62 protein-coding genes and 1 tRNA gene are annotated in these 57,671 nt (G+C 34.4%); 26 read left to right on the forward strand and 37 right to left on the reverse strand.

Translation table 11 applies throughout. From position 1 onward, the window contains the following. Positions 1 to 169 precede the first annotated feature (169 nt). Together ACM55F_RS10780 and ACM55F_RS10785 are read right to left on the reverse strand one after the other, a co-directional pair. On the reverse strand, positions 170 to 865 hold the full coding sequence (locus tag ACM55F_RS10780) for a YiaD family glycine zipper/OmpA-like lipoprotein (RefSeq protein ID WP_416853809.1): 696 nt from the start codon (positions 863 to 865) through the stop codon (positions 170 to 172). A gap of 17 nt (positions 866 to 882) precedes the next feature. Then, on the reverse strand, positions 883 to 1,359 hold the full coding sequence (locus ACM55F_RS10785) for a lipocalin family protein (protein WP_416853810.1): 477 nt from the start codon (positions 1,357 to 1,359) through the stop codon (positions 883 to 885). A 177-nt stretch (positions 1,360 to 1,536) separates the two neighbouring features. Here ACM55F_RS10785 and htpG point away from each other — a divergent pair, with 177 nt between their 5' ends. After that, entirely contained in the window at positions 1,537 to 3,438 is a 1,902-nt protein-coding gene (gene htpG, locus ACM55F_RS10790) for a molecular chaperone HtpG (RefSeq protein WP_416853811.1), read from the forward strand. Positions 3,439 to 3,527: 89 nt separating this feature from the next. Here the strand turns inward: htpG and ACM55F_RS10795 are convergent, their stop codons facing one another. Further along, positions 3,528 to 5,057 (reverse strand): DUF2254 family protein, encoded by a 1,530-nt coding sequence (locus ACM55F_RS10795; protein ID WP_416853813.1) that lies wholly within the window; start codon positions 5,055 to 5,057, stop codon positions 3,528 to 3,530. 284 nt (positions 5,058 to 5,341) lie between these two features. Here ACM55F_RS10795 and ACM55F_RS10800 point away from each other — a divergent pair, with 284 nt between their 5' ends. From ACM55F_RS10800 to ACM55F_RS10835, 8 genes are all read left to right on the forward strand, one after another. Then, positions 5,342 to 5,743 (forward strand): DUF2721 domain-containing protein, encoded by a 402-nt coding sequence (locus ACM55F_RS10800; RefSeq protein WP_416853814.1) that lies wholly within the window; start codon positions 5,342 to 5,344, stop codon positions 5,741 to 5,743. Positions 5,744 to 5,881: 138 nt separating this feature from the next. Next, entirely contained in the window at positions 5,882 to 6,778 is an 897-nt protein-coding gene (locus tag ACM55F_RS10805) for an EamA family transporter (RefSeq protein WP_416853815.1), read from the forward strand. Between the two features lie 67 nt (positions 6,779 to 6,845). Then, on the forward strand, positions 6,846 to 7,199 hold the full coding sequence (locus tag ACM55F_RS10810; protein ID WP_416853816.1) for a DoxX family protein: 354 nt from the start codon (positions 6,846 to 6,848) through the stop codon (positions 7,197 to 7,199). 3 nt (positions 7,200 to 7,202) lie between these two features. Then, complete coding sequence (locus ACM55F_RS10815; RefSeq protein ID WP_416853817.1) at positions 7,203 to 7,811, forward strand: alpha-ketoglutarate-dependent dioxygenase AlkB family protein; 609 nt, start codon at positions 7,203 to 7,205, stop codon at positions 7,809 to 7,811. Positions 7,812 to 7,857: 46 nt separating this feature from the next. After that, positions 7,858 to 8,685: a sterol desaturase family protein gene (locus ACM55F_RS10820; protein WP_416853818.1), complete on the forward strand. Its 828-nt coding sequence runs from the start codon at positions 7,858 to 7,860 to the stop codon at positions 8,683 to 8,685. A 119-nt stretch (positions 8,686 to 8,804) separates the two neighbouring features. Further along, positions 8,805 to 9,083, forward strand: coding sequence for a DUF2805 domain-containing protein (locus ACM55F_RS10825; RefSeq protein ID WP_035670363.1), 279 nt, complete (start codon positions 8,805 to 8,807; stop codon positions 9,081 to 9,083). Positions 9,084 to 9,150: 67 nt separating this feature from the next. Then, positions 9,151 to 9,498, forward strand: a complete 348-nt coding sequence (locus ACM55F_RS10830; RefSeq protein ID WP_416853819.1) for a hypothetical protein — start codon at positions 9,151 to 9,153, stop codon at positions 9,496 to 9,498. A 107-nt stretch (positions 9,499 to 9,605) separates the two neighbouring features. Continuing rightward, positions 9,606 to 11,453 (forward strand): M61 family metallopeptidase, encoded by a 1,848-nt coding sequence (locus ACM55F_RS10835; RefSeq protein WP_416853820.1) that lies wholly within the window; start codon positions 9,606 to 9,608, stop codon positions 11,451 to 11,453. A 15-nt stretch (positions 11,454 to 11,468) separates the two neighbouring features. Here ACM55F_RS10835 and ACM55F_RS10840 read toward each other — a convergent pair whose 3' ends face one another. Further along, positions 11,469 to 11,657, reverse strand: a complete 189-nt coding sequence (locus ACM55F_RS10840) for a hypothetical protein (RefSeq protein WP_416853822.1) — start codon at positions 11,655 to 11,657, stop codon at positions 11,469 to 11,471. Between the two features lie 22 nt (positions 11,658 to 11,679). Between ACM55F_RS10840 and ACM55F_RS10845 the strand changes: the two genes are divergently transcribed. Next, a complete protein-coding gene (locus ACM55F_RS10845; RefSeq protein WP_416853823.1) occupies positions 11,680 to 12,390 on the forward strand; it encodes a DUF4369 domain-containing protein in 711 nt (236 codons plus the stop codon). Positions 12,391 to 12,539: 149 nt separating this feature from the next. On the opposite strand, the gene ACM55F_RS10850 is transcribed toward ACM55F_RS10845, so the two are convergent. The 6 genes from ACM55F_RS10850 to idi form a co-directional block, all read right to left on the reverse strand. Continuing rightward, positions 12,540 to 12,613 (reverse strand) — tRNA-Thr (locus ACM55F_RS10850). Positions 12,614 to 12,691: 78 nt separating this feature from the next. Beyond that, positions 12,692 to 12,958 (reverse strand): hypothetical protein, encoded by a 267-nt coding sequence (locus ACM55F_RS10855; protein ID WP_073209770.1) that lies wholly within the window; start codon positions 12,956 to 12,958, stop codon positions 12,692 to 12,694. Positions 12,959 to 13,026: 68 nt separating this feature from the next. Further along, entirely contained in the window at positions 13,027 to 13,989 is a 963-nt protein-coding gene (locus tag ACM55F_RS10860; RefSeq protein ID WP_416853825.1) for a type I phosphomannose isomerase catalytic subunit, read from the reverse strand. Between the two features lie 164 nt (positions 13,990 to 14,153). After that, positions 14,154 to 14,612: a peroxiredoxin gene (locus ACM55F_RS10865; protein WP_416853826.1), complete on the reverse strand. Its 459-nt coding sequence runs from the start codon at positions 14,610 to 14,612 to the stop codon at positions 14,154 to 14,156. Then, complete coding sequence (locus ACM55F_RS10870; protein WP_416853827.1) at positions 14,612 to 15,022, reverse strand: 6-pyruvoyl trahydropterin synthase family protein; 411 nt, start codon at positions 15,020 to 15,022, stop codon at positions 14,612 to 14,614. The genes ACM55F_RS10865 and ACM55F_RS10870 overlap by 1 nt, the downstream gene beginning before the upstream one ends. A gap of 100 nt (positions 15,023 to 15,122) precedes the next feature. After that, complete coding sequence (gene idi / locus ACM55F_RS10875) at positions 15,123 to 15,650, reverse strand: isopentenyl-diphosphate Delta-isomerase (RefSeq protein ID WP_416853828.1); 528 nt, start codon at positions 15,648 to 15,650, stop codon at positions 15,123 to 15,125. Between the two features lie 168 nt (positions 15,651 to 15,818). On the opposite strand from idi, the gene ACM55F_RS10880 reads away from it, so the two are divergent. The 8 genes from ACM55F_RS10880 to ACM55F_RS10915 all read left to right on the forward strand — a co-directional run bounded on the left by ACM55F_RS10880 (position 15,819) and on the right by ACM55F_RS10915 (position 23,042). Then, a complete protein-coding gene (locus ACM55F_RS10880) occupies positions 15,819 to 16,280 on the forward strand; it encodes a GNAT family N-acetyltransferase (protein WP_416853829.1) in 462 nt (153 codons plus the stop codon). Positions 16,281 to 16,439: 159 nt separating this feature from the next. Continuing rightward, the gene (gene msrB, locus ACM55F_RS10885) at positions 16,440 to 17,000 is read left to right on the forward strand and encodes a peptide-methionine (R)-S-oxide reductase MsrB (protein ID WP_416853830.1); all 561 of its coding nucleotides are present in this window, start codon (positions 16,440 to 16,442) and stop codon (positions 16,998 to 17,000) included. 25 nt (positions 17,001 to 17,025) lie between these two features. Further along, positions 17,026 to 17,628 carry a peptide-methionine (S)-S-oxide reductase MsrA gene (gene msrA / locus ACM55F_RS10890; RefSeq protein WP_416853831.1) on the forward strand — a complete coding sequence of 201 codons (603 nt, stop codon included), beginning with the start codon at positions 17,026 to 17,028 and terminating at the stop codon, positions 17,626 to 17,628. Positions 17,629 to 17,771: 143 nt separating this feature from the next. Then, the gene (locus ACM55F_RS10895) at positions 17,772 to 17,984 is read left to right on the forward strand and encodes an SHOCT domain-containing protein (RefSeq protein WP_416853833.1); all 213 of its coding nucleotides are present in this window, start codon (positions 17,772 to 17,774) and stop codon (positions 17,982 to 17,984) included. Between the two features lie 234 nt (positions 17,985 to 18,218). Then, positions 18,219 to 19,010 (forward strand): CHAD domain-containing protein, encoded by a 792-nt coding sequence (locus tag ACM55F_RS10900; protein ID WP_416853834.1) that lies wholly within the window; start codon positions 18,219 to 18,221, stop codon positions 19,008 to 19,010. 253 nt (positions 19,011 to 19,263) lie between these two features. Further along, complete coding sequence (locus ACM55F_RS10905; protein WP_416853835.1) at positions 19,264 to 21,750, forward strand: PAS domain-containing hybrid sensor histidine kinase/response regulator; 2,487 nt, start codon at positions 19,264 to 19,266, stop codon at positions 21,748 to 21,750. 6 nt (positions 21,751 to 21,756) lie between these two features. Further along, complete coding sequence (locus ACM55F_RS10910) at positions 21,757 to 22,077, forward strand: alcohol dehydrogenase catalytic domain-containing protein (RefSeq protein ID WP_416853836.1); 321 nt, start codon at positions 21,757 to 21,759, stop codon at positions 22,075 to 22,077. Positions 22,078 to 22,658: 581 nt separating this feature from the next. Continuing rightward, positions 22,659 to 23,042 (forward strand): cupin domain-containing protein, encoded by a 384-nt coding sequence (locus tag ACM55F_RS10915; RefSeq protein ID WP_416853837.1) that lies wholly within the window; start codon positions 22,659 to 22,661, stop codon positions 23,040 to 23,042. 84 nt (positions 23,043 to 23,126) lie between these two features. On the opposite strand, the gene ACM55F_RS10920 is transcribed toward ACM55F_RS10915, so the two are convergent. Then, positions 23,127 to 24,689, reverse strand: a complete 1,563-nt coding sequence (locus ACM55F_RS10920) for an NAD(P)/FAD-dependent oxidoreductase (protein ID WP_416853839.1) — start codon at positions 24,687 to 24,689, stop codon at positions 23,127 to 23,129. A gap of 212 nt (positions 24,690 to 24,901) precedes the next feature. Between ACM55F_RS10920 and ACM55F_RS10925 the strand changes: the two genes are divergently transcribed. After that, positions 24,902 to 25,141, forward strand: a complete 240-nt coding sequence (locus ACM55F_RS10925) for a hypothetical protein (RefSeq protein ID WP_416853840.1) — start codon at positions 24,902 to 24,904, stop codon at positions 25,139 to 25,141. Positions 25,142 to 25,222: 81 nt separating this feature from the next. Here the strand turns inward: ACM55F_RS10925 and recQ are convergent, their stop codons facing one another. Then, positions 25,223 to 27,418 (reverse strand): DNA helicase RecQ, encoded by a 2,196-nt coding sequence (gene recQ, locus ACM55F_RS10930; RefSeq protein ID WP_416853841.1) that lies wholly within the window; start codon positions 27,416 to 27,418, stop codon positions 25,223 to 25,225. 85 nt (positions 27,419 to 27,503) lie between these two features. Between recQ and ACM55F_RS10935 the strand changes: the two genes are divergently transcribed. From ACM55F_RS10935 to ACM55F_RS10955, 5 genes are all read left to right on the forward strand, one after another. Further along, positions 27,504 to 28,469 (forward strand): KpsF/GutQ family sugar-phosphate isomerase, encoded by a 966-nt coding sequence (locus tag ACM55F_RS10935; protein WP_416853842.1) that lies wholly within the window; start codon positions 27,504 to 27,506, stop codon positions 28,467 to 28,469. Next, positions 28,469 to 29,284, forward strand: coding sequence for a twin-arginine translocase subunit TatC (gene tatC / locus ACM55F_RS10940; RefSeq protein ID WP_416853843.1), 816 nt, complete (start codon positions 28,469 to 28,471; stop codon positions 29,282 to 29,284). The genes ACM55F_RS10935 and tatC overlap by 1 nt, the downstream gene beginning before the upstream one ends. Further along, positions 29,277 to 29,633, forward strand: a complete 357-nt coding sequence (locus tag ACM55F_RS10945; RefSeq protein ID WP_416853844.1) for a carboxymuconolactone decarboxylase family protein — start codon at positions 29,277 to 29,279, stop codon at positions 29,631 to 29,633. Before tatC ends, ACM55F_RS10945 begins: the two co-directional genes overlap by 8 nt. A gap of 154 nt (positions 29,634 to 29,787) precedes the next feature. Beyond that, positions 29,788 to 30,528 (forward strand): LPS export ABC transporter ATP-binding protein, encoded by a 741-nt coding sequence (gene lptB / locus ACM55F_RS10950; protein WP_035667905.1) that lies wholly within the window; start codon positions 29,788 to 29,790, stop codon positions 30,526 to 30,528. A 68-nt stretch (positions 30,529 to 30,596) separates the two neighbouring features. Next, a complete protein-coding gene (locus ACM55F_RS10955) occupies positions 30,597 to 30,827 on the forward strand; it encodes a DUF5808 domain-containing protein (protein WP_416853845.1) in 231 nt (76 codons plus the stop codon). A 6-nt stretch (positions 30,828 to 30,833) separates the two neighbouring features. Here the strand turns inward: ACM55F_RS10955 and ACM55F_RS10960 are convergent, their stop codons facing one another. Then, entirely contained in the window at positions 30,834 to 31,694 is an 861-nt protein-coding gene (locus ACM55F_RS10960; protein WP_416853846.1) for a glycoside hydrolase family 25 protein, read from the reverse strand. Positions 31,695 to 31,702: 8 nt separating this feature from the next. Beyond that, the gene (locus ACM55F_RS10965; protein WP_416853847.1) at positions 31,703 to 32,416 is read right to left on the reverse strand and encodes a CDP-alcohol phosphatidyltransferase family protein; all 714 of its coding nucleotides are present in this window, start codon (positions 32,414 to 32,416) and stop codon (positions 31,703 to 31,705) included. A 194-nt stretch (positions 32,417 to 32,610) separates the two neighbouring features. On the opposite strand from ACM55F_RS10965, the gene ACM55F_RS10970 reads away from it, so the two are divergent. Together ACM55F_RS10970 and ACM55F_RS10975 are read left to right on the forward strand one after the other, a co-directional pair. After that, entirely contained in the window at positions 32,611 to 33,681 is a 1,071-nt protein-coding gene (locus ACM55F_RS10970) for a putative type IX sorting system protein PorV2 (RefSeq protein ID WP_465245387.1), read from the forward strand. 25 nt (positions 33,682 to 33,706) lie between these two features. Then, positions 33,707 to 34,846 (forward strand): lipoprotein N-acyltransferase Lnb domain-containing protein, encoded by a 1,140-nt coding sequence (locus tag ACM55F_RS10975; protein ID WP_416853848.1) that lies wholly within the window; start codon positions 33,707 to 33,709, stop codon positions 34,844 to 34,846. Positions 34,847 to 34,883: 37 nt separating this feature from the next. On the opposite strand, the gene ACM55F_RS10980 is transcribed toward ACM55F_RS10975, so the two are convergent. The 23 genes from ACM55F_RS10980 to ACM55F_RS11090 form a co-directional block, all read right to left on the reverse strand. Then, positions 34,884 to 36,278, reverse strand: coding sequence for an exopolysaccharide biosynthesis polyprenyl glycosylphosphotransferase (locus ACM55F_RS10980; RefSeq protein ID WP_416853849.1), 1,395 nt, complete (start codon positions 36,276 to 36,278; stop codon positions 34,884 to 34,886). 318 nt (positions 36,279 to 36,596) lie between these two features. Next, positions 36,597 to 38,564 carry a polysaccharide biosynthesis protein gene (locus ACM55F_RS10985; RefSeq protein ID WP_416853850.1) on the reverse strand — a complete coding sequence of 656 codons (1,968 nt, stop codon included), beginning with the start codon at positions 38,562 to 38,564 and terminating at the stop codon, positions 36,597 to 36,599. Between the two features lie 168 nt (positions 38,565 to 38,732). Next, the gene (locus ACM55F_RS10990) at positions 38,733 to 39,872 is read right to left on the reverse strand and encodes a DegT/DnrJ/EryC1/StrS family aminotransferase (protein ID WP_416853851.1); all 1,140 of its coding nucleotides are present in this window, start codon (positions 39,870 to 39,872) and stop codon (positions 38,733 to 38,735) included. Between the two features lie 93 nt (positions 39,873 to 39,965). Next, positions 39,966 to 40,541, reverse strand: coding sequence for a sugar transferase (locus ACM55F_RS10995; protein ID WP_416853853.1), 576 nt, complete (start codon positions 40,539 to 40,541; stop codon positions 39,966 to 39,968). A gap of 47 nt (positions 40,542 to 40,588) precedes the next feature. Continuing rightward, positions 40,589 to 41,542 carry an MraY family glycosyltransferase gene (locus ACM55F_RS11000; RefSeq protein ID WP_416853855.1) on the reverse strand — a complete coding sequence of 318 codons (954 nt, stop codon included), beginning with the start codon at positions 41,540 to 41,542 and terminating at the stop codon, positions 40,589 to 40,591. A gap of 231 nt (positions 41,543 to 41,773) precedes the next feature. Continuing rightward, a complete protein-coding gene (rfbA, locus tag ACM55F_RS11005; RefSeq protein WP_416853856.1) occupies positions 41,774 to 42,643 on the reverse strand; it encodes a glucose-1-phosphate thymidylyltransferase RfbA in 870 nt (289 codons plus the stop codon). A 20-nt stretch (positions 42,644 to 42,663) separates the two neighbouring features. After that, positions 42,664 to 43,062 (reverse strand): GxxExxY protein, encoded by a 399-nt coding sequence (locus ACM55F_RS11010; protein ID WP_416853857.1) that lies wholly within the window; start codon positions 43,060 to 43,062, stop codon positions 42,664 to 42,666. 24 nt (positions 43,063 to 43,086) lie between these two features. After that, a complete protein-coding gene (rfbB, locus tag ACM55F_RS11015; protein WP_416853858.1) occupies positions 43,087 to 44,136 on the reverse strand; it encodes a dTDP-glucose 4,6-dehydratase in 1,050 nt (349 codons plus the stop codon). A gap of 161 nt (positions 44,137 to 44,297) precedes the next feature. Further along, the gene (gene rfbD / locus ACM55F_RS11020) at positions 44,298 to 45,170 is read right to left on the reverse strand and encodes a dTDP-4-dehydrorhamnose reductase (RefSeq protein ID WP_416853859.1); all 873 of its coding nucleotides are present in this window, start codon (positions 45,168 to 45,170) and stop codon (positions 44,298 to 44,300) included. Between the two features lies 1 nt (position 45,171). Next, on the reverse strand, positions 45,172 to 45,723 hold the full coding sequence (gene rfbC, locus ACM55F_RS11025; protein ID WP_416853860.1) for a dTDP-4-dehydrorhamnose 3,5-epimerase: 552 nt from the start codon (positions 45,721 to 45,723) through the stop codon (positions 45,172 to 45,174). 102 nt (positions 45,724 to 45,825) lie between these two features. Continuing rightward, the gene (locus ACM55F_RS11030; RefSeq protein WP_416853862.1) at positions 45,826 to 46,719 is read right to left on the reverse strand and encodes an NAD-dependent epimerase/dehydratase family protein; all 894 of its coding nucleotides are present in this window, start codon (positions 46,717 to 46,719) and stop codon (positions 45,826 to 45,828) included. Further along, positions 46,720 to 47,538, reverse strand: a complete 819-nt coding sequence (locus tag ACM55F_RS11035) for a glycosyltransferase (protein WP_416853863.1) — start codon at positions 47,536 to 47,538, stop codon at positions 46,720 to 46,722. Between the two features lie 65 nt (positions 47,539 to 47,603). After that, positions 47,604 to 48,650, reverse strand: a complete 1,047-nt coding sequence (locus ACM55F_RS11040; RefSeq protein WP_416853864.1) for a glycosyltransferase — start codon at positions 48,648 to 48,650, stop codon at positions 47,604 to 47,606. 5 nt (positions 48,651 to 48,655) lie between these two features. After that, positions 48,656 to 49,741 (reverse strand): EpsG family protein, encoded by a 1,086-nt coding sequence (locus ACM55F_RS11045; protein WP_416853865.1) that lies wholly within the window; start codon positions 49,739 to 49,741, stop codon positions 48,656 to 48,658. Positions 49,742 to 49,948: 207 nt separating this feature from the next. Next, complete coding sequence (locus tag ACM55F_RS11050) at positions 49,949 to 51,007, reverse strand: hypothetical protein (RefSeq protein WP_416853866.1); 1,059 nt, start codon at positions 51,005 to 51,007, stop codon at positions 49,949 to 49,951. Positions 51,008 to 51,018: 11 nt separating this feature from the next. Further along, a complete protein-coding gene (locus ACM55F_RS11055) occupies positions 51,019 to 52,275 on the reverse strand; it encodes an O-antigen translocase (RefSeq protein ID WP_416853867.1) in 1,257 nt (418 codons plus the stop codon). Between the two features lie 5 nt (positions 52,276 to 52,280). Beyond that, the gene (locus tag ACM55F_RS11060; RefSeq protein WP_416853868.1) at positions 52,281 to 53,378 is read right to left on the reverse strand and encodes a DegT/DnrJ/EryC1/StrS family aminotransferase; all 1,098 of its coding nucleotides are present in this window, start codon (positions 53,376 to 53,378) and stop codon (positions 52,281 to 52,283) included. Positions 53,379 to 53,401: 23 nt separating this feature from the next. Then, positions 53,402 to 54,016, reverse strand: a complete 615-nt coding sequence (locus tag ACM55F_RS11065) for a DapH/DapD/GlmU-related protein (RefSeq protein WP_416853869.1) — start codon at positions 54,014 to 54,016, stop codon at positions 53,402 to 53,404. A 1-nt stretch (position 54,017) separates the two neighbouring features. Continuing rightward, positions 54,018 to 54,623 (reverse strand): HAD family hydrolase, encoded by a 606-nt coding sequence (locus ACM55F_RS11070; protein ID WP_416853870.1) that lies wholly within the window; start codon positions 54,621 to 54,623, stop codon positions 54,018 to 54,020. Then, on the reverse strand, positions 54,620 to 55,513 hold the full coding sequence (locus tag ACM55F_RS11075) for an NAD-dependent epimerase/dehydratase family protein (protein ID WP_416853871.1): 894 nt from the start codon (positions 55,511 to 55,513) through the stop codon (positions 54,620 to 54,622). Before ACM55F_RS11075 ends, ACM55F_RS11070 begins: the two co-directional genes overlap by 4 nt. Beyond that, on the reverse strand, positions 55,513 to 56,580 hold the full coding sequence (locus tag ACM55F_RS11080; protein ID WP_416853872.1) for an ATP-grasp domain-containing protein: 1,068 nt from the start codon (positions 56,578 to 56,580) through the stop codon (positions 55,513 to 55,515). The genes ACM55F_RS11075 and ACM55F_RS11080 overlap by 1 nt, the downstream gene beginning before the upstream one ends. After that, complete coding sequence (locus ACM55F_RS11085) at positions 56,577 to 56,996, reverse strand: sugar 3,4-ketoisomerase (protein ID WP_416853873.1); 420 nt, start codon at positions 56,994 to 56,996, stop codon at positions 56,577 to 56,579. Before ACM55F_RS11085 ends, ACM55F_RS11080 begins: the two co-directional genes overlap by 4 nt. Next, entirely contained in the window at positions 56,986 to 57,390 is a 405-nt protein-coding gene (locus tag ACM55F_RS11090; RefSeq protein ID WP_416853874.1) for a sugar 3,4-ketoisomerase, read from the reverse strand. Before ACM55F_RS11090 ends, ACM55F_RS11085 begins: the two co-directional genes overlap by 11 nt. Positions 57,391 to 57,671: the final 281 nt, after the last annotated feature.

Below are 57,671 nucleotides of genomic sequence, written 5' to 3' on the forward strand. Positions count from 1 at the left end.
GCTTCCTTCAGATTCCACTTCACAGTGGACACCCTTGCATTTAGCTAACACTTCCCACTGTAAAGGCGTGTTCGGGACTTGCACCCTAGAGTTACCGCCCATGCTGGGCACACTACAAAAAAAAGGCTGCTTCGTGAAGAAACAGCCCTTTTATATAGTATTGAGATGCTTAGTTTTTCACTTCTGCTTCGGCATCTTTAATCATTTTTTCATTTGCCGTAATAGCAAATTCAACACGACGGTTTTGACTTCTGCCTTCAACTGTTTCATTTGAAGCAACTGGGTCAGCTATACCTAAACCTGTAACTTGAAATCTACTTGAAGAAACGCCTTTGTTCACTAAATAATTTCTAACTGATGCAGCTCTCTCTCCAGAAAGTTTTAAATTATATTTCGCTGTACCAGTAATATCAGTATATCCGTAAATAGTGATATTTGTATCAGGATACTCTGCAAAAACAGGAACCAACTTATCTAAGTTTGTTTTAGCCTGAGTAGTCAAAGAAGATTTATTTGTATCAAAACGCACTGCATTTTCATTCAAAACTAATTTGATACCTTCTCCTACACGAACTACTTCAGCTCCTGGAAGCGCTGCATCGATTTCTCTTGCTTGTTTATCCATTTTGTTACCAATAACTCCACCGGCAACTCCACCTACAACTCCACCTAATACAGCTCCTAATGCACCTTTTCCGCCTTTTCCAAGATTATTTCCTAAAACCCCTCCTAAAATTGCTCCGCCAGCGGCTCCTATTGCAGCACCTCTTTGTGTTTTATTGGTGTTTTTTAATGCTTCACAACTTGTAAACATTGAACCTATAATCATTATTGCTGCTATTGCAACTATTGAAATCTTTTTCATATCTATCTCTATTTTTATTAGTTAACTTTATTAAATTGGTAAACAACATTGGTCATTTTTCCACCTACATCAATTTTATCGATCAATTGAAAAGAAGACTCTGTTTGGTTTGCTACAGTAAGGATGTAACCTTCTCTAACTTTTCTGGCTTTTTCTCCAGCGTACAGTACTTTTAGAATAAACTGACCATCTTTATTCACAAACCAAGTAATTGGTGAGTTAAATGCAGTACAACTTGCTCTTGTCAAAGCCATATTCCCTTTGTTATTGTTTGAAACAAATTTCCATGTACTTCCAACAAAACATTCTGAATCGGCAATTTGAAAAGAATTCACTTTAATATATTGTGAACCTGGATAAGTCACAGAGCTTATTTCCCAGTTTCCTTTCATTGCAACTTGTGCTTTGTTATCTGTATTTGTACCTGTTACTGATTTTGACTTACAAGCAAACATCGAAACAGCTAATATGCATATTAAAATAACTTTTTTCATTTTCTAAAATTTAATGAATTAATACTTACACAAAGATACAAAGCAAACATGCCAAATTTGTTTCAGAATTAAATTATTTTATATCATAATTAACACTTCCGACAATTTGTCACTTCACTCTTAATTGGTATCTTATTTGACTAACTAGTTCCAAATTCAAACTTAAAAATTCAAAATATGACAACTGGAAAAATTAATGTTTCGGTAGAAAACATCTTTCCCCTAATCAAGAAATTCTTATACAGTGATCACGAAATTTTCTTGCGTGAATTGATTTCAAATGGGACTGATGCTACTTTAAAATTAAAACATTTAACAAGTATTGGCGAAGCCAAAGTAGAATATGGCAACCCAATTATCGAAGTAAAAATCGACAAAGAAGGTAAAAAACTGCACATCATTGATCAAGGTTTAGGAATGACAGCTGATGAAGTAGAAAAATACATCAATCAGGTAGCCTTTTCTGGTGCTGAAGAATTTCTGGACAAATACAAAGATTCTGCAAAAGATTCTGGTATTATCGGTCATTTTGGCCTTGGTTTCTATTCTGCATTTATGGTTGCCGAAAAAGTGGAAATTATCACTAAATCTTTCAAAGATGAACCTGCAGCACACTGGACTTGCGACGGAAGTCCGGAATTCACGTTAGAGCCTGCTGATAAAACCACCCGTGGAACAGAAATTATCTTACATATTGCTGAAGATTCTCTAGAGTTTTTAGAAGATTCTAAAATCAATCAGTTATTAAACAAGTACAATAAGTTCATGCCTATTCCGATTAAATTTGGAACTAAAACGGAGAAAATTGAACAAAAAAAGGGCGAGTTTGTTGAATCTGAAAACAAAGAAGAAGTTTTTACGGAAGTAGAAGTTGACAATATTATTAATAACCCCAATCCAGCCTGGACAAAACTCCCAACGGAATTATCGGATGAGGATTATAAAAATTTCTACCATGAGTTGTATCCAATGCAATTTGAAGAACCGTTATTTCACATTCATCTAAATGTTGATTACCCTTTTAATTTAACTGGTATTTTATATTTCCCAAAATTGGGTTCTGATTTACAAATTCAGAAAGACAAAATTCAATTGTACCAAAATCAGGTGTACGTAACGGATAATGTAGAAGGAATTGTACCTGAATTTTTGACGATGCTTAAAGGTGTAATTGACTCACCGGATATCCCATTGAATGTATCTCGTTCCGGATTGCAAGCCGATGCTGCCGTTAAAAAAATCTCGAATTACATCACCCGTAAAGTTGCCGATAAACTAAAATCTTTATTCAACGAAAACCGTGAAGATTTCGAGAAAAAATGGAACGACATCAAAATCGTTTTAGAATACGGAATGCTTTCTGAAGATAAATTCTACGAAAAAGCAGGTTCGTTTGTTTTGTATCCAACAGTTGATGGTAAATTTTACACACTGGAAGAATTAAAAGAAAATCTAGCTGCTACTCAAACGGATAAAGACGGGAAATTAGTTGTTTTGTATGCCGGAAATAAGGAAGCGCAACACTCTTATATCGAAATTGCCAAAGACAAAGGATACGAGGTTTTATTACTGGACTCACCTATTATCTCTCATTTAATTCAAAAAATTGAAGGCGATAATAGCGGAATGACTTTTGTACGTGTGGATTCAGATCATATTGATAATTTAATCAAGAAAGAAGAAACGACTATTTCTAAATTATCAGAGGAAGAACAAACCAATTTGAAAACCGTTTTAGAAACTATTGTTCCAAAACAAACCTATTCTGTACAACTGGAAGCGATGGACAGTCAAGCAGCTCCATTTATTATTACGCAACCGGAATTCATGCGTAGAATGAAAGAAATGAGTCAGTCTGGCGGCGGTGGAATGTTCGGAATGGGTAATATGCCGGAAATGTACAATTTAGTGGTGAATACCAATTCAGATTTGGCTACAACCATTCTTGCTACTGGAGATAAATCAGCTCAGGAAAGTTTGGTAAAACAAGCGCTAGACTTAGCTAAATTATCACAAAACCTATTAAAAGGAGAAGCATTAACCGCTTTCGTGAAAAGAAGTTTTGAGATGATAAAATAGTTTAGCAGACTATTAGACAAGAAGATTTTTATAGTAAACCTGCAAGTTTGTACTTGCAGGTTTTTTTATAGTATTTCATTTCCATTCTCCTATAGAAATTTATTAGAAATTGCATACGCTTTAAGATATTTAATTGCCTCCATTTCAGCATCTATAATTTCTAAATTATCCGAGTAATGATTCGTTTCATAATGATCAAGTACTCCTTTTAGCGCTAAAGTTTTAATTTGCTTTTTTGCTTTTTGTCTAAACTTAGACAATTCCTTCTCCACGGTAATTAATTTTTCTTTAGATATTTTTAGCTTTCCGTTTTTGTATTGTGACAAGTTATAAATTTCAAGTAAATCCATCTCTTCCACTTGTTGTATTAAAATTTTTAAATTGAAAGGGTTTTCAACTAGTGGCAGAATGGCCCTTATAGACCTAATGATCCTTTTAACCACGGTAGGATCTTCTTTCCCCCATTGAAAAATCTGATCAAAGCAAAAGTCAATAAATTCATCAAAATTAAATTCATTTATTTGAATTTTCTTTGTCCCTAAAGTTCTTGAATCAGTAGAGGGAAATTCTCTTAATGCTAGTTCTTTTGCTATTTCTCCAATTTGGTCTATACAGTTCAAACATGTCGTAGGATCATTAACCGCAGGTGAGATGGCTTTTATTGCTATGTCTACCAGTTTTCTCACACCAAAATTAACATCTTGTGTATGACTTCTAAACAGCTTAACTTTAAAAGTGTTTCTGACAATCTCTTCAAATTTTTCCTTTAAACTATTTGTCTGATCCTGGGTGACTTCTTCACTAAAAACTAATACCAAAAGCACAGTGGTATCTTTCATAATAAATTCCCCTACAATAGGTTTTTGATACGCGTTTTCAAAAAACAATCCAACATCCGAATTAATAATATTTTCAGCCAATCTACCCAGTTTTTTATAATTTACACTATCCAAATAGCCAGTCTCAAATGGACTTACAATTTTTACTTGAAATTTATCTGGGTTTATTTTTGATCGTTTATAAAGCAATTTTTTTCCAACACTCCAATTTTCCTGATACAACACATTTATCTCTTCAATCATTTCCGATTTTATTCGGTTAGTTATAGTGGAGACATTCATATTTACGCTCAAATAGGTAATCATATTAGGATAAGACCATATCAAACAATAAAAAGCAAAAAAAGAACCTATAGAAAGGGTTAAAAGAAAAGGTGTTTGGTAAAAAAAAACGGACGCTAATTGAGGTAGTATACACAATGAAATCGTACCAATAAATAATCCGATGATTTTTTGCATTTTAATATCATTCCCTAAAAAATGTCTTAAAATTCTCGGTGAAAACTGAGAAGAAGCCAGTTGCATTACAACAAAAATAACAGAGAAAGTAGTTAGTGAAATCCCAATAAGAATAGAGATTAAAACATTGGAAACAGAAATCAACCTATTGTAAATATCAACTTCATTGATTTTAAATTTTAATCCAAAATCAACGTAATAATCAACCGTCAGTAAAACGGAACCAAAAATAAACGCATAAATACCACTCGTAAATGTTGCTACATATTTTATCTGATGTTCAAATATATTCTTGATCTGATGGCTAAGTTTTTGTTTCATAATTTAAATTTCAAATAGGTAAATTTAACACAAATAAGGCTTTAATTTTAGTCTTGGTTTCCAATAAATATTTTTCATTTACTATATCACGTTTATTTTTCAATAAAAACCGACTACAATCTTCAATCAATTAAATCCTTTCTCAAAAGTTTATGAATTAGGAGTCTCTTATTAACAGGATGTTATTTACTTTTGTTTAACAATCTTGAGGACACAATCAATCTTTGATTATTGCTTTTAAAGCAATTTCAAATTTTGAAAATCAATTGTAATACCATAAAAAAATGACTCTACACATAGAAACCCCAGCCCTGCTTTTTTCGGCAACTTCCTTGATTTTATTGGCATATACGAATCGGTTTTTGACAGTTGCAACCATCGTTAGAGGATTAAAAAAAACATACAAGGAGAAAGAAAATAAAATGATTTTATTAGAAATAAAAAACCTCAACTTACGCTTAACTCTTATTCGCTATATGCAAATGTCTGGAGTAATGAGTTTATTTTTATCCGTTTTTGCCATGATGATGTTATTCCTGGAACAACAATTATTTGGTATTTATTTTTTCGGATTGAGCTTACTTGGTTTACTTATTTCATTAGGATTGTCATTTTGGGAAATTAATATTTCAGTTGATGCACTACGGTTGCATTTGAGTGACTTGGTGGATAAAGAGACTAGATAGCCTATGGAGCTCTTGCCCTTGAATGGAACTTTATAATTATTATTTTAAACAAAATCAAAGATTCAAATCTTAACTCCTAATTTATAATTCATAACTAGCAATAAACCCTATCTTTGCCGGCTTTTTAAAATGGAATAAATGATAAAGAATAGTGTATTAAAAGGAGTTTTCTTAGTGGGTCTTGGTGCAACAAGCTATGGAATGCTGGCTACGTTTGTAAAAATAGCTTATGGCGAAGGTTTTACCACTCCCGAAGTAACAATTGCCCAGTTTGCATATGGAATTCTAGGAATGTTGATTATCAATGTTTTTCAAAAAGCTAAAAAAGGAAATGATGTTGTAAAAGCCTCCAAGAAAAACATTTTTCAATTGATGCTTGCCGGAACTTCTCTGGGAATGACTAGTGTTTTTTATTATTTGGCCATCAAATACATTCCAGTTTCGATTGCTATTATTTTGTTGATGCAAACCGTTTGGATGGGCGTTTTATTCGAAATGATTTTAGAAAAGAAAATACCTTCCACACAAAAAATCATATCCGTAATCATCGTATTGATTGGAACTGCACTTGCCACTAATCTAATTCAGAGTAAAGTAGATTTTGACTGGCGAGGCATCGTTTTAGGACTTTTATCAGCGGCTTCCTTTACCACAACTATGTTTACCGCGAATCGTGTGGCCACACATATTTCGTCAGCGCAGCGCAGTTTATTCATGTTATTGGGTGGAGCGATAATTGTTTTTGGGTTTGCACTTACAACACAAACTACCGCTTTTAATTTTGAGATTTTCATGAAATGGGGAATTGTACTGGCGCTTTTTGGCACGATAATTCCGCCACTATTGTTTAATGCTGGTTTCCCACTTACCGGAATCGGACTGGGAAGTATTGTCTCAGCATTAGAACTTCCGGTATCTGTACTGATGGCGTATTTCCTTTTAAGTGAAAAGGTAAATTCTATTCAATGGTTTGGAATTGTTTTAATTATTTTGGCTATTGTCATTATGAATGTAAACTTCAAGAAAAAAGCTTAATTTCGATTTTAGAATAAAAGGACCAGTTACAATGATTTTTTTATAAATTCGTAATAAAAACTTTATTATGAATCTATCTTGGCATTTATATGTAATGGCATTTATTTACTTTATCGCAGGATTAAACCATTTCAGAAACCCAAGACTGTACCTTAAAATCATTCCTTCTTATTTTCCAAATCCAAAACTGTTGAATTCCATAAGCGGATTGGCTGAAATAATTTTAGGTATCACGCTATGTATTCCATTACTCTCAAACTATGCTGCATGGGGAGTCGTCGCCTTATTGACAGCTATTTTCCCAACGCATCTCTATATGTATTTCAACGAGAAAGCACGAATGAGCCTACCAAAATGGGCTTTATTTTTGCGAATGCCTTTACAACTGGGTTTAATTTACTGGGCCTATCTTTATACCTAAAATTTGAAATCTCTATTCGACAACATTCCCGACCCCATTTTCCTTGATCTGCCTGACGCAGCAATCATCTATTATCCTGCTTTTTTTGACAAAGAAGAAGCCGACAGCATTTATGCTGAACTGCTAAATGAAATTCCTTGGCAACAAGATGAAATTCGAGTTTTCGGCAAAATTCATCCGCAACCTCGATTGACGGCTTTATTTGGAAACGAAGCAAAACCGTATTCCTATTCGAATATAAAAATGCAACCGCATCCTTGGAATTCGCTTTTGCAAAAGATAAAATCCCGAATTGAAAGTGTTTCAGATACTACTTTCACCACCGTTTTACTCAATTATTATCGCGACGGAAGAGACAGTAACGGCTGGCACGCCGATAACGAAAAAGAATTAGGACTAAATCCGATAATAGCCTCGGTAAGCTTTGGTGCTGAACGTACATTTCAATTAAAACACAATTCCGATAAAGATCAGAAAAAAAGTATCGTTCTGGAACACGGAAGTTTATTGCTAATGAAAGGAACCACACAGCATTTCTGGAAACATCAAATTCCAAAAACGGCTAAACCCATCGGTCCCCGAATAAATCTTACTTTTCGGGTAATCAAATAGATATTTTTCACAAAAAAGTATTAGATTTGAAATAAATACTCCAATTATGAATGATATTATTGCCTATTTCACTACTATTCCATCTTCGCATAGAAGTTTAATACTGGTGGCTGGAATCACTATTTTTTGGTTAATCGAAAATGCTTTTCCGCTTTTTAATTTTACCTATAAAAAATGGCATCATGCGAGTATCAATATTTTTCTGACGTTTACTACTATCGTTGTCAATTTCTTTCTCGCTTTTATTTTATTAAAATCTGCAGATTGGACCATCGCAAACCATTTTGGAATTTTACAATGGCTTCCGCTAATGCCACTGTGGTTATATGCTCTTGTCGGATTGCTTTTATTGGATTTAATAGGAGCTTATTTAGTGCATTTAGTAGAACATAAAACAAAATGGCTCTGGCGTTTTCATCTCATTCATCATACAGATACTTGGGTTGATACCACCTCTGCAAACAGACACCATCCCGGAGAAAGCGTGATCCGTTTTGCCTTTACCACTCTGGGGGTTTTAATTGTTGGAAGTCCTATGTGGATGGTTTTCCTATACCAAACCTTGTCGGTTGTTGCGACACAGTTTAATCACGCCAATATTTCACTTCCAAAAAAACTAGATACCTTTTTGAGTTATTTTATCGTCTCACCGGATATGCATAAAGTACACCATCATCATGTGTTGCCCTATACGGATAGCAATTATGGGAATATTTTTTCGATTTGGGACCGTCTTTTTGGAACTTTCATGTCGCTTCCAAAAGAAGAAATCATTTACGGCATCGATACCTATATAAAGCCCGAAGAACACAATCAACTGAAAAATTTACTCAAAATACCGTTTCAAAAACCTCGTACAACAGAAAACAACTAAAAAGAATAAAAAAAATGACCTTTTGATACGAAGTAATTCTTTTTTTTCTTAATATTGGAATATAATTAGAAATGACATTTATTAATCATTAACAACTTATTTGAATTAATTTTCACGTGATGAAAAAGAGTAACCGCAAAGAATTGAACTGGGAACAAACAGAAAAACTTGTTACATTGGCCTTAGAGGAAAAAAATCCTTTTGAAATTATCAAAAAAGAATTTGGTCTGGCTGAAAAAGAGGTTCTTGAGATCATGAAAAAGAAGATGCCAGCAGAAAAATTTGAAATGTGGAAAAAGAAAGCTACTGCAAATAAACCAAAACCAAAACCTGTTAAAATAGATGATTTTGATGAAGATTTGGATGGTAAATATTACATAAAAAACAAATTGGATTAAAAATGAAACTCCTGATAATTCGGGAGTTTTTTTGTTTTTATAAACAACCATTTATAAATCTAAAATTATGGTTTCAGTAGCATCAAAAGACGACACGTACATTTTTGAAATCAAAGGATTGCACAAAATTTGGGCATTGGAAAGTGAAATTGTTGTTTCTAAAGCAAAAATCATTAGAGCCTATCAAAACCAAGAAGAATTCACCTTTTGGAAAGGCTTCAGAATGCCTGGCACAGAAATCCCTGGTTTGATAGCCGCCGGAACATTTTATAAAAAAGGGAGAAATTTTTGGGATGTGATGAATAAAAACAGAGCTATAATTATAGAATTGGAAAATCATTATTACAAAAAATTAATTATTGAAGTCGAAAATCCAGAAGCAACCTTACAACTCCTAAATACGCAAATTAAATAGCATCCTTTCCCTTTTTTTCTTCCCTAGTAGAAAAGCTATTTTTTTAAATCAAAAAAGTGTAACATTTTCAGGGTATAAAGGACTTATACCAAAAATAAAACACTAAAATGAAAAGAATATTTTTTTCACTGGCCTTTGCCTCTATTCTTTGGAGCTGCAAAACAACCAGTCTCTCAGTTACTACCACTGCAAAACAAAATGTTCAGGTTACTATCAACCTAAATGAGATAAAAGAGGACAAGGTTCCTGTTACCATTCTATCACCAAAAATCCTCACTGATGAAGTTACCTACAGCATTCCTAAAACTGTTCCCGGAACGTACTCTGTTGATGATTACGGAAAATACATAGACGATTTGAAAGCATACGATGCAAAAGGAAATCTGCTTCCTGTTTCTAAGACTGATGACAATACGTGGAAAATCAAAAATGCAAAATCATTAGTAAAAATAACCTATCTGGTAAATGACACTTTTGATATCGAAAAAACACATGAAATTTTTTCGCCAGCGGGTACAAATATTGATGCCGATAAAAACTTCATGTTAAACATGCATGGTTTTGTAGGCTATTTTCAAGACAAGAAAGAACTGCCATACGACGTTACTATAACACATCCTGAAGCACTTTGGGGAACTACTTCAATGACGGATCTGGACACAAGCAGTACAGCTGATAAATTCACAACACCACATTATGCTGATTTGGTAGAAAACCCTATCATGTATGCTAAGCCCGACTACACTACTTTTACAGTTGACGGTATGGAAATATTGATTGGAGTATATTCTCCAACTGGAAAAGTTACTGCTGAAAGCATCACTGGGGAAATGAAAACGATGATGACTGCCCAAAAGAACTTTTTAGGCACCATAAATGCCACTAAAAAATACACTGTCTTGTTGTATCTGTCAAGCATGACAGAAAATGACGCAAAGGGATTTGGCGCTTTAGAGCATCCTACGGCAACGACGGTAGTTTTTCCTGAAATGATGCCAAGAGAAGAATTAATAACAGCGATGAAAGATGTAGTTTCGCACGAATTCTTCCATATTGTAACTCCTTTATCTATTCATTCTAAAGAAATTCAATATTTTGACTACAATGCTCCAAAAATGTCGCAACACTTATGGATGTATGAAGGTGTAACAGAATATTTCGCCAATCTTTTTCAAGTCAATCAAGGTTTAATTGATGAGAAAGAATTTTACACGCGTATGGCTCAAAAAATAACTCGTGCCAACACCATGAATGACACTATGCCTTTTACAACCATGAGTGCTAATGTACTGACATCGCCCTACAAAGATCAATACTTGAATGTATATGAAAAAGGGGCACTTATTGCAATGTGTCTGGATATCATAATTCGAGAAAAAAGTAATGGTGAAAAAGGAATTCTTGATTTGATGCAAAAACTATCGAGCGAGTACGGTCCGACAAAACCATTCAATGACCAAGAGCTTTTCGCAAAAATCACGAGTTTAACCTATCCGGAAGTAGGCGTTTTTTTAACCACTTATGTATCTGGATCAACTCCAATCCCATATGAAACTTATTTAGCAAAAGTAGGGGTTACAAAATCTATCGAAAAAACTCCAGGGAATGTTTTCTTAAAAGAACAGGAGCCCTACATCACGGTAAATCCTCAAACTAAAGAAATTATTGTTATTCCCAATATGGAACTGATTGAGTTTTACAAAAGCTTAGACCTTAGAGGTGGCGATATCATAGTGGCAATTAACGAAAAACCATACGCTCTTGACAATATAATTGAAATGATTTCCGAAAGTCAAAACTGGAAAGAAAACGATGCTATTACCGTGAAAATAAAACGCGACGGGAAAGACCAAATACTAAAAGGGAAAGTAAAATTTCCTTACGAAGAAATAGATGGTCTTAAAGCAATCAATTCTTCTGCAAACAAAGTAAAAGAAGCTTGGTTGAAAGGATAATCTGAAAAATAATTATTAAAAGCCCAATTTAGAAAATAGATTGTTTTTTTTTGTAAAATTTGAATGCGTTCCCCAATCATTCCAACAATTTTCTTTATTTTGCGCCAAAATATAAACACAAATGAAATCGCCATAATTCAATTCCGATCCCGAAGTTTCGGGACGGGACAAATCATAATAAAGAATGGCGATACCATGTTCCAAAAAAAACAAATATTAACTTCACATGAAAAAATCTATTATTGCATTCGTTTCCCTTTTACTGTTGTCATCTTGTACCGAAAAGGAATCAAAAACAAACTTACATATTACCGGAAATATTAAAGGATTAAAAAAAGGAACTTTATACATTCAAAGAGTAGTTGATACTACTTTAGTAGCTATAGACACTATAAACATAGATGGCAGCTCTACATTTGAAAGTGATTTAGAATTAAAATCTCCTGAAATGCTGTATTTATTTCTGGACAGAGGCGTAAGCAATTCATTAGACAATAATATTTTATTTTTTGCTGAACCGGGAAATATAAATATTGAGACCAGTTTAGACGGCTATCTTTCCGGCGCAAAAATTACAGGATCAAAAAACAATGATTTGTATGAAGAATACAAAAAAATAAATTCACGTTTCAGAGATGAAGAACTTACTTTAATTGAACAAAAATTCAATGCTATTAAAAGTAACAATATAAAAGCAGTTGACAGTTTAGGTGCAAAGCAGGATTCTAATATAAAACGAAAATATTTATTTGCCACCAACTTTGCCATAAATAACAAAAACTATGATATAGCACCTTATATTGCCTTATCAGAGATCTATGATATCAATATTAAATACTTAGATACGATTCAAAAATCAATGTCTCCAAAAGTAGCACAATCGCTTTATGGAAAAAAATTGACTAAATATGTAGCAGATATCAAAAACCAAAAATAAACCACACTAAGTTCCGTTCTTCTAAAATAGAAAAACCGTCCCGATAAATCGAGACGGTTTTTTTTTTAACCCTGAATTAAATTTAATTGTCGCCTTTTTTTAAATAAAAACAAAAAACCATCTAAGAGTATTAGATGGTTTTATTAAAGAGCCGGCGGAGGGACTCGAACCCACGACCTGCTGATTACAAATCAGCTGCTCTAGCCAACTGAGCTACGCTGGCGACTCATTACGGGTGCAAATATAAGTCTGAATTTCTATTTTCCAAAACAAATTCAAACTTTTTTTGCTTTTTTTTTGACTACAATTCGTTGATTTTAGCAATCAATTGATTAGCAGTTTGTTCCAATTCAACATTGATTTGTTTGAAGTGAGCTTTTTTATCTTCTACCTTTTTTGCATTCACTTTTGTGATTAAAGCGTCAAAAGCAGCGATAGCTTCGTCAATTAAAGCATTAGTTTCTGTTGTTGGTTTTCCTGTTGTAGAAATTTCGAACAAGTAAACTGCTTCAATAATATCTCCTAAAACGTAGTTGATGTCTTTTTTTAAATTCTTAACGTTTGCCATTTTTATTTTTTTAAAATTTGAATTTTAATTTGCGTCTGCAAAAGTACATATAATCTTTCTATTACCGACTATGAAATGTAAATTTCTAAAATAGAAGCTTTTCCATTGAGAATGAATACATTCATTGCAGCAGGAATCAAAACGGTATCCCCTTTTTTATATTGCGTTTTTGAATTGTTGAACTCCATTTCAAATGTTCCTTTCACACACATATAAACGGTAAAAGTTTTTCCAGATTTAGAAACCGTAATTTCACCATCTAACGGAAGGAAATTGGTCGTAAAATAAGGACAATCCACAACTTCATTGGATTCATTTACATTTTTGATATAGTCCTTTTTAGTTTCTACTGTATTATAGTTAATAGCGTCCAACGCCGAATCAACATGCAGTTCTCTCGTATTTCCGTTAGCATCTACCCTGTCAAAGTCATAGAGGCGATACGTAATATCAGATGTTTGTTGAATCTCGGCAACAACTAACCCTGCACCAATAGCGTGAACCGTTCCTGTTTCCAAGAAGAAAACATCACCGGATTCTACTTGTACATCATCAAGAATAGAAAGTAACGTTTTAGTCGTTAGACTTTCTAAATAGTCGTTAGCATTCGATTTTTCTTTGAATCCCACAATGATTCGGGCATCATCATCAGCTTGCATGATATACCACATTTCGGTTTTACCAAAAGAATTATGTCGTTTTTTGGCCAAATCATCATTAGGATGCACTTGTATGGACAAATCTTCACGAGCATCTAAATATTTGAAAAGTAGCGGAAATTGTTTACCAAATCTGGCATGAACTTCCGTTCCTAAAATCTCGTTTGGACATTCATTAATCAAGGCTGTCAATGATTTCCCTTTCCACTGTCCATTAGCTACAACACTCACATCACCTTCTACTGTGGATAACTCCCAGCTTTCACCGGTTATTTTTGATGTAATTGGTTTATTAAGTACCGTTTTTAGTTTTTCACCTCCCCAAATTCTTTCTTTTAAAATGGGATAAAATTGTAATGGATAAAATTTCATTTTATGTTTTTAGAATTTCAAATTTGCATAGTCTATTAAGCTTTTTAACAAACTTGCTTTCAGTTCACTTATGTGAAGTATTTAAAAATATTTTTCAAGGTAAAACTTAGACAAGATGCAAATTAAGAAAAAAATAAAAGAAAAATCTAATACAATTTTGCATTCTATGATACTAATTTATTAACTGCTTCTAGTGCTTTAGCAATGTGCTTAGTAGCCCACATACTATCGAAAATCAACTGAATAACTCCGTTTTTATCTGTTACATAGGTCACGCGTCCAGGAAGCAATCCAAAAAGTCCGGAAGGAACACCAAAAAGTTTTTTGATTTTTTTGTCACTATCTGACAGAAGAATGAAAGGCAGTTTATAGTGTTTGGCGAATTTTTGATGCGAAGTAACACTGTCGCTGCTAATACCTATTACTTCAGCACCTAAATCCTTAAAATCTTCATATTGATCTCTAAAACTACAGGCTTGAGTGGTACAGCCTGGCGTATTATCTTTTGGATAAAAATAAATAACTAGCGGCTTATGCCCTACTATATTTTGACTGTCAAAATCATTACCGTTGGTGTCTTTTGCTTTGAAATGGGGAATGGTATCTCCTACTTTTAGTTCCATTATTCCCCTTTATAGGTTACAAAATTGCGAGGCGTTTCGTAAAGAACAACCTCTAATTCAAATTGTGGTTTAATTCTTTTTCTGATTCTATTCCAAATGACCACTACAATATTTTCAGCTGTCGGATTTAAATCCTGAAAATCCAAAACATCAAGATTAAGATTTTTATGATCAAATCGATCTTCAACCTCTTCTTTAATGATTTCACTCAGGAATTTCACATCCATAACAAATCCTGTTTCGGGATCAATTTCTCCGGTTACACCAACGATCAATTCGTAGTTGTGTCCGTGATAATTAGGATTATTGCATTTACCAAAAACGGCATCGTTTTGCTCGAAAGTCCAGTCTTTTCTAAATAATCTATGTGCCGCATTGAAATGGGCTTTTCGTGAAATAGTAACTTTCATGTTAATTTATGGTGTTAACCTTTAGCTATGCTTAGGGAGACAATTCGATTTTTAATCTACATTTCAGATTACTGCAATCTAAAATCTTATAACTGCAATCTTACACTTTATGTTCTTCAAGGAAATGATAAAATTCATCGAAAATTATCTTGAACCAAACAGTGTACAGTTCGGGATGAATTTCCATATCGATTTTCACATCCTCGATTTTCATCCACTTCCAGTCTTCTACCTCTTCTAGGTTTATTTCTGGACTATCATCATAATATCCTATCATAACATGATCGAGTTCATGTTCGGTCAGGCCATTATCAAAAGGGGCTTTGTATATAAAATGAAAAAGTTCTTTAAGTTCCGTTTTAAAACCCATTTCTTCAAATAACCTTCGGCTTCCCGCCTCAATATTAGATTCTCCTTCACGCTGATGGCTGCAGCAGGTATTGGTCCACAATAATGGGGAATGGTATTTTTGATGTGCTCTTTGTTGCAGCATGACCTCATTTTTGCTGTTCAAAATAAAAACCGAAAAAGCGCGATGTAAAATGGCTTTCTCGTGCGCTTCAAGCTTTGGCATCAATCCTATTTGCTCATCATTTTGGTTAACTAATATTACGTTTTCTTCTTTCATAGGTGTTTTTAGCCTTACAAAAATACAAAAAAGAAAATTATCGAAGGGAGCTTTAACGTTCTGTTTCGATTTGTTGAAGCGGAATCATTTTGGAGCAAGCCAAATAAAATGCAATACCAATCCTTTAAAGATTCTTTTGTATTTTTATACTCAAATATAAATATTGCAATGCATACTTTAAACATCCGTAAAGCACATCTTAACGATTTACCGAAACTTCTTGAATTAGAACAAGGAATTATTTCTGCCGAACGTCCTTTTGACCCCACTTTGAAAGAAGAAAAAATCCATTATTACAACATTGAAAAAATGATTTCGGCTCCGCATATTGAAGTATTGGTAGCTGAAATTGACTCGGAGATTATTGCTTCCGGATATGCGCGAATAGAAGCTGCAAAGCCCTATTTGAATCATGAATCGTACGCCTATTTAGGATTTATGTACACTGATCCGAATCACAGAGGAAAAGGAGTAAACGCCAAAATTATCGATGCGCTCAAGGACTGGTGCCGTTCTCAGGAAATATTCGAACTTCGACTGGATGTTTATAATAACAATAGTCCGGCAATTAAAGCCTATGAGAAAGCAGGATTCAAAAAACACCTACTAAATATGCGAATGGGCTTATAGCAATACGTTTTTTTCAATTACAAATCCAAAAGTGATTTTTTTACGTAAATAACAATAGTTAAAACTTACTTAAATCACTATTAATTTGTAAAGTAGGCGACATTTTATGGTCTAAAAACACTTTACATTTGTAGTATAAAAAACAAATAATACCAACGTATGAAAACAACAACCCGTTTTTTAAGCTTATTATTTTTGCTTCCTTTATTCATGTTTACTGCCTGCGGACAAAATGTAAAAAAACAAAACAGTACTGAAAAATCTACTGGTATGGAAAATCCAATCAACAAAACCGGAAATCCGTATTACTCCAATACAGATACGACAAAACTAAACCTTACCGATGCCGAATGGAAAAAGGTATTACCCGAAGATGTGTATGAAGTAATGCGACATGCGGACACCGAAAGACCATTTACAGGAAAATATTGGAACACGGATGAAAAAGGAACCTATTATTGTGCCGCTTGTGGCAATAAACTATTTCGTTCCAGTGCTAAATTTTCCAGCAATTGCGGCTGGCCCAGTTTTTTTGAACAAGACAACAAAAACAGTGTAGTTTATAAAACCGATAATTCTCTTGGGATGGAAAGAATTGAAGCACTTTGTGGAAGATGTGATGGTCATTTAGGACATCTTTTTGATGATGGACCAGCACCAACCGGAAAAAGATACTGCATGAATTCTATAGCCCTTGACTTTATACCTGACACCAAATAACATGACGAATTTATTTTTAATTTGTATGCTAACAACACTGAGTATGTTAGGACAAAACAATACTACTGGCCAAGCCGCAAAACAATCTAACCAAGAAACTATCACTTTAGCCGGTGGTTGTTATTGGTGCGTTGAAGCGATTTATGAGAATCTAAGCGGAGTCAAATTGGCAGTATCAGGATATGCAGGCGGTAAAATCTCAAATCCCTCTTATGAGGATGTTTCCACCGGAAGATCGGGTTATGCCGAAGTGGTACAAATCACGTATGATAAAACGGTGACGAATCTCGATGAAATTTTCAAAGTCTTCTTTACTGTTCACGATCCCACTACGCTAAACCGTCAGGGTGCTGATGTAGGAACGCAATACCGTTCCGCTATTTTTTATAAAAATCAGGAACAAAAAGCAGCGGCGCAAACTATTATTAATGACCTGAAAAAAGCTAAAGTGTATGACAGTCCTATAGTAACAACATTAGAACCGTTGACCAAGTTTTATAAAGCCGAAGCGTACCATCAGAATTATTATGCAAACAATAAAAATCAATCCTATTGTCAAATGGTAATCCAACCCAAAATTGAAAAATTTGAAAAAATATTTAAAAATCGACTGAAAAAGAAAAAATAAAAATCCTTAAAGGAACCGTCTCATCACAATCACTGAGACGGTTTTTTTTTATCTTTCTACATAAAAATCTAACTTAAAAAATTGATTTACCGCTCTAAAATTCATATATTTATACTGATTTACAACCATTTAAATAACATATCATGCATAACGGACACCACTATTGGGGAATGCATTTATTATGGTGGATATTTTGGGTGATCCTGATACTATGGATATTTGCAATTCCTTATAATATTCCTGGTCAACGTAAAAAAAAAGACACCCCATTGGACATTCTAAAAAAAAGATTTGTCAAAGGAGAGATTACGAAAGAAGAATTTGAAGAAAAGAAGAAATTTCTTGATGAGAATTAATCTCAAAAGCAATTCTTACGAACAAGCTCCTTTAACACTTTTAAATGAGCTTTTTTTGTACCTACTAATGAACATTTCTTGTAAGCAAATTTAAAATATAATTTTTCAAATGTCGGTTAACAATTCTGACTGTTATTCTTCATTGCAACAGTAACACAACCTCATATTCAGAATTAGAACGCCTCGCATCTTATTTTAATTCTAAAATAAAATCCAAATAGATATTTTTAAAAGATGAGCGCACTTAAAAAATATTTAAAAAAGAGAGAAAGCACCATTAACGGTCTTTTGGAGACACGGCAGGAATGCTATACTCCAGACACTTTTCATGCACTCCGAGTAGAAATTAAAAAACTGAATGCTTTATTTAATTTGATAAATTATTGTTCGAAAGAATTTAAGAAAAAAAAGACTTTCAAACCCTTTAAACGTATTTTTCGTCAGGCAGGAAAAGTTAGAGAACTTCAAATAGAAGAGTCACTACTTGAAGAATATTTCGCTTTCCATTTACTTCCGCAATACAAGGATCATTTAGAAAAACTCCTAACCAGAGAATTAGAAATTTTTTTCTTGATCACAAACAACAGCTTATCACAAATTCTAAGCGAAAAGTACCAGAAAATTCTTCCCTTGCTTACCAAGGCAAGTACAAAAAAAGCGAACCGTTATATGGATAAAAAAAGAACTGAAATTGAAAAACTGATTGCTCAAAATGCCCTAAAAAACAAACAAATTCATCCTCTACGTAAGCAGCTAAAAGAATATCAGTACAACCATACAAGTCTTTATTATGACCCGCAAAACCAACTGACTTCAAGCAAGGACATTCTACCTGAACTGCTTGGAGAATGGCATGATTACCAAATAATCATCAAACATTTGAAAAAAGTGATTGCTTCCGGTTCAATCAATCCAAATGAAAGCAGCCAACTTGAAATCATCAAAGCATCATTTATTTTCGAAAATGAATTATTGTTTCACAAAATAAATGCAACTTTATCCTCCAGTCCTTTTAGAAACGATTAAAATAACAACAGTAAACTCAATTGACAAATGCCAAATCATGATTGTATACGGAAATAAACAAATATTGATTATATTTCATCTTTTTTAATAATCAAATAATAATTAGAAACAATGCGAATCTTTTGAATTTGAATTACTCAACTTTGCAGGCTTTTAAAATTAAAGTGCTACCACAGCAGCGCAATAGCTTTTGTAATCTTTTCAAAGTAAAACAAAAAGCAAAATAGATTTATAAAATTAAAACAGCATATTTATGGTCGAAAATAATTACAAAGATCTATTCAATCTCTCTCCGGCACTAGTACTAGCTATAGATATAGACTTTATTGTAATTGCCGTTACTGATTTCTTTTTAAAAGTCACTATGACGGAAAGAAATGCTATTCTAGGTAAAAATATTTTCGATGTATTCCCTGACAATCCCAATGATACAGAAGCTGACGGAGAAAGAAATATGCGTGCTTCTTTTAATCGTGTAATTAATAATAAGGTTATCGATACGTTATCATTTCAAAAATACGACATTCAAAAACCAGAATCCGAAGGAGGAATGTTTGAATTGAGATTTTGGAAAACCATTAATTCTCCAGTATTTGATGCAGATAATAATGTAAAATCTATCATTTTAAAAGTGGAGGACATCACTGAAAATGAAGAACTTATTTCCAACAATCAGACATTGAAAAAGAACAATGAACTTCTGGCTGAAGCATATGAATATTCCGAAGCTATCATTGGTACTATTCATGAAACAATGCTGATACTCAACAAAGACTTCTATATAAAATCTGCCAGTAAGGCATTTTATAAGAAACACGGTATTACCAAAAAAGAAACAGTAGGAAAACATTTATTTGAATTGGAAAATGGACAGTGGGATATTCCCGAACTTCATGGATTGCTTAACAATACTAACGCTACCAATAGTACAATTCAAGATCTGGAAGTTAAACGTACCTTTCCAAATCTTGGTAAAAAAATAATGTTACTGAATGCTAGTAGTTTTTTTAAAAAAACAGATGGAGAAGAATTAATCCTTTTGGCAATTAAAGATATTACTGAGGTTAGAAAATTAGCGCTTGAAATTAAAAACAAAGAAAATAAGGCTTTAGAAAAACAGCTGGAGATAGAAAAAAAAGTACTAAAGAAGATAGAAGAAAGCGAAAAGCGCTACAATCTAATGCTGATGACATCGCCATTTGCCATAGCTATCTTGAAAGGAAAAGACATGATTGTTTCACTTGCTAATGATAGTATTAAAGAAATATGGGGAAAAGGCAATACTATTGAAGGCAAAAAATTCATTGACATTTTACCAGAGCTTAAAGATTTGCAATTTCCAAAATTACTTGACGAAGTGTATACTAGTGGCATTGCTTTTTATGGGGATGCGCTACTTGCTCCTATGTTTCGGAATGGAAAATTAGAGCAAACGTATTTTAATTTTGTTTATCAGCCCTATTTGGAAGCAGATGAAACCATTTCCGGTGTGACCATTATTGCTTACGATGTGACTGCGCAGGTAGTGGCAAAAAAAGAATTGACAGATGCAAAAATTAATGCCGAACTAAAAACAAAAATAGCGGAAGAAGCAGTAAAATCCAAGCAACAATTTTTGTCGAACATGAGTCACGAAATACGGACACCCATGAATGGAATCATTGGATTTACGAATGTGGTGTTAAAGACAAAACTAGATGATTCCCAAAAAGAATACATCAGCGCAATTAAAGAATCCGGGGATGCATTAATTGTTTTAATTAATGATATTCTTGACATTGCCAAAGTAGATTCGGGGAAGATGACCTTTGAAAAACTCCCGTTAAGCTTGTCTGTTTCCATTACTACAATGCTCCATTTGTTTGAACCTAAAATGAAGGAAAAAAATTTAGAATTAATCAATGAATATGATTCTAACATTCCTTTGAATTTAATCGGAGATCCGATGCGTTTGCGACAAATAATTCTAAATCTGATGAGTAATGCGGTGAAGTTTACGCCTGCTGGTAAAATTACTATAAGTGTTCGTTTATTGAAAGAGGATACTAAAAAAGCAACAATCGAATTTAGGATAACGGATACTGGCATTGGAGTTCCTGAGAATAAATTAGTAGATGTTTTCAATAATTTTGAACAAGCAACTGCAGGAACTAGCAGCTCATTTGGTGGAACTGGATTAGGACTCGCCATTGTAAAACAATTGGTAGCACTTCAAGGAGGAAAAATCATAGTAAATAGCACAGAAGGCAAAGGGTCAACTTTTGGTTTTGTAATGAGTTTTGAGAAAAGAAATTCGGAAACCGAAATAACACCGATACCTATAGAACCGATTCAAGAAAATCCATTCGAAGAAAAAATAGCCAAAAACATAAAAATATTAGTTGTAGAAGATATTGCACTGAATCAGCTTTTGATAAAAATAATATTATTGGATTTTGGTTACGATGTAACCATTGCCGACAATGGCAAACTTGGTATTGAACAGCTCGAAAAAAGTAAGCATGACATTATTTTGATGGATTTACAAATGCCGGAAATGAATGGTTTTGAAGCTACGGCACACATTCGCAATGTAATGAAATCAAACATCCCTATTATCGCACTTACTGCAGATGTCACTTCGGTTGATCTTGAAAAATGTAAGGCAGTTGGGATGAATGACTATGTATCCAAACCCATTGATGAAAAATTACTACAGCATAAAATTAATCAATGCATAAAGGATCTTAATAAAAATTAAAAAAAAATGAAAGCACTAACCTTTTCAACTTTTGGCAACTCCGATGTCTTGGAATATGCTGACATCCCAACTCCAATACTAAAAGAGGATGAAATATTGGTCGAAATGCGTGCTATAGGATTAAACTTTGACGATGTTTACAGGCGAAAAGAGAATTACCATCTGAAGGGAAATCCACCTTTTATTGCACATGAAGGTGCGGGAGGTGTAATCCAAACAAATAATCATACTGAGTTTAAAATAGGAGACCGAGTTGCATTTGCAGATGTTCCTTTTGCGAATGCGGAATTTGTTGCCGTTCAAAAGCACAAGACATCTGGAAAGTAAAAAAAGCACAGGAAAAATCATTCTGATTCCATAAAAACCTAATTTCTATTGCTATAGCACACCCATTTTTGTTACTATGTCCTGTGCAAAAGCTCATTGGTCCTCGTGATAGCGATCAGGGTATTGCATTTCTAATGCAGATCTTGTTCAATTTTTCTTCCCTTCTCAACTATAATTCGAGCCTATTTATTAAAGATATGTTTTTCTAACAACAGCAATCCAATTTACAACAAACTACAAAACAGCTATTTACATAATAAATATGTAAAATAAATACATTCCTTTTACTATTTTTTGTAAATTAGTGGTCCCCAAAAAACTTTTTAGTAGTGTTTACAACACGAATAAAAACAAAAATAAAGAGCTACCGATTGGAAAGGTAAAACCTAAAAGCCACAATTCAGTTTTTTTCAAACAACACCTATTTGCTGTTTTCAAATTGAGAAGCATTCGCTTGTTATAAATTAAATTCTACGATTAACAAAATTTTATTTGCATTATAAAAAACGCAGCAAAATAGTAAAAAAATGGACAATACAACCATTGCCCATCCTATGTCTAATCAATTAAAATGAAACAAAATGAAAGCAATTAAAATGATTTCGATGTCGTTGCTCATTGGATTACTCCTAATAATGAGTTCAAGTATGTATGCACAAGATCCTATGAAAGCTGGTCCGAAAGTGTATAAAAAAATCCTCCTTGACAATGATAAAGTGAGAGTCATGTCAGCTGAATTTGCCCCAGGCGCAACGATGCCATGGCATAGCCATCCTCATCACACCGTGTATGCTTTGACCGGTGGTAAAATTCAAATCACAGAAAAAGGCAAGCCAGCAACCGAATCCAATATCAAAGCAGGAGACGTACTGTATTTCCCACCCGTAACGCACATGGCAAAAAACACAGGAACTACCACATTCAAGATTGTTGTAACAGAAATAAAATCTGCCAAGAAAAAATAATCTAATCCTATTTTAAAAAATGCTAAGGAAGCAGCCTTTATCAGGCTGCTTCCTTAAAAAACAACAGTTGTATTGCTAAAAAAATTAATTGCCAATACTCTCTTTTATCATCAGCGCACATTTCTCGCCATCAATTGCAGCGGAGATAATTCCACCGGCATAACCGGCTCCTTCTCCACAAGGATACAGCCCTTTTATCTGGACGTGCTCATAGGTCAATGGATCTCTTGGAATACGAACTGGCGAAGAAGTTCTTGATTCCGGTGCATGAAGTATAGCTTCATTAGTCAAATAACCGCGCATGGATTTCCCGAATTCAGAGAAGCCTTCTCGCAATATTTGCGTTAAAAACCCAGGAAAAACCTGCCCCATTTCTACTGAAGTCGTTCCAGGGACATAAGACGTTTTCGGGATTTCTGAGGATACTTTATTTTGGGTAAAATCGATCATGCGTTGTGCAGGAACTTTTTGGCTTTCGCCAGCCAGATGCCAGGCGCGTTGCTCGATACTTTTTTGGAATTCCATTCCGGCCAAAGCACCAAATTTGGCAAACGGTTTAAAATCTTCCAATTTTAACTCGATTACAATTCCAGAGTTGGCAGTAGCCTGATCTCTCTTGGATGGCGACCAACCATTGGTAACCACTTCACCCGGACTGGTAGCGCAAGGCGCAATCACACCACCCGGGCACATACAAAACGAATACATTCCTCTACCTCCTACTTGCTTAACAATAGAGTACGGTGCTGGAGGCAAAAGCTCCCCACGATAATCACAACTGTATTGAATGCTGTCAATTAATGATTGTGGATGCTCTGCTCTTACGCCCAAGGCAAAAGGTTTGGCTTCAATAAAAATCTGCTTTCGATCTAATAATTCAAAAATATCTCGTGCCGAATGTCCTGTCGCCAAGATTATTTTGTTAGCAAGAATGGTGTCTCCTTTTTGAGTAACGATTCCCTGCACTTCATTATTTTTAACTAAAATATCGGTCAATCGTGTTTCAAATAAAACCTGTCCGCCGCATTCGATGATTTTCTCGCGAATATCCTGAATAATTTGAGGTAATTTATTGGTTCCAATATGCGGGTGTGCTTCAATTAAAATATCCTCCGAAGCGCCAAAAGCTACCAATAACTCCAGAATTCTTGTTACATCACCTCTTTTTTTAGAGCGGGTGTATAACTTCCCATCCGAATACGTTCCTGCCCCGCCTTCGCCAAAACAATAATTGGAATCTTCATTCACAAGATAATCCACATTAATGGCTTTCAAATCTCTTCTTCTGCCTCTAACGTCTTTTCCACGCTCAACAACTATAGGCTTCAAACCCAATTCTATCAATTGCAAAGCAGCAAAAAGTCCTGCAGGCCCGGCACCAACGACGATTACTTCTTGAGCTGTAGACACATTCCCATAATCTGGAAGTTGTATTTTTTGCTCTTGAAAAGGCTCTCCTTTTAAATAGATTACAACCTTAAGATTTATTTTTATAGCTTTTTGACGTGCATCTATAGATCTTTTTAAAATAGAAACATGCTGAATTTCATTTACGGAAACGGTAATCTGTTTCGATAAATATTCTTTTAGCAGCGATTCATTCGCAGCGATTTCCGGTGTTACTTGTAATAGGAGTTCTTGAGGCATTTTATCTTGTTTAATCTTTGCTTTGTTGCATCGTTTATTCGAATAACAAAAACAAAGTACAAAAATAGTATTTTGAAGTGACTTCTTGTTATTGAAAGGAGAATCCGTTTTTCAAATTTTAAAATTGCCTTATTTTAAAACTAGACTTTGTAACTTTGTCCCTTCAAAACAGTTAACCCATTAAACAGTTAACCGATTAATCTTAGAGAAAAATGTCTAGAAAAATAAAACTGATTTGGGATTTCCGCGGTCCAGCTTCTGCAAAAACAGCAGAACACCATGAAATTCATTTAAAAGAATACATTACAATTGAAAAACTACCACTGAATATCACGGGTTTCGAAATTCAAGGCGAAATGCAAGCCATCGCTTTTATGGTAGTAACGGATGAAAACATGATTCAGGTTCGAGATGCTTTGAAACCACATCGTGGAGAGTTGTACACCGTCTAAAGCCATAAAGTTGAAAGTCAAAATGCCCAAAAAATACCAAACCGAGTAAAACTTTTGACTTTATGACTTTCGACTTTATGACTAGTTAGCCACTTCGCTGATAAACTTAATTCGCATTAAGCGCAATTCATCAAGATCATAGTCCCCATCAAATTCTTTGAGGGCATCTTCTATGTTATCCGATTCGGATTCCATAAAATAATCATGAATTTCTTCTTGCTGATCATCGTCAAGCATATCATCAATCCAATATTTTATATTCAGCTTGGTTCCGGAATAAACAATCTGTTCCATTTCTTTAATTAGAGCATCCATGTTAATGCCTTTCGCGGAAGCAATATCATCAAGAGATAATTTCCTGTCAATATTTTGAATGATATAGAGTTTATTTACGGAGTTGACTCCGGTAGATTTTACCACTAAATCCTCCGGACGGATGATATCGTTGTCATCAACATAACGACTTATTAATTCTAGAAATGCCGCACCGTATTTTTTAGCTTTCCCTTCCCCTACTCCATGGATATTAATTAATTCGTCTTGAGAAATCGGATATTTCAAAGCCATATCTTCCAATGAGGGATCTTGAAAAACCACAAACGGGGGAACGCCTAATTTCTTGGCTACTTTTTTACGTAAATCACGCAACATACCCATCAAAATTTCATCGACAGCTCCTGTAGATTTTGATGCAGTTACAATCGCTTCATCCTCAGATTCATTGTATTCATGATCTTCAGACATCATAAAAGATTCTCTATTTTTAATAAAATCCAATCCTTTTTTAGTGATTTTTACGATTCCATAGGTTTCAATGTCTTTCGACAAAAGCCCGGCAACAAGAACTTGTCGCAATAAAGCCATCCAATATTTCTCATCGTGATCCGAACCACATCCAAAAAAAGATTGCGTATCTGTTCGATGTGCTTTGATGACGGCATTGACACGACCAATCAACGTAAAAACAACTTCTTTTGATTTGTATAAATGTTTCGTATCTCGAACCACTTCCAGTAGTTTCACCACTTGATCAAGGGCTTCCACTTTTGTTTTCGGATTTCTAACATTGTCATCCATATCAGCCCCTTCACCATTGACGTCATCAAATTCTTCTCCGAAATAATGAAGTAGAAATCTCCTTCTGGACATGGAAGTTTCAGCATAAGCCACAACCTCCTGTAACAATGCAAAACCTATTTCCTGTTCCGCTACGGGTTTACCCGACATGAATTTTTCTAATTTCTCGACATCTTTATAGGAATAGTAAGCAAGACAATGTCCTTCGCCACCGTCACGACCTGCGCGACCCGTTTCCTGATAATAACTTTCTAATGATTTAGGAATATCGTGGTGAATTACAAAACGAACATCCGGTTTGTCAATCCCCATTCCAAAAGCGATGGTTGCCACTACCACATCGACATCTTCCATAAGAAACATATCCTGATGTTTGGCACGGGTTTTAGCATCCAATCCCGCATGATACGGAACGGCACTTATTCCGTTTACTTGTAAAACTTCGGCAATAGCCTCCACTTTTTTACGGCTTAAGCAATAGATAATCCCAGATTTGCCTTTGTGCTGTTTGATAAAACGGATGATATCCGATTCAATATTTTTAGTTTTAGTACGTACTTCGTAATATAAATTAGGTCTGTTAAACGATGCTTTAAAAGTAGTCGCATCAGTCATATCTAAGTTTTTCAGAATATCTTCCTGCACTTTCGGCGTAGCCGTAGCGGTCAAACCTATGATAGGCACATCTCCTAATTGTTTAATGATGTGTTTTAGATTCCGGTATTCAGGCCTGAAATCATGACCCCACTCGGAAATACAATGGGCTTCATCGATAGCCACAAAGGAAATCGTCACCGTTTGAAGAAAAGCAACATACTCTTCTTTAGTCAAAGATTCCGGGGCAACATATAATAACTTGGTTAAACCGGAAGTGATATCCTTTTTAACTTGTGTGATTTCGGTTTTGGTAAGGGAAGAGTTTAAAACATGGGCTACACCATTTTCAGAAGATAAACTACGAATGGCGTCAACTTGATTTTTCATCAAAGCAATCAAAGGAGAAACTACTATGGCAGTTCCTTCCTGAATTAAAGCAGGCAATTGGTAACAGAGCGACTTCCCTCCTCCTGTAGGCATAATCACAAATGTGTTTTGCTTATTAAGGAGACTTTTAATAACTTGTTCTTGTAATCCCTTAAATTGACTAAAGCCAAAATATTTTTTTAATTCTTTGTGGATATCAATTTCGTTTGAATTCATTCTTGATTATGTGGTATTTTGTATAAATTTGCATTACATAAAGATACAAAATTCTTTTAAACATACAAATTTTAACCATTCTGTTTTGATAACAAAAGAAAATATATTGGCTAGCGCCAAAAAAACTATTTTATCTGAAAGTGAAGCCATTGCCAAACTAACTGAATTTCTTGATGAAAATTTCATTGAAGCAACACAAAACATCTATAATTCCAAAGGAAGATTAGTGGTGACAGGTATTGGAAAAAGTGCCATTATTGCTCAAAAAATGGTAGCCACCTTTAATTCTACAGGAACTCCCTCTCTATTTTTACATGCATCAGAAGCGATTCATGGGGATTTAGGAATGATTCAAAATGACGATAGTATTATTTGCATTTCGAAAAGTGGCAATAGCCCGGAAATAAAAGTTTTGGTACCGCTTTTAAAACGTTTTGGCAATACTTTAATTGCCATTACGGGAAACATGACTTCTTTTCTTGCCAAAGGTTCCGATTTTGTCCTGAACACTACCGTAGACGCTGAGGCTTGTCCGAACAATCTGGCTCCAACCAATAGTACCACAGCGCAATTAGTGATGGGAGACGCCATTGCCGTTTGCCTGATGGAAATGCGGGATTTCAAACCGGAAGATTTTGCGGTATACCATCCAGGTGGCGCGTTAGGCAAAAAATTGTTACTGCGTGTAAAAGACATGCTGGAACACACTTTGAAACCGATGGTCACTCCAGACACACCGATAAAAAAAGTAATTTTCGAAATTTCAGAGAAACGTCTCGGCGTAACTGCTGTTGTGGATGAAAATAAAGTTGTCGGAATTATTACCGATGGTGATATCCGAAGAATGCTAAACGAAAGAGACTCTTTCACTGATTTGACCGCCAAAGATATTATGACTAAAAATCCAAAATTAATACCATCTTCAGCCATGGTTGCAGACGCATTGAACATTCTGGAAGACTTCTCCATTACACAATTAGTTGTGGTAGACAACGGTGAGTACAAAGGAGTATTACATTTACATGATATTTTAAAAGAAGGAATAGTATAATGGCGAAGAAAAACTTAAACGAAATGTCGTTTTTAGATCATCTTGAAGAATTGAGATGGTTATTGGTTAGAAGTACAATGGCGATATTAATTCTTGCTACGGTTACTTTTTTTGTTAGTGATTACATCTTTGACGTCATCATTTTTGGACCGACAAATGCTAATTTTATAACGTACCGATTCTTTTGTGATTTATCAAATCACTTGGGTTTTGCCGAAAGCATTTGTGTAACCGAGATGCCTTTCATTATCCAGAACACGAATATGGAAGGACAGATCAACGTGTTGATCTGGACTTGTATAACCGCCGGATTCATCCTTGGATTCCCTTTCATATTGTGGGAAGTATGGAAATTCATCAGCCCGGCACTCTATGAAACAGAGAAAAAAAACGCGAGACTTTTCGTGATTTCATCCTCACTGCTCTTCTTTTTGGGAGTATTGTTTGGCTATTTTGTAATTGTACCCATGTCAGTTAACTTTTTTGCTACTTTCACCATTAGTGCCGTGGTAAAAAACCAATTTAGTATTGATTCTTACATTGGACTGGTAAAAACAAGTGTAATTGCTTGTGGCCTGTTTTTTGAGTTGCCTATCATTATCTATTTCCTAACTAAATTAGGACTGGTAACTCCTGTATTCTTAAGAAAATATTGGAAATATGCCGTGATTATCATTCTTATCGTTGCCGCAATTGTTACCCCGCCGGATGTGGTGAGTCAAATAATTGTAACTATCCCGATGTTATTGATCTATGAGGCAAGCATCTTAATTTCAAAAATTGTAGTAAAAAATCAAAAAAAGATAAATGGCTGATATTATTCAAGAATTCAACGACTACCGTTCTAAAATGAACGAAAAATTATTGGCAGACAATAATAAAATCGTAAAGCGAATTTTCAATCTGGACACTAATGCCTATGCTGCCGGTGCATTAGACGTGAAAACCAAAGAGCTTCTGGGACTGGTGGCTTCAGCAGTATTGCGTTGTGATGATTGTGTAAAATACCATTTGGAAACCAGTTACAAAGAAGGGGTAACCAAAGAAGAAATGATGGAAGCCATGGGAATAGCAACGCTTGTTGGCGGAACTATTGTGGTACCTCATTTGCGCAGAGCCTATGAATTCTGGGAAGCACTGGAAGAAACTGCTACAACAAAATAACATTTCCACTAAATAAAAAAAGCGGCTCCTTTCCATTTAGACAAATAGCTGAATAGGGAAAGTAACTAAATAATTGTTAAATGGAGGATTGGGTTATCGGTTTATTCGTTTATTTGCCTAAAATCCAAGAATCTAAAAATCTAAGAATCTGAATATGAAATTAAGAGCCGAAAATCTAATCAAAACCTATAAAGGACGTAGTGTTGTAAAAGGCATTTCGGTAGAAGTGAATCAAGGCGAAATCGTGGGACTTTTAGGACCAAACGGTGCTGGAAAAACGACTTCATTTTATATGATAGTAGGATTGGTTAAACCAAATTCAGGCAACATATTCTTAGATGATTTGAACATTACCGATTACCCTATGTACAAAAGAGCACAGCAGGGAATTGGCTATTTGGCACAAGAAGCTTCTGTTTTTAGAAAATTAAGTATCGAGGATAATATCTTAAGCGTATTACAACTGACAAAACTATCCAAAGCCGAACAAGAAGCAAAGATGGAAAGTTTAATCGAAGAGTTTAGTCTGGAACACATTCGCACCAATCGCGGAGATTTGCTTTCAGGGGGTGAACGCCGTCGTACCGAAATTGCACGATGTCTTGCCACAGATCCAAAATTCATTTTGCTGGATGAACCTTTTGCCGGTGTCGATCCCGTTGCCGTAGAAGACATCCAACGAATTGTAGCACAATTAAAAAACAAAAACATTGGTATTCTTATCACCGATCACAACGTTCAGGAAACCCTCGCAATTACAGACAAAACCTACCTTATGTTTGAAGGTGGAATCTTAAAGGCCGGAATCCCGGAAGAATTAGTGGAAGATGAAATGGTACGAAGAGTATATTTGGGTCAAAACTTTGAATTGCGTAAAAAGAAATTAGAGTTTTAAAACTGAAAAAACTTTGTGCAGCGCCCTTTTGTAAAAACTACATTTACCTGATTATAATTTAAAGAATCATGGAGAATCCAAGTAAAGAAACGGAAGAAAAATGGTCCAATGATCCCAACAATTGGATTTGGGGTGTTTTTTATTTCAACCCCGAAGACAAAAGAATTACTCCACCTAAAAGGATTCCAGGGATAGGAGTCACGATAAATTTTGCCAATCCGAAATCAATTCTTTTTCTGATTGGAGCTCTTTTATTTTTCGCTTTCGTTGTATTCTCAATCATCAAAAAAGACCACTAATTTATTTTATTCCTTGGTTATAAATTGCAGCTGCTGTAAATCCCCATTATAAATATTGACATCTACATTCCCTTTGATTCCCGGAACCGATGCTTTTTCGGTGAATTGCCAGAACAACCAATCTTCGTTTATTTCCTCCCTGTAAAAATTATAATTGGCAATCCAAAAAAGATAGTCACTGAATTCCTCTTTTAAAAAATCGTCGTAATATTTCTCACCGGTATAGATAATAGGTTTTACCCCGTAATGCAGCTCCACGCGTTTCAACCATCGTTTCAGCCCAACTTTTAAGCTATCAAGCGATTGATTTCTAGGGAGCTTTTCAATATCTAAAACAGGAGGCAAATCCCCTTTTTGAAGAGTAACGGTTTTGATAAAAAGTTCGGCCTGTTCGAGCGAATTTTCATTGGGACGGTAATAATGATAGGCCCCGCGAATCATTTTATTTTCTTTGGCGCCAAGCCAATTCCGATCAAACCGACGGTCCTTTCTGTCTCTTCCTACCGTAGCACGAATGAATACAAAATCTAAGGGATATTTTTGCTCTAAAGTATCCACATACGTCCATCGGATTCTTCCCTGGTATTCCGAAACATCCAAACCGATACTTTTTCCTTCGTGCTTTTCTAAAACCTGAAAATTTCGGACATCTGAAATGCGTTTGGCTTCCGCCTCCATTTTCAGAACTTTATCTGATTTAAAACTAAAATAATAGGCTAGACCTTCCCGATAATGATAACCAAGCGCAATAAGCAGTACAACAACAAAAGCAACAATCGAATACTTCACGAGTTTACGCGAGAAAACAGACGCTTTCTTTTTTGATTTGCGAATTGTACTGGTTTTTCTAACCGTTTTTCTTTTCATTCAAAAACTTACTTTTTTAGCCATTTATTATTCACGACCGACAATAAAACATAAGAGATAATCAGTAAAGGAATTCCCAAATAGTGGAAGAAAATCAATAACAAAAGAGAAAGGACCAGAAAGCTAATTTGAAGTGCATTGTCCGCAAAATTAAACTTTTTGATTTTTAAGGAAAATAGCGGGATCTCGGCATTCAAAATATACGCGCTCAATAAAGTAATCACTAACAGCACCCACTGGTTTGTCAAAAGTTCAAGAACAAACAGGGAATCGGAATAACTTAAAACCAATGGCAAACTTAAAATAAACAAGGCATTGGCAGGGGTTGGCAAACCAATGAAAGAATCAGTCTGACGGGTATCGATATTAAAATTAGCCAAACGGTAACAAGACCCTAAGGTAATCAGGAAACCCAAATAAGGAAAGACTTGTAAATAAGTCTCAGCACCGGTTGGATTGTCCACCATCATCTGATACATCACTAAACCGGGCACAGCACCACTGGTAACCATATCGGCCAAAGAATCCAACTGCAAACCAAGCGGACTGGAAACTTTAAACAAACGGGCAAAAAAGCCATCAAAAAAGTCCAAAAATATTCCTAAACTAACGAAATAAAAAGCCATTTCAAAATTACGATGAAATGCGAAAACCAAAGCGATACAACCGCAAAAAAGATTAAGCAAAGTGATACTATTGGGAACATGCTTTTTAATATTCATAGTGATATAGTTTAGTGGACCAAAGTTGACAAATTTAATGTAATAAGTCAAAGAGAAGTACGTTTTTTAATAGAGATTTTTCAACAGTGATTTCTTGTTTGCATATATTTACCCAAAGGAAGAAATAACCTCAGTAAAAAATTATATTTTTGATAAAAAATTAAGCAGACTTTCGGTTTGTAAAAAAAATACCCTTGAAAAAAGCCTCCTTATTTGTATTGCTTTTGACCAGTGCCCTAAATTACAGTCAAGCAGTCAGGAAATACTCGAATGAGTTTATGAATATCGGCGTTGATGCAGCTGCTTTGGGTATGTCAAATACAGTTGTGGCCTCCACTAACGATGTCAATTCAGGCTATTGGAATCCTGCGGGACTACTTCATCTGGAAGACCATCAGGTATCGTTAATGCATGCCAATTACTTTGCCAATATTGCCCAATACGACTACATCGCTTATGCCAGCCCTTTAGACGATAGAAGCGCTTGGGGAATTTCGTTAATTCGTTTTGGCGTGGATGATATTTTGAATACCACGGAATTAATCGACAGTCAAGGCAATATCGACTACAACCGAATCAGTCTTTTTTCAACAGCTGATTATGGCTTCACCTTTTCATATGCCCGAGAACTCCCAGTTCCCGGATTTCAATACGGCGTAAATGCCAAAATCATAAGGCGAATCATCGGAAAGTTTGCCAGCTCTTGGGGATTTGGTTTTGATGTAGGATTACAATTCGAAAAAAACAACTGGCAATTTGGATTAATGCTACGCGATATAACCACTACTTACAATGTATGGAATATCGACGAAGAGGAATATAAAAAAATCGCTAACGCCATACCCGGAGAAAATCAGGAACTACCGGAAAACACAGAGATTACGGCCCCAAAAGCCCAATTGGGTATCTCTAAAAAGTTTATCATCAGGTATGACTACAGTATTTTGGCTGCAGCTAATATGAATATGCGATTTACCAAAACGAATGACCTAATCTCAACTGATTTTGTAAGTATCGATCCGGCAATAGGATTGGAATTTGGTTATACTGATTTGGTTTTTGTACGTGCAGGAGTGGGTAATTTTCAAAATGTACAACAGCTGGACAGCACCGAAAAAATAGGATTTCAGCCTAATATTGGATTGGGATTCAAATACAAAGGCATACAGATTGATTATGCACTGACTGATTTGAGCGACCAAAGTACAGCTTTGTATTCCAACATTTTTTCGGTTAAAGTAGATTTGGGAATGTTTAGAAATTAATTTAAAAACAACAATATCATTGCAAATGAATATATCTTCTTTAAAAAAAATAGTTCTTTTCATACTCTTGCTTTCAACTACAAACTATAGTTTCGGACAAAGCATTCAATTATCAAAAAAAACACAGGTCAGTGTACTTACTTGCGGAACGGGTAACGAATCGTATTCTCTTTTTGGACACACTGCGATTCGGGTACGCGATACAGTCAACGCTATTGATGTGGTGTACAATTATGGTGCTTTTGATTTTAACACCCCAAATTTCGTCATGAAATTCATAAAAGGAGACTTACAGTATTTTGCCGTAACGCACTCCTATCCTGATTTCATTAATCAATACCAATATGAAAAAAGATCCATTTATGAGCAGGAATTAAATATTCCTTCAACGCTGAAACAACAATTATTTGACAACCTGAATAGCTCTTTAGCTTCAGGGGAAAGCCATTACACTTATAAATTTATTGACAAAAACTGCACGTCAATGGTGGTCGATATCATCAATAAAACACTAGACACAGTCGCAATTGTTAAAAATTCAGATACTGATATCACCTACAGAACTATACTGTATCCTTATTTTGACAATCACTTTTACGAAAAATTAGGAACGAGCATTATCTTCGGTAAAAAAGTGGATGGATTGGGAACACAAATTTTTTTGCCTTTCGAATTACAAAAAAGTCTAAAAAAAGTTTCTTTTCAGAATCAGCCGCTGGCTCCCGAAAACAAAACCATAATCGAATTCGAAAAAGAAGCTCCTGACTCTTGGTGGAATAACAGCTACACGTATATACTACTTCTGGGGTTTGTGGTCTTGATAAATAAAAAAAGTGTCAATCTGTTTTACCTTAGTATGATGGGAATAGTAGGGCTATTCTTCCTCTTTGTGGGATTTTATTCGCTTCATAAAGAATTAGGCTACAATTATAATATGTTGTTGTTTAACCCATCCCTATTAGGGCTGCTTTATTTTTATGTAACAAAAAACAAAAAAGGAATTTACAATCTGGCAGCATTCAATATCCTGTTGGTACTTGTTTACCTGATCATTCTAATCAATAAAGCCCATTTGTTTATTGTACTGCCTTTGGCAATTGCAAATGGAATTATTTTAGTCCGACTGGCCATTCAAAATAAAAAACGCATACCAATCATCATTTAAAAATACATCTTTAAATTAGAAATAATAAAAAGAATAGCTACTGCCCTCTATAAAACAATACGGTCGTAATCGTTTTAAAAGCAATGTTCAAATCGAGGAAAATACTTCTGTGTTTGATATAATACAGGTCGTATTGTAGTTTGATCAAGCTGTCATCAATCGTCACACCATAGGTATAATTAACTTGTGCCCAACCGGTAAGACCTGGTTTTATAATGTGCCTAGTTTCATAAAAAGGCATTATTTCAGCGATTTCTTTGACAAAAAAAGGGCGCTCAGGACGAGGGCCTATTACCGCCATATCCCCTTTTAAAATATTTAAAAATTGAGGAAATTCATCAATTCTGGTTTTTCTTAAAAATTTTCCGAATACCGTTACCCTCGAGTCGTTTGTAGTGGTAAAAACAGCACCGTTTGATTCGGCATTGCTAATCATGGTTCTGAATTTTAAAATTTCAAACACCACGCCGTCTTTGCCAACACGTTCTTGGGTATAAAACAACTTCCCTCGATTCCCTATTGCATTTCCAATTACTATCAATGGAAATAAGAGCAAACCAACAGCCAATCCAAGTAGCGAAGTGCTTATTTCAAAAAACCTGACACTTAACAAATATAACTTATTGTGATTGCTTCTGCTAAAGGGGAAAAATCGGTAAAAATCTCTCGACATATAGTGTACCGGAATACGTTGCGTTTTACTTTCATACACTTGGGTATACTCCCGGATGATACTCCCGGACTCCAGTAAGCGAAGCAATTGCTGATATAATTCTGTAGTAATTCCTTCTGTTTTTTGGGAGGCAATCACAATTTCGGATATGGAATTTTCTTTCACAAAGGAAAACAACTCATCCCTCTTTATGTTGGGCACATAGTGGTATTCTGCCATTTCATCTTCGGTAGCATCTGCATTGACAAACGCAACTATTTTATAATGCGGATCAATATGCTCTAATCCAGAAATTAACTCCTGTACTTGTTCTTTATCACAGATCAAAACGGCATGCTGAAGAAACCGATTAGAAGCTAAAAATGCTACATAAAACATCCTCCATAAAAACAAGGCCATAAATACAACCAGATAAAACAAGAGGATTTCGATTCTTTTCGTTGGCAATTCCGGAGAAAAAAAAGGCGTTAACAAATATACCAAAACGGTTGTTGATGCAGTAAGAATAGTACTTCGCAGCACCTGAAATTGATTGCTGGCAACCTGAAGGTTATACATTTCAAATATGACCCCAAAAAGGTTAAGATAAACACCCAAAACAATGATACAATAGAGATTAGTGGTGGAGATGGTGAAATAATCAAAACCAAACACGTTACCCACTAGGAACAAAGCACCCAAAACAAAAAAAACATCAAAGAAACGAAGAATCATCTTCCGCTCCGATATTTCAAAATGCATTTTATCTACTGAAAACATTGCTGGTATTTAGGATTATGGGTGCAATTTAGTGCTTTTACAACGAAGTAAATTTAAGAAATGTTAATTTTTTTAACAAAATTCTCTTTTTAACGAAGTAATTTATTTAATAGTGACGAATTAGTACTAAAATGAGAACCTTGAATTTTCGACTCTCTTTAGGGTCGGGGTAAAACGAAAATCGTATGCCCTTGTTGTATAAAAATGTATCGAGAATCCGATACATTTTTGGCTGTATCAATCCTATTTCAATTAAAAAAGGTTGTAAAATACGCGTACTTTACAACCTTTTTTATACAACATATTAAAAAAGTATGGCTACTTGTCTAATAATTCAAACGAAGAATTCATACTTTTAAACTCCGGTACAATTTTTTTCATTTTCGATACAATATCGTCATTGTCAAAGTAATTGGCAACCCCTATAAGCTCCTCAATATCGGTATTCAGCGTTTCAAATTCATCTAGAATTTCTTCTGCAATCATAATTTTATCATGATAAGTAGGCAATGTTTTTGACGTATCGTTAAGCAACTCCTCGTATAATTTCTCTCCCGGTCGCAATCCGACAATTTGTATTTTGATCTCTTTATCGGGGATAAATCCCGCCAATTTAATCATCTTTTTGGCCAAGTCAATAATTTTAACGGGTTTCCCCATATCAAAAATATAAATCTCCCCCCCATTACCCATCGCTCCAGCCTCCAAAACCAATTGACAAGCCTCTGGTATCGTCATAAAATACCGGATAATATCAGGATGCGTAATGGTAACCGGCCCCCCATTGGCAATTTGTTTAGTAAACAAAGGAACTACAGAACCATTGGAACCTAAAACATTTCCAAAACGGGTGGTAATAAATTTTGTGGCATTTTTTTCCCCGTCATTCTTATTTTTTAATTGCAGGGATTGCACATACTTTTCAGCTATTCTTTTGCTGGCTCCCATTACATTACTGGGGTTTACCGCTTTATCAGTAGACACCATAACAAATTTCTTGACCTTATACAAGCAAGACAAATCAGCAAGATTTTTAGTCCCCTCTATATTGGTAAGAATAGCCTGAGAAGGATTTTCTTCCATCAAAGGTACATGTTTATAGGCTGCAGCATGAAAAACCACTTGGGGTTGATGCATCTTAAAAACCCTATCCATAGCGACTTTATTTCTTACATCGGCAATAACGTTAAGAATCTTTGAATTGGAATCCAAATTTTGCATTTCTAAACAAAGATGATGCAATGGTGTTTCTGCCTGATCTAAAATAATGACAGTTTTAGGATTAAAACCCAATACCTGACGTACTATTTCACTCCCGATAGACCCTGCGGCACCGGTAATCAAAATAGTTTTATCTTTAAGCTGCTTGGAGATTGATTTATTGTCTAATACAATAGGCTTTCTTTCCAATAAATCTTCAATTTGAATGCTTTTTACTTTTTGGGAAATCTCCTTCTGATTTTCCCAATCGGAAATCAATGGCACTGTATATACCGTATAATTGAATTCTAAACATTGGTCCACAATGATTAATCGCTCCTCTTTGGACAAACTCTTATCGGCGATAATAACGGCTTGGGCATTAACGGAACGCATTAATGGCGGTAATTTTTTCTTCTTCACCAATATCGGTAAATCCAACATTCGTTTGGTCGCATTTTGGTTGTTTTTATCAACAAATCCGACAATTTTAAATCGGGAAGGCGTTTCTACTTTTAAGGCATTGGCAACCGATATGGCATTGGCATCCGTACCGTAAATGATGGTTCTGATTAATTTATTCGTTCCTTGTTCGGAAAAATAAAGCTCAAAAGTTTGCTTGATTATAACGCGATATAAAAATAACCCACAAAAAGAAAGTACAATATTGATGAAAAAAGCAGTATTTAAAAATGCTTTCTGTCCATACAGTAACTCGTAACCAAAATTAAAAAAAAGAAATAAGATAAGTACAGCCACTTGTGAAAACAAAAGCTTAATTGCATCAATATAGGAAGAGTGACGGATAATTCCGGAATACGTTCTAAACAACCAGAAAAAGAAAATATTCACCCCAAATAAAGCCGCTATGAATCTGAAATTATAGGGCGTAATGATGTACTCTAATCCAGTCCCTTTAAATATTAGAATAGTAAAAAAAAAGGATAGTACTAAAACCGAAAAATCTATCATAATAATAATCCATCTGGGAAGATAGCGCAAATTATGAATACTGAATTTCAAGTTTTCTCTTGAAAAAAAATCAGAGTCTACCAGCGATGAACCAGAATTTTTAGTATCACTCAAAATAAGATTTTTTAAAGATTATTACTTTTCATTAAACAAAAATACCACTTAATAAATAGAAAAAACGAAACAAGTCAGTTTAATTTTAAAGTTAATTATACAAAAAAAGAGGAATTAACTCCTCTAAAAATTTTCAAAATTTATATTTCTTCAGAAACTAGTACTTTTTTATTTTCTAAATAATTGCAAAACAACAGATTTGATGCGACTACAATCTTTAGTAGTCAGATTAGAACCGGAAGGCAAACAAAGCCCCGTATTAAAAAGGGTTTGGGCAATAGCAGAGCCATAATAAGTGTAGTTGCAAAAAACCGGTTGCAAGTGCATCGGTTTCCACAAAGGCCTGGATTCAATATTTTCTTCTTCCAATGCCAATCTTAAAGTTTCTCTCGTGATTCCATTGGTTACTAACGGGTTTATTAGAATAGTAGTCAACCAATAATTTGTAAAATAATTCGCATTGGGTACTTCAAAAACAGTAACACCTTCGATGTCCCTGAATAACTCCAAATAAAATTCATGCATCCTTCTTCTCGAACTAATATGGGAATCCAATACTTCCATTTGTCCACGACCAATACCCGCACTGATATTACTCATTCTATAATTATATCCTATTTCACTATGCTGATAATGTGGCGCAACATCTCTGGCTTGTGTTGCCAAAAAAATTGCGCGTTCTTTTAGTGCTGCGGAAGGAGTTATAATCGCCCCACCTCCAGAGGTAGTTATGATTTTACTGCCATTAAAAGAAAAAACACCAATGTCACCAAAAGTACCACATTTTTGTCCTTTGTAGGCACTTCCCAAAGCTTCGGCACTGTCCTCAAGAATGGGGATGGAATATTTATCAGCCACCGTCCTTATTTCATCTATTCTATACGGAATTCCATATAAATGAACCGCTAGTATTGCTTTGGGCTTCTTTTCTTTTGCAATTAGGTCAACTATAGCTTCTTCGAGTACAATCGGACATAAATTCCATGTTTCGGATTCACTGTCAATAAACACAGGAGTTGCTCCCAAATATAAAATAGGATTGGCTGAAGCTGAAAAAGTCATACTCTGACAAATTACGGTGTCTCCTGCCTGAACTCCTAAAAGGATTAATCCCAAATGAATGGCTGCCGTACCAGAGTTTAAAACAGCAACATGATGCGAACCTAAATACGTTTCTAAATCGCGTTCAAAACAATCTATGTTTAATCCTACCGGAGCAATCCAATTCGAATCAAATGCTTCTTGTACGTATTTCATTTCACTGCCTCCCATGTGAGGAGCCGAAAGCCAAATTTTGTTTTTATGCATCCGCTAAAAAATTAAAGAAACACAGAAAATGTATGAAGCTAAATTAAGAAAAATTTCACTGTAATATTCCCGTAGCATTATAGTATTACTGCATTATTTCTTTCCAAAAAAAGTAACCCAAACGGTCTTCAAAATAATTACGATATCTCCCCAAAAACTTTGATTATAATAATAGTCTAAATTCAGTTGTACTTTATCCGGAAAAATAACACTGTCATTGTAAATAGCCGGTGACACATGCCTTTCTAACAGATATTCCTCTTTCCTGTATTTTAAAGACGCTAGACTGGTCAATCCAGGTTTTAATTCCAATATTTTTCGACTTTCCCCTTCTAATAAATCGTAATAACCCGGTAAATCTGGTCTTGGACCTACTATGCTCATCTCTCCTTTTAAAATAATAAAGAGTTGAGGCAACTCATCTAATTTATAATCACGAAGCACTTTGCCTATTTTGGAAATACGGGTTTCTTCCGAAGACGATGAAATTTGAATGGTACGGAGTTTATATATCTTAAATTTCTTACCAAATTGACCAATACGCTCTTGGATGAAGATTCCATTCGTACGCGTATCCATAACTGCCAGCAGCCAGGAAATCAATACAACCCAAAAAAATAAGAGAAGTGTGAAGAGGGAGAAAATAATATCAAAAAAACGCTTTGTCATACTTTTGAAGTATTTCATTCTTGATAAAAATACAAGTAAAAAACGGATTAAGAATTCCCGAGAACCATTTTACGAGTAACAAATTTTCGAACAAGTAAATAAACAAAAGTCAGTAGCAGTAAAAATCCACCCATAAAAAATAGGGTTAAATACCCATTGGTATCCATATAAATAACCAATCCGTTTATTCCTAATTGAAACCCTGCATAAATAAAGGCAACTAAAATATGGGAATAGTCCATTTCATTGGCCAGATATTGATATAAATGGGAACGGTGCGCCTGAAATATATTTTCTTTTTTAAGTAATCGATTGATGATGGTGATGATGGCATCTATTCCATAAACAGAAAAGAAAAGAAGATACCCCAGTTGTCCTGAGTCCATAATGGTTTTCACCATAAAATACCCTAAAAAAAGTGCCATACTGATACTGCCGACATCACCCGCAAAAGTTTTTGCTCTTTTACGGACATTAAATATCCCAAAAGCAAAACAAGACAATCCCATAGTAATTAGTAACGGTAAACTGGCTTCGTTGATCGATAAAAAAGAAAAACTGACGATAGCCGTTAAGGCGTATAAAACGGTGATCCCGTTAATACCATCCATGAAATTAAAAGCGTTTACCCAGCCTATCAGTAATACAAATACAATCGGAAGCAACCACAAAGGCTCTTTAAACAAACTTAACTCATAAAAGACTAAGCCAACGGCAATGACATGTGATACAAATCGGGGCAACTGGGATAATGGCTTGATATCGTCTACAAAACTAACCACGGCAACCAATACCACAGCAAATGTAACAGGCCAGGTAACGTATCCCAATAAAAAAGCAATACTAATCGCTATTGGAAAAATAATCCCGCCGCCTCGTAAAGTAATAGAAGTGTGGGATGACCTGCTATTGGGCTTATCGATGATATTGTATCTATCCGCTATTTTAAAATAAATAAGTTCAATACCAACCAATAAAACAAATAATGCAATGTTGATCATATTTTGAGTTGTTTGTTTTTAGTTTCTGTTTTTTTTTGACTGGTTCAGCGTATCGAGAAGCGGGTTAATAATTGCTACTGTTGTTCGATTGGCAGATTCGTCCCCCCTCTTAAGAGAATCTGTCTCGTTTTTAATACGGGAACTCGTTTTTGAAAACATAAAATTACGAGATCATATTCCCCTCTTGAGAGGGGCTAGGGGTGTGTAAAGCTGTTAACCGAAAACTGACGATTACAACTTATGCTTCAGTAACCCTAAAAGATACTCTCCATAACCCGATTTTTTCAAAGGGGCTGCCAATTCCTGAAGTTGCTGCTCTGTAATGAAACCCTGTCTCCAGGCAATTTCCTCGATGCAACCTACTTTCAGTCCTTGACGCTCTTCAATAACCTGAACAAATTGTCCTGCCTGCATCAAGCTATTAAAAGTTCCGGTGTCCAACCAAGCCGTTCCTCTGCTTAAAATACCCACTTTCAAAGCTCCTTTTTCCAGGTACACTTTGTTCACATCGGTGATTTCATATTCTCCACGAGCACTTGGCTTAATATTTTTTGCAATTTCGACTACGGAATTATCATAAAAATACAAACCGGGTACGGCATAATTTGATTTGGGCTCCAATGGTTTTTCCTCAATAGAAAGTGCTTTAAAATTAGCATCAAACTCAACTACACCATAGCGCTCGGGATCCGAAACGTGGTAGGCAAAAACAACCCCTCCTTCCGGATTGGTATTGGATTGCAGCAACTCATCCATATTGGAACCAAAGAAAATATTATCCCCTAAAACCAACGCTACGCTGTCTTTTCCTATGAACTCTTCACCAATTACAAAAGCTTGTGCCAAACCATTAGGAATAGCCTGTTCTGCATAACTGAATTGACAGCCAATTGATGATCCGTCTCCTAATAATTTCTTAAAATTAGGCAAGTCATGTGGTGTTGAAATAATTAATATTTCATGAATCCCTGCCATCATTAAAGTGGACAAGGGATAATAAATCATGGGTTTGTCATACACCGGCATCATTTGTTTGCTCATGGCAAGCGTTAAAGGATGCAAACGGGTTCCAGAACCTCCTGCTAATATAATTCCTTTCATAATTGTACTAATTTTACGAATTAATTCGAATTTTTCAAATTAATCATTCTTTTATAAGTTAATGAGGGTGTGCCGAAATTAATCAACATACCCAATTCCAGATTTGTACATTTTAAATAATTGGTCAACTGCGTATAAAATGTGACAGGTATTTGTGACACAGCTTTTATTTCGATAATGATAGTATCATAACAAACAAAGTCTGCTCTATATTGTTTTTTCATAAGCTGTTTATCGTAATATAACGACAACTTTACTTGTCTTTTAAACGGGATTTTCTGAATGTGAAATTCTTTTTCTAATGCTTCTTCGTAGACCGCCTCTAAGAACCCTGCTCCTAATGTCCGATGCACTTTCATACAAGCGCCAATTATAGCAAAGCTTTCTTCTTTATAAAGTATTTTATTGGTAGCATCCATTCATGAAATTCGAATTAATTCGAGTTAATTTGCGTATTGCTTCTCATAATACGTAGCATATTCCCCGGAAGTAATATTATTCAACCAGGTTTGATTTTCTAAGTACCAATTTACGGTTCGTTCCAACCCTTGCTCAAAAGTAACCGATGGCTTCCATCCCAACTCTTTATTTATCTTAGAGGCGTCAATAGCATAGCGCAAATCATGTCCCGGACGGTCCTTCACATAAGCAATCAATTGCTCTGATGTTCCCGCCGCTCTTCCTAATTTCTCATCCATTATTTTGCAAAGCAATTTAACTAAATCTATGTTTTGCCATTCATTAAAGCCACCAATATTATACGTATCGTGGTTGACCCCTTCATGAAAAACCAAATCAATCGCTACCGCATGATCTTCTACAAACAGCCAGTCACGGGTGTATTTTCCATCACCATAAACAGGTAAAGGCTTATTTTGAATAATGTTATTAATGAACAATGGGATCAATTTTTCAGGAAAATGAAAAGGGCCATAATTATTGGAACAATTGGTCAATACATAAGGCAAACCATAGGTTTCTCCATAGGCACGAACAAAATGATCCGAACTGGCTTTTGAGGCAGAGTAAGGAGAATTAGGATCATAGGCTGTGGTCTCTGTAAACAATCCTTCGGCACCTAAACTACCATAAACCTCATCGGTACTGATATGGTAAAAACGTTTGCCTTCATAATTGCCCTGCCAGGTCGCCTTAGCCGCATTCAATAAATTCATGGTTCCTATCACGTTTGTTTTCACAAAAGATAATGGATCTGTTATCGAACGGTCCACATGTGATTCGGCCGCTAAATGCAAAACACCCTCAAATTCATGCTCCGCAAATAACTGATCAATAAATGGAGCATCAACGATATCTCCTTTTATAAAAGTATAATTAGGCTCATTTTCAATATCAATGATATTTTCTAGATTCCCTGCATAAGTGAGTGCATCTAAATTAAAAATTTGATACTGCGGATACTTCTTCACGAAACGTCTTACTACGTGAGAACCAATAAAGCCAGCCCCACCGGTAATTAATATTTTTTTCATTTTTTTAGATTTTTAGATTTTTAGATTCGATTTATTTTATTTATCAACAAAACTTCCCGAAATTCATTTTTTGTTTGCCCCAAAACCCTAAAGGGGCAAAAAATAAATTACAGAAGACGCTTATCTTATGTAAAATAGAAGTTCTGGATTTTCGGCTCCCTTTAGGGGCTGGGCAAACCGAAAATGATATCATTTAGACATTCTTTCAAACTTTCCTTATAATCTGGGACACGAACTCCATAGACTTTTTTAATTTTTGTTTTATCCAATAAAGAAAAGGCAGGACGCTTTGCAGGTGTAGGATAAGCCGATGATGGAATACCATTTACTTCACAAGTATAACCTCCAACTTCCTGGATAGCCAAAACAAATTCGTACCAGCTGATTTCGCCTTCATTCGAATAGTTGTATATACCCGGAATCCACTCTTTTGCTGTTACTATGGTCATTATGGCCTGCGCTAAATCGGCGGCATAGGTTGGGGATCCGATCTGATCGTTGACCACCCCAATGCTTTCGCGTTCCTGAAGCAAACGTTGCATGGTTTTAACAAAATTATTTCCAAACCTGCTATACACCCAGGAGGTCCTGATAACAATAGCATTAGAATCTGCTTTTAAACAAGCCAAATCACCGGCTCTTTTACTGGCGCCATAAACATTAACAGGTTGCGTCAGCGCTTCTTCGGTTAAGGCAACAGCTGATGTTCCGTCAAAAACATAATCGGTAGAAATATGAATGAGTTTTCCAGCGTGCTCTTTGGTATATTGAGCAATAATAGCCACCGCCAAATGATTGACAAGGTCTGCTGATTCCGGTTCGCTTTCTGCTTTATCAACGGCAGTGTAAGCCCCACAATTTAATATAAAATCGGGACGTATCGTTTCTAATTGGCTTTGCAACACCGACAAATTGTCTAGTGTAACCTGTGTTCGATCTGCAAAAACCCATTCAAATTGAGAATAGGTACTGGACAACACCTTTAATTCCGAACCCAATTGTCCGGTTGCCCCTGTTACTAAAATTTTTTTCATGCTATTCAAAGGTCCAGTCGATTTGGTCAAAAGTAGGCAATATCAAATCCTTTTCAGAAACAATAATTTCTTTAGGGTCTAACTGCCAATCAATGGCTAAAGTAGGATCATCGTAACGAACCCCTCTTTCACTCTCTTTGTGATACAATTGATCCACTTTATAAAGTACGGATGCGGTTTCACTCAAAACTGAAAAGCCATGGGCAAACCCGTGAGGAACCATCAATTGTTTTTTATTGTCTGCACTTAGAACAACACTAAAATGTTGTCCGTAAGTAGCTGAATTTTTACGTAAGTCTACTGCAACATCCAAAATCTCCCCTTCTAATACCCGCACCAATTTAGCTTGAGCAAAAGGATTGATCTGCAAATGCAGTCCACGGATTACGCCCCTTTTAGAGAACGATTGGTTGTCTTGTATAAACTGATATTCAATCCCATTTTCCAAAAATTTAGCCTGATTATACGCTTCGAAAAAATACCCACGGCTGTCTTCAAAAACGGTAGGTGTTATAATTACTAAATCTGCTATAGCTGTCTTTTCAATGGTCATTGTGTCTTTTATTTTTTTAATACTAACTCTATTTGTGCCTGTTCTGTATTTCGCACGCTACAAAAAACAGGATTATTATTTAGTCTGGCAAACAATACTGTTTTATTTTTTAAACGAATCAAATGTTTTTAGCAAACCTTCTTTTGATCCTATGGGCAACGGCTTCCCTATCGCCGCTACTAATTTTTGATTACTGACTACATAATTCTCGGTCAGTTTTTGTAACCGTTCCGAATTGAGAGGTAAGGGCAAATGGTCTCCTAATTTTGCGCACGCCTGAATCCAGGAAGACGGGATATTAAAAATCCTGTTTTTCTTGCCTAAACTGCTGCCCAACAATTGGATCAGCTCATTTGTCGCTAATGGTTTATCATCGGAAACCTGATACGCCCCAGAGGGTATCCCGCTATTTTCTACCAGTTCTTTTATTACAAAACAAAGATTTTCGACACTCAGGAACGAACGCTCATTTTTGAAATCCCCCAACGGCCATGGCAGTCCTTTGGAAACCAACTGATACAATACATTCAAATTTCCTTTATTCCCGGGTCCATGTATCATGCAGGGTCTTAAGATATAAACTCTTTTTCCTAAGGGCAATTCCTGAGACAAAATATATTGTTCTGCCCGCTGTTTGGCTATGCCGTAATGGGTTTTGGGATCAGGAACAGCATCTTCCGTTAATACGCCATGCGCAGTATCGGCAACAGCTTTCACCGTACTCATAAAGATAAAAACGGCAGCTTCAGATCGTAAGAAAGCGTCAAACAGCTGTTTGGTCAATTCAAAATTAGCTTCGTAATAAGCTGTCGGACTGGATACTTTTTTTAAATCGTGTGCTTTGCCGGCCAAATGAATAATAGCATCCGCTTTCAAATCAAATTGTTGCTCCGCTACATAACGCACACTCATAGCATAGACATCATGTGCATCTTTCAAATACTCCTGAAGATTAGTCCCTACAAATCCAGAGGCTCCTGTAATAATTATTTTCATTTACTTAAATTGAGACAAAGCGTCTTTATTAATTTTCTTTCTATCAGAATCAAAAAACCACCCCCATTTGTTAAAATAAGTAATTGCCGAATTTACAAATATTTTAAAAAGCTTATTACTCTTATTAGCCCCAGAATCATATCCATGAAAGACAGAAACTAAGGGGAAATAAATTGTTTTATATTCTTGGTGCATTCTTCTGGATAAATCCCAATCTTCAAAATACATAAAATACGCATCATCATAGGGTCCCACTTTATTGATAGCTTCCAAATTTAACAACGTAAAACATCCAGAAAGGACCGGAGCATTATAAATTGCTTCACTAGACACTTGACGGAGTTCATATTTATTGATAAATTTTTGATAAGCCTTTGCCGGCTTTTTAATTTTACGGAATAAAATACTAAAAGGATTTGGCAATAACTTAGGTAAATTCTGAACAGTACCATCTAAATTTAATATTTGAGGCATCATCATTCCAATAGATGAATCATTTTTCATGTATTCAACCATCGGAGATATAACATCTTTATCAAAATAGATATCCGGATTAACTATAAAATGATATTTAGAACCAAATGCTACAGCTTTCTGAATAGCAATATTGTGTGCTGCTCCAAATCCTGGATTAGATGGATTGTGGAAATATTCAATTCTGGCATCTGTTACCAATGCTTTTAATTCATCTGTTGGAGAATTGTCAACTAGATACAATTTTATATTCAAATAGCTGTTCAGTAAAGAATTTATCGCTTCACTTAACATATTTATGTCATTTTTGTATAAAACTATACATGATGTTATTTTAATTAGCAAAATAGTTTGTGTATGTTATTAATTTATAAATTATTCAGACTCCTAAATATTAGAAACTTGGCCTGTTAAAAACAGTTTTGATATAATAGCATATAGTTCTCTGCCATTTTATCATTACTATATTTTTCATTAATTGTATCGTATAAATATTGGGAAAACAAAAACCTATTTTCATAGCAAATCTGAATTGATTTAGATAAAGAGTCTATATTATCCAGTTCAAAGAAAGAAACCTCCTTTTCACTAAATAACTCTCTAAAGATTGGTATATCAGAACAAACAACAGGTAACTTATTTAATCCGGCTTCTAACAATCCCAATGGAAACCCCTCCGAATAGGAAGACATGACATATATATCAAAATATTTCAAATAGGAAACTGCGTTATGTTTATAGCCCAAGAAAAAACACCTTTCACTCACGTGACATTCATCAGCCAATGCTTTTAAATTTAACAACTCTTGTCCATCGCCTACTATGACTAAAGCAAATTCTTTTAAAAAAACAAGACTTCTAATGATTTGATCAATTCCTTTTCGTTTTGTCAATAGACAATGACTTCCTATGATTTTATACTTTGATTTAGTTTCATACAAAAGTTTTAAATCAGCGTCTGAAGTAATGTCTGTATTTTCTGTTTTTACATTTCTACCGTTGTATATCGTTTTTAAATTAAGTTTTATCTTCTTGCTATAATAATCCTTCATTACATTAGTCAGGGTAACCACTACATCATGTTTCTTTAAAAATCTAAGCCATAATTTCTCAAAAACAAACGCAACAAAACTGCTATAATTCCCTTTCAAGTTATCATAAATATTCTGATGTAACGTAGACACAAATAACGTCTTGTTATGTGTTTTTTTTCTATGAAACCAAATGTAAAAATCAGGCCTAAGCATATGACTGTGTACAACGTCATATTTGTCAAAATCTATTTTATCAAAAAAGGATATTTTATATAGATTACAATCGATAGAAAGCTCTCTAATATCATCAAAATAATAGACATCTATTAAATCAACTTTATCCTTTATACTATCAATAATATCTTTTGCTACTACAATAGGACCTTGATTCACTAATCTAGGCAGAATGAATGCTATTTTCATTTTTTTTAATTTAAACTAAAAGAAACACTGTTAAAAAGAACACCCTTATCTGAAAATAGCATTATACAATAAAAAACTACAAGAATCCAAGCTAAAACTTTATTAAAACGTACAACCGACAATAGTAAAACTGGTATTACAATTGGCTCTCCTATAGAAAAAAAAGTCCCCAATCGACTAGCTATAATCGCAAAATTATTAAAAGTTGCCAACCAAGTAGCAGATAAAATGCTAAGTGTGGTCATTGCATCATAATATGGAACTCTGTTTCTTAATTTAGCTGCAAATACAATTAATAAAACAGCTAAAACAATATTTTTTATTAAAACGGGATTCAATAAAGTCAAAGAAGTAAAATAGTTTGAATCTAGCATGTATGCAGAAATTATTGGAATATTTAAAATACTCGAAAAAATAAATGTTAATACGGTCGCTGACAAAAACAATCCTAACACTATACCCAATCCCAGAAGAAAAATCTGTCTCTTCACATTATTTACAACTAAACCATGTACAAAATAGGCAATAATTAATATCAAAGCTGCAATATGAAAACAGGAAGCAATCAGGATGATTTTAAAAAATTTCCAAAATTTTCTATTTTCTATATGAGGTATGCTGTACAAAGTAATTGAAGCAGCTAAACCACTCCGAATTATAATTAAATCTTTTAGCAAAAAAGTATGAGAAAAATAGATCAGTAAACTTATAATAATATAGGGAGAATACTTCAAATAGTACTTTATTGATATTCCTACAGATATCAACCCTATAAACAGAAAAGCAAACCTATATCCTAATCCTAAACTTTTAATCAATGAACAAATAAACAGATATCCCACTTCCCCATAAATACCACTAATGGAGGTAAATGTAAAATTCCATAACATAGGAACCTTATTAAACACATCAATATATCCCGAATCATCAGGATTTAGTAAATCGGGAACCCCAGTTTTCAAACCAGTCAGAAGGACCATCAGAAGGCCAATAATAAGAACAATAAAAAACTTAAAATACTTTGGAAACTGAACTATGTCAAAAAAACTAAATAGAATTAGAATACAAAGTATAACTGTAAGTACGAACATATTATTTTTATAATTTCAAATTTTAATGCATAAATTAAAAGGACTAATAATATATGTTCAATTAATATTGGATTGAATTTGCTTATTTAATTTCCATTACCATAAAACTTCATTTCTAAATTGGCACGACACAGCAACAAGCTTCTATCCATTTTAATTAAACCATCACCATTATTCCTTCTTACAGATAGAATGTACATTAGAGTACTATTTTTGCCATACATTAATATATTTTTGTGCTACTTTTTCTGCGGCGTGATATTTTTCAACAAAATTCCTAGAATCATAACCAAAATCTTTAATCTCATTCCTTTTTTCAAGAACAGCAATTAGTTCTTCATAGACTTGATTCACGTCAGGTTGAATATTTATAATCGGACAATCTTCTTTTCTAATTCCTAATTCCTCAAGTGCCTCTGGTTCTGACCCCGACATAACTACTTTCCCTTTAGCCAATCCATACAAAGCATTCATTCCGTATGAATATCCCTTACATTGATCCAAAATAACATTTGCACTATCTAAAACAGACAAATAATCATTTTGACTCATGTTACCCGCGATAGTAATTTTCACATCATTTGGATATTTATATTGTAATTTCTCCAATGCGCTTTGAATAATTGGAGTACCCTTAAAAAAAGGTCTATTCAAACCATGAAAAAAATGTACTTTGTTTCCAATACGATTTTCATTATAAACGATATTATCCGTTTCTATTGGTAAAGGAATGGTTGGTTCAATATTTGGATACTTTTTATAACCTATAGCATACTCTAACATAACAGGTATTATACCATCTACTTTTTCAACAAAAGTATTATGAATATTAACATAGGTCTTATTACAAAGAGGAATATGATCAACACCATCATTTTCAATTGATAAATAAGGGTGATAATTAAATTTTGATAAATTTTGATAAAAAACGGGGTCATCTCCACAAGCAGATAAATAATTCCTTTCACTAAAAGTAAATAATCGCTTAAAAAGAAATTTATTAACCAAACAAGGAGCTAGTGGATTAGAATTTATAAATTGGGTAACATCAAAACCTTTAAAATCATTAATTTTCAGGAAAGGCGTAATTAATCTATCAATTTTACCAAATAATTTTGTGGAAGAAGACCCAAGTGATATATCAGACGCTAATTTCTTAAATGAATCACCACTGGATGCAACTTTTACAGTATGTCCCAGTTTCTCTAATCCAACCTTTAAGTTATTATGCAAACCACTGTATTCTCCAAATAACAATATATTCATATATGTAATACTTACTGACTTTTATTAAAAAGTAATTTTTTAAAAACGAATAACATAAACAAAAAATAAAAGAAGTAGGTCATCGCAAAAGACATAACTGCACCTTCCAATTGAAACTTTTCAACAAATAGATACCCCAATCCTACGTAGCCAAAGCTAAACACTATTTCTGAAAATATATACATTTTAGTCATGGCTTTAGCTAGCATAAGATATGCTAAAATCCATGATGTCATTTTAAAAAAATCTCCAATCAATTGCCAATAAAACAATTGTCCCATTGCTATAAAATCAGATGTAAACAAAAGTTTAATTAAAATAAATCTAAAAAAGTAAATCCCTAAACAACTTAACAACAAGAAAGGAACTATCAATTTGAATCCTTTCATAATCTCACTACGTAGTCCACTGTCTGTTTTTATTGAGGATAATTTTGGTAAAAAATAAGTGGAAAGCGATGTGGTTATAATCATTAAGTATGCATCCGAAATCCGCATCATGCCCTGCCAATAGCCCGCTTGATCGATCCCAAATTTAGTTATTAAAATATTTCTAAATAAAATTTGTGAAACAGGTAAAGTCAAAGCTGAAACAATTGCCATCAAGCTATAATGACTTAACTTAGTTGCTTTTGATTTATCAAAAATTTTATTAAAATATTCCCATGAAAACCAAGGGCTTTTAATCAGTAATCCTGCTGTAATAAAAAAAACAATAGACTGGGCTAAAACCATTGCATACAAGGCTCCTTGAATTTCATAAAAATAAACCAATGCTACAGTAAAAACAAGCCCTATAATACTCCCAAGAGTATTGACAATCGTATAAGTACTTATTTGTTTTTTCCCATTTAGAATAGAAATTAACAATGTATTTAAAGCATAGAAAACAACAGTAAAGCCTAAAATTCTAATTGGCCCCTCATATATCTGCTGAGCAAAAATCCAACTGGACCAATAAGGAGCCAAAACAATTAATGAAATACCTGTTAATACAGAACAAAATAAAGTGATTTTAAGAGCCGTACTAAATAAAGTTTTTAATTCCGCTTCATCGTCTTCAAATTCAGCTGTATATTTTACTACCCCTGTATTAATAGCGCCATTAGAAAAAGTCAAGACAATAGAAATAAAATTAGCAAAAGCCCCAACGATAGCTACACCTGGTGCTCCTGCAAAAACAGCAACAACTTTATTGGCTATAAATCCAGATGAAATTCGAATTATTGTGATAATGGCAGAGAAGAAGGAAGTCCTAATTAAATTCAAAATAATTAATATTCATTTAAAAAGTTTATAACCAGTTCCAACTCTTCATCAGTCATAACTGGACTTATTGGCAAACTTATTACCTCATTGTGTATTTGTTCAGTAATAGGTAACGAAAAATCATTAAAATCAATATAACATTCCTGAAGATGAGGCGGGGTTGGATAATGAATTAAGGTTTGCACGCCGTTTTTTGATAAAAATTCTTGTAATTCATTACGATTATTGGTACGAATAACAAAAAGGTGCCAAACATGTTCAGCAACTTCACCCGCTTTAGGAAGTATTATTTTAGAATTCTTAATGTTCTCAAGATAATAAGCTGCAATTTTTTGGCGCTGTAAAGTTTCATCATCTAAATACCGTAATTTAACGTTTAAAAATGCCGCCTGCATTTCATCCATACGACTATTTAACCCTTGGTATTGGTTTACATATTTTTGAGATGAACCATAATTAGCCAAAGTACGAATCGTTTTTGCTAATTCAGGATCTTTTGTAGTAACGGCCCCAGAGTCTCCTAAAGCACCTAAGTTTTTACCTGGATAAAAACTAAAACCTGCTGCATCACCTAAATTACCTGTTCTAATACCTTTCCAACGTGCTCCAATTGCTTGCGCATTATCTTCAATTACTTTTAAACTATACTTTTTGGCCAATAGTTCTAATCCTTCATTCCAACAAACACTACCATACAGGTGAACCACCATAATGGCTTTGGTTTTTGAAGTAATCTTGCTTTCAATCAAATTTAAATCTAAATTGTAAGTATCAAAATCTGGCTCAACCAAAACTGGTTTTAATTTATTATCCGTAATGGCTAATATAGAAGCTATATAGGTATTGGCTGGGACAATAATTTCATCCCCTTCCTCCATTAATCCTAATTCTATATATGCTTTAAAAATAAGTCGTAATGCATCTAAACCATTTGCAACAGCTACTGCACTTCCTCCTTCTTGAAAAACCTCCAAATTGTTTTCAAATTGTTTTACTTGTTCACCCAATAAATACCACCCGCTATCAATCACATCAGCAGCAACTTGTTTCAATTCGGCTGCATATTGAGCATTTATCTTTTGTAAATCTAAAAATTTAACCATTATATATTTTAAATTATAGTTTATTAAATTTGTTTTTTAACAATCGCTGGATTACCCCCAGCAATTACATTTGCCGGAATATCATTAACCACTACAGATCCTGCAGCAATAATACTATTATCTCCAATAGTTACTCCTTTCAAAATTATAGATCCCCAACCAATCCATACATTATTCCCAATATTTACCTCCTTTTTATTAACGATATTATGGTCAATTTTCTTTCCCATAGATTCCTTATACCGCTCTTCAGGACTTATCGGATGAAAATCGGTATCCGTGATTAAAGTACAAGACGCTATTTGGCAATTGGAACCAATATTTACTTTTAAATAAGAAGTTATGGAAACACCATTTAGCATCGAATTGTCCCCAATATTTATATTGCCTTTTAACCCACAGACAAGGGTACATTTATACGTTAATGCAGTATTGGTCTTGCAATTATCAGAATTTAAGACTACTTTTTGCCCTAACTTAATCTTACTCTCTCCCGGTAATTTAAAAACAGGTAAATTACCCAAAATTCTTATTGGACCATTAGTTACTAATTTATTCTTATATTTTAATTTGAGATAAAATGATACTAATTTTTGCCTAATGGTAATTTCCCTTTCGTTTATTAAATTCTGTTCCATGTTAAAAATTTAGAAGCGTTACATTTGCAATAATTATATCAGGCGAATAGGTTAGAAGTTGCTCTTTAGATAAAAAACCAGACAAAACAGCACACGTACTGATTCCCAGTCTTTTACCAGTTTCAATATCTTTACCTGTATCACCAATAATCCAATCACTATTTGTTAATTCAAATCTATTCCTAATGAGATCCTCTTTTTCAGTCTTCTGAAGCGTCACCAAAACATCTTTAAAAATACCCGCTAAACCTACATCCTTAATTTGACGAAGCGCTATTGCTTCATGCTGCCTGGCAGTAACCACATATAACTCATGATTTTGTTTTAATAAATCTAAAAATGGTTTTATGCCATCGAAAAGTTTGTCATAGGACAACCACTCAGGAGTTTCAATTAATGACATCCATTCACTAGTAAATTTAGCAACCTCTTCCTCTGAGTACTCAAAATATTTAGTAAGCAACTCTCTATGAGAAACTTTATCTTGTTTTAATTTCCAGTAATTTTCAAAAGTGAATTTTGACTCAGGTACCAGAAATTGAAATAAATGGTACAATCTAGGTTTTGAATCTAATAGTGTCCCGTCTAAGTCAAAAAATATTTTCATTCCGATAAATTTTTCATGTAATTATATTCCTTTTTCAAACCTAAAACCAAATCAATTTCTTGATTGAGTAAATATTTTTTCATCTTTGAATTATCAAAAATAAAATCTCTTTGATTAGTATTTGGCGTTTCAACAAATTCAATATTCGTATTGGATTCTGCATTTTTTATTAATACTTGAGCCAAATTTTTAATACTGATTTGATTACCTCCAACAATATTTATCGGACCATCAAATAACTCTAATCCAATTGATTTTATAATGGCATTTATTACATCTTCAATATAAATAAACGAGCGAATATCCTCGCCTGATCCGAAAATCTGAATGGATTCATTATTCAATATTTTGTTTATCATAACAGGTATTGCCTTCTGGTATTTTTCTTCCCCTGGCCCATAGACGTGACCAATCCGTAATATTTGAGGCAAAATTTTATTTTGACTCGCCCAAGAAACGATCATCTTCTCACAATAAACTTTAGATTGCCCATACAATGAAATCGGAATAACTGGAGACTCTTCAGTTAAAACATCACATATACTATAAACATCTAAAGTACTTAGAAAAATAAATCTTTTTAAATTCGGAATATTTGCTTTTAAAAGCGTCTCTGTATTTGTGATATTGCTAGTACATTTATAACACTCATTGGCTTGATTTCCATTCTTTGGAGTAAAAGCACCTGCATGAATAATTGTATCTATTTTTCCATATCCTGATTTCATAAAAAAATCAGGATCAAAGACATAGTCATTATGCAATAAATAATTACATTTATCTGTTGGTTTAGACGTAAGTGCTACAACATTAGCCGCTCCAAATTTAGCGATAAGTTGATCCAATAAAACCGAACCAATAAACCCAGAAGTCCCTGTTACTAAAATCATTACAAATGAAGTATTTCTTGTTCTATTTCCTCAGGTTTAAAAATTTTAGGAAGTGTGTCCATTCCTCTTAACCACAATAGGCCATCTTGTAATGGATTAATTATTTTATCCAAATCGGGCTTTTCACCATAAATAGCTAAATCTTTAAAAATTTCCGGCATATTTAAACCCGCTTCAGTAAAGAACAATACTGTAGTAAAAAATCTTGAAATATTAATTTCTGTTGGGTTTGGAATCCCATCTTTATCATAAGCCATATCAACACCAAAAATACCATGGGGCTTATCCGAAACTGCTTTGACAGTATTGATAGCAACTTCATCAACTAATTTGTCAGAAAAAGTTTGTCCAACTTTTGTTACTCCTGTCACACCCGATACGGTTCTATTACCATGGGTCCAACCTTTACGTATTCTTGTTTGCGCAACTATTAATTCTCCCTCATACCAAATTGACAACCATGTAACTGTATCCGGTGTTAACATTTCAGCTGCTACAAAATCGCCCCAACCATTAAAACGATCAATCCAACCTTTAGCAAAAGTAAAATCATTAGTAGGCAAAGCTCCTTTCCCACCACCACCAATTGAAGAAGCACGCAACCATATTTTGCCATCTTCATCTCCTAGTTCAGCAAAAGCATTCCTTAAATCTTCTTCATTATTTATAAGTAAATTAGTAGGCACTTTAATACCTGCCTCTTTTAATTTTAAATAGGTTTTATATTTATGTACGCAGGTATCAATTACATCATGATCAGGCATAAATGTTTTGGTACCGGTTGCGTGAATTTCATCACGATACTGGGACGCATAAAATATCTCTAAATCGTTTTGAAAATGTACTAAATCAGGTTTTTCTTTTTTTAAAATTTTCAATAAAGAATCTAAATACTCTGGGGCATCAGCATAAGGTACAGCGTATTTTTTTTGAGCATTCGACAATACAAGATCAGTAGGTTCACTTCCCATACCGATTACCTGTTCTCCTTTTTTACTCATTAAAAGTGATTTAATGACCCCTTCTGATGGTGCTCCACCAGCACCTGCTATTAATATTTTTTTCATATTTTCTTAAATTCTATAAAATTTTGATATTCTCTTAAGTAATCATTCTCATCATATTCCTGCGAAGCCAGTACTAAACAAATAGAACCTGACGAAAAATTAATTTCGGAAGCCCAAATACCAGGAGGTATATGTAATCCCAAATCAGGTCTATTTAACAAAACCTGTCTTTTAGTCAAACCATCATCTAATAAAACCTCAAAACTACCACTAGTGGCAACTAAAAATTGATGACATTCTTTATGTGCATGAGCTCCTCTGGACTCTCCTCCAGGTATATCATACAAATAAAAAACCCGTTTGACAGAAAAAGGAATTTCTACATTATTATTTATTGACGTGATATGACCATTTCGATCTCCTATTTGTTTTAGATGTAAAAGATTACACTCAAAAACACTGTTTTTAATGTTCATTAGACAACTTTTTAAAATCCTCAAAATCCCTGATATAATCATCTTTTGAAAAAACCTCGCTAGATACATGCAAAGCCAAAGCATTTGTAGAAAAATTTTCTATATGCCTCCATGTTTTTGGTGGCAAATAGAGACCATAATAACTTCTGTTTAATGAAAACTTCTCAGTACTTCCATCCGCATTAGTAATTACAACATCAAAGCTTCCGCTTAAAGCAACTAGAATTTCTTGTTGCTTAAAATAAGCATGCCCACCTCTTATTTCTCCACCAGGAACATCATAAGTCCAAAAAACTCTTTGAATTTCAAAAGGAATCGGGTTGGGATACTGCAAGAAAGTTAAATTCCCTCTTGGATCTTGAATTTTAGGAAAATTAATAATTTTTGGTTTCATTTTTTTTATTTAATTCTATATTAGCCACTTCTCTTCTCAAAGCACTACTTGAAAAATCGATGAGCTCTGTTACTGAAATGCAACTATATTCTTTTTCTTCGCAATACAATCTATATTAAACTTTTGTCTTTGTACTCGTAATACGAACATCAATCTTTGGAGAATACAAAACATTTTCCGAATCATTCTGTTGCTTAAATGCAATTTCATTTAGCATTTACACGCTTTAAGCTTATATAGCATTTATTTAGATTTCACTGAATCTCTTTTCTCAGGAGAAC

The sequence above is a fragment of the Flavobacterium melibiosi genome (assembly GCF_048158545.1).
Classification (GTDB): domain Bacteria; phylum Bacteroidota; class Bacteroidia; order Flavobacteriales; family Flavobacteriaceae; genus Flavobacterium; species Flavobacterium melibiosi.

Excerpts from the sequence above, each read along its gene's own strand:
- ACM55F_RS10780 (WP_416853809.1), bottom strand. The coding sequence starts at position 865 with ATGAAAAAGATTTCAATAGTTGCAATAGCAGCAATAATGATTATAGGT.
- ACM55F_RS10785 (WP_416853810.1), bottom strand. The coding sequence starts at position 1,359 with ATGAAAAAAGTTATTTTAATATGCATATTAGCTGTTTCGATGTTTGCT.
- htpG (WP_416853811.1), top strand. The coding sequence starts at position 1,537 with ATGACAACTGGAAAAATTAATGTTTCGGTAGAAAACATCTTTCCCCTA.
- ACM55F_RS10795 (WP_416853813.1), bottom strand. The coding sequence starts at position 5,057 with ATGAAACAAAAACTTAGCCATCAGATCAAGAATATATTTGAACATCAG.
- ACM55F_RS10800 (WP_416853814.1), top strand. The coding sequence starts at position 5,342 with ATGACTCTACACATAGAAACCCCAGCCCTGCTTTTTTCGGCAACTTCC.
- ACM55F_RS10805 (WP_416853815.1), top strand. The coding sequence starts at position 5,882 with ATGATAAAGAATAGTGTATTAAAAGGAGTTTTCTTAGTGGGTCTTGGT.
- ACM55F_RS10810 (WP_416853816.1), top strand. The coding sequence starts at position 6,846 with ATGAATCTATCTTGGCATTTATATGTAATGGCATTTATTTACTTTATC.
- ACM55F_RS10820 (WP_416853818.1), top strand. The coding sequence starts at position 7,858 with ATGAATGATATTATTGCCTATTTCACTACTATTCCATCTTCGCATAGA.
- ACM55F_RS10825 (WP_035670363.1), top strand. The coding sequence starts at position 8,805 with ATGAAAAAGAGTAACCGCAAAGAATTGAACTGGGAACAAACAGAAAAA.
- ACM55F_RS10830 (WP_416853819.1), top strand. The coding sequence starts at position 9,151 with ATGGTTTCAGTAGCATCAAAAGACGACACGTACATTTTTGAAATCAAA.
- ACM55F_RS10835 (WP_416853820.1), top strand. The coding sequence starts at position 9,606 with ATGAAAAGAATATTTTTTTCACTGGCCTTTGCCTCTATTCTTTGGAGC.
- ACM55F_RS10845 (WP_416853823.1), top strand. The coding sequence starts at position 11,680 with ATGAAAAAATCTATTATTGCATTCGTTTCCCTTTTACTGTTGTCATCT.
- ACM55F_RS10855 (WP_073209770.1), bottom strand. The coding sequence starts at position 12,958 with ATGGCAAACGTTAAGAATTTAAAAAAAGACATCAACTACGTTTTAGGA.
- ACM55F_RS10860 (WP_416853825.1), bottom strand. The coding sequence starts at position 13,989 with ATGAAATTTTATCCATTACAATTTTATCCCATTTTAAAAGAAAGAATT.
- ACM55F_RS10865 (WP_416853826.1), bottom strand. The coding sequence starts at position 14,612 with ATGGAACTAAAAGTAGGAGATACCATTCCCCATTTCAAAGCAAAAGAC.
- ACM55F_RS10870 (WP_416853827.1), bottom strand. The coding sequence starts at position 15,022 with ATGAAAGTTACTATTTCACGAAAAGCCCATTTCAATGCGGCACATAGA.
- idi (WP_416853828.1), bottom strand. The coding sequence starts at position 15,650 with ATGAAAGAAGAAAACGTAATATTAGTTAACCAAAATGATGAGCAAATA.
- ACM55F_RS10880 (WP_416853829.1), top strand. The coding sequence starts at position 15,819 with ATGCATACTTTAAACATCCGTAAAGCACATCTTAACGATTTACCGAAA.
- msrB (WP_416853830.1), top strand. The coding sequence starts at position 16,440 with ATGAAAACAACAACCCGTTTTTTAAGCTTATTATTTTTGCTTCCTTTA.
- msrA (WP_416853831.1), top strand. The coding sequence starts at position 17,026 with ATGCTAACAACACTGAGTATGTTAGGACAAAACAATACTACTGGCCAA.
- ACM55F_RS10895 (WP_416853833.1), top strand. The coding sequence starts at position 17,772 with ATGCATAACGGACACCACTATTGGGGAATGCATTTATTATGGTGGATA.
- ACM55F_RS10900 (WP_416853834.1), top strand. The coding sequence starts at position 18,219 with ATGAGCGCACTTAAAAAATATTTAAAAAAGAGAGAAAGCACCATTAAC.
- ACM55F_RS10905 (WP_416853835.1), top strand. The coding sequence starts at position 19,264 with ATGGTCGAAAATAATTACAAAGATCTATTCAATCTCTCTCCGGCACTA.
- ACM55F_RS10910 (WP_416853836.1), top strand. The coding sequence starts at position 21,757 with ATGAAAGCACTAACCTTTTCAACTTTTGGCAACTCCGATGTCTTGGAA.
- ACM55F_RS10915 (WP_416853837.1), top strand. The coding sequence starts at position 22,659 with ATGAAAGCAATTAAAATGATTTCGATGTCGTTGCTCATTGGATTACTC.
- ACM55F_RS10920 (WP_416853839.1), bottom strand. The coding sequence starts at position 24,689 with ATGCCTCAAGAACTCCTATTACAAGTAACACCGGAAATCGCTGCGAAT.
- ACM55F_RS10925 (WP_416853840.1), top strand. The coding sequence starts at position 24,902 with ATGTCTAGAAAAATAAAACTGATTTGGGATTTCCGCGGTCCAGCTTCT.
- recQ (WP_416853841.1), bottom strand. The coding sequence starts at position 27,418 with ATGAATTCAAACGAAATTGATATCCACAAAGAATTAAAAAAATATTTT.
- tatC (WP_416853843.1), top strand. The coding sequence starts at position 28,469 with ATGGCGAAGAAAAACTTAAACGAAATGTCGTTTTTAGATCATCTTGAA.
- ACM55F_RS10945 (WP_416853844.1), top strand. The coding sequence starts at position 29,277 with ATGGCTGATATTATTCAAGAATTCAACGACTACCGTTCTAAAATGAAC.
- lptB (WP_035667905.1), top strand. The coding sequence starts at position 29,788 with ATGAAATTAAGAGCCGAAAATCTAATCAAAACCTATAAAGGACGTAGT.
- ACM55F_RS10955 (WP_416853845.1), top strand. The coding sequence starts at position 30,597 with ATGGAGAATCCAAGTAAAGAAACGGAAGAAAAATGGTCCAATGATCCC.
- ACM55F_RS10960 (WP_416853846.1), bottom strand. The coding sequence starts at position 31,694 with ATGAAAAGAAAAACGGTTAGAAAAACCAGTACAATTCGCAAATCAAAA.
- ACM55F_RS10965 (WP_416853847.1), bottom strand. The coding sequence starts at position 32,416 with ATGAATATTAAAAAGCATGTTCCCAATAGTATCACTTTGCTTAATCTT.
- ACM55F_RS10975 (WP_416853848.1), top strand. The coding sequence starts at position 33,707 with ATGAATATATCTTCTTTAAAAAAAATAGTTCTTTTCATACTCTTGCTT.
- ACM55F_RS10980 (WP_416853849.1), bottom strand. The coding sequence starts at position 36,278 with ATGTTTTCAGTAGATAAAATGCATTTTGAAATATCGGAGCGGAAGATG.
- ACM55F_RS10990 (WP_416853851.1), bottom strand. The coding sequence starts at position 39,872 with ATGCATAAAAACAAAATTTGGCTTTCGGCTCCTCACATGGGAGGCAGT.
- ACM55F_RS10995 (WP_416853853.1), bottom strand. The coding sequence starts at position 40,541 with ATGACAAAGCGTTTTTTTGATATTATTTTCTCCCTCTTCACACTTCTC.
- ACM55F_RS11000 (WP_416853855.1), bottom strand. The coding sequence starts at position 41,542 with ATGATCAACATTGCATTATTTGTTTTATTGGTTGGTATTGAACTTATT.
- rfbA (WP_416853856.1), bottom strand. The coding sequence starts at position 42,643 with ATGAAAGGAATTATATTAGCAGGAGGTTCTGGAACCCGTTTGCATCCT.
- ACM55F_RS11010 (WP_416853857.1), bottom strand. The coding sequence starts at position 43,062 with ATGGATGCTACCAATAAAATACTTTATAAAGAAGAAAGCTTTGCTATA.
- rfbB (WP_416853858.1), bottom strand. The coding sequence starts at position 44,136 with ATGAAAAAAATATTAATTACCGGTGGGGCTGGCTTTATTGGTTCTCAC.
- rfbD (WP_416853859.1), bottom strand. The coding sequence starts at position 45,170 with ATGAAAAAAATTTTAGTAACAGGGGCAACCGGACAATTGGGTTCGGAA.
- rfbC (WP_416853860.1), bottom strand. The coding sequence starts at position 45,723 with ATGACCATTGAAAAGACAGCTATAGCAGATTTAGTAATTATAACACCT.
- ACM55F_RS11030 (WP_416853862.1), bottom strand. The coding sequence starts at position 46,719 with ATGAAAATAATTATTACAGGAGCCTCTGGATTTGTAGGGACTAATCTT.
- ACM55F_RS11040 (WP_416853864.1), bottom strand. The coding sequence starts at position 48,650 with ATGAAAATAGCATTCATTCTGCCTAGATTAGTGAATCAAGGTCCTATT.
- ACM55F_RS11045 (WP_416853865.1), bottom strand. The coding sequence starts at position 49,741 with ATGTTCGTACTTACAGTTATACTTTGTATTCTAATTCTATTTAGTTTT.
- ACM55F_RS11050 (WP_416853866.1), bottom strand. The coding sequence starts at position 51,007 with ATGAATATATTGTTATTTGGAGAATACAGTGGTTTGCATAATAACTTA.
- ACM55F_RS11060 (WP_416853868.1), bottom strand. The coding sequence starts at position 53,378 with ATGGTTAAATTTTTAGATTTACAAAAGATAAATGCTCAATATGCAGCC.
- ACM55F_RS11065 (WP_416853869.1), bottom strand. The coding sequence starts at position 54,016 with ATGGAACAGAATTTAATAAACGAAAGGGAAATTACCATTAGGCAAAAA.
- ACM55F_RS11070 (WP_416853870.1), bottom strand. The coding sequence starts at position 54,623 with ATGAAAATATTTTTTGACTTAGACGGGACACTATTAGATTCAAAACCT.
- ACM55F_RS11075 (WP_416853871.1), bottom strand. The coding sequence starts at position 55,513 with ATGATTTTAGTAACAGGGACTTCTGGGTTTATTGGTTCGGTTTTATTG.
- ACM55F_RS11080 (WP_416853872.1), bottom strand. The coding sequence starts at position 56,580 with ATGAAAAAAATATTAATAGCAGGTGCTGGTGGAGCACCATCAGAAGGG.
- ACM55F_RS11085 (WP_416853873.1), bottom strand. The coding sequence starts at position 56,996 with ATGAACATTAAAAACAGTGTTTTTGAGTGTAATCTTTTACATCTAAAA.
- ACM55F_RS11090 (WP_416853874.1), bottom strand. The coding sequence starts at position 57,390 with ATGAAACCAAAAATTATTAATTTTCCTAAAATTCAAGATCCAAGAGGG.